We start from the raw sequence: 57332 nt of genomic DNA on the forward strand, positions 1-57332 counted from the left end.
CGGTCCGACTGGCCCCAAGGGTGAGAACGGTGAGAACGGGGCGACTGGTCCCACGGGTCCCACCGGTCCCACCGGTCCGACTGGCCCCAAGGGTGAGAACGGTGAGAACGGGGCGACTGGGGCGACTGGTCCCACGGGTCCCACGGGTCCGACCGGTCCGACTGGCCCCAAGGGTGATAACGGCCAGAACGGTCAGAACGGTCAGAACGGTGCGACCGGTGCGACCGGTGCGACCGGTCCGACGGGCCCGACCGGTCCTACCGGCCCGTGTGCTGACATCACCTCCCTCGACCCGAACAACTCCGAGGAGTTCAGCGCCGTACTCAGCAACGGCATCGCCTACGTGGGGCGTCGGAACACCAACCCCATGCCGCCGCAGGGCAACTACTCGTGGGTGAACCTCTCGACGAACGCCAACTACCCCGCCAACGCGTGCTCCATCTCCCTCGTGGACCACGGGAACGACTCGTACGTGAAGGTGCTGACCACGACCGGTGAGGTCTGGGAGACACACGGCGACACCAACGGCACGAACTTCATCTGGACCGACCCCTGGGTCAAGGTGGTGGCGCAGCCGTCGTGATGTAACTGGATCGGAAACGGGACTGTGTGTGCTGCGTCCGCGGGTTCCCGCGGGCGCAGCACACGCGTCATTCGGCCCATGGCGGCCGGCCCGTCCTCGTCGTGGGAGGCTCAGGCCCCCACGCTCACCGTGAACCGCCGCGGGTTGCCGTCGTTCGCGGCGCCCGAGACGTCCGGCTGTCCGTCGGGGCGTACGTCGTCGTACGGGAAGGCGTAGCCGATCGGGGTGTTGGCGTGAACGACGCGCGACCAGTGGTTGGTCGCCGCGCCCTGGTAGTAGTCCGCGGCCGAGGTGCCGTTCGGCTGGTCGGGGTGGGTGAGCATCAGGGAGCGGTTGAAGCCGGCCGCGAGCCGGGCCAGCAGCGCCTTCTTGTCGTCGGGGTCGCCCGGGTTGTTGGCGAACGGGCCGTGGTTGCAGGTGAAGACGTCCTTCGAGGCCGGCTTGGTGAAGGAGTGCCCGCCGTCGAAGGTCAGGAGGTCGCCGCTCACCCGGCCGGTGCGGACTCCGCGACCGCCCTGCAGATCGATCCGCAGATCGGTGGAGCGGTACTTCTCCCAGACCTGGTCGACGTAGGCCGTGAACACGTCGCGGAACGGCATCTCGTCCGGCCGGTCGAAGAACGGTGCCATCAGGTTCTGCGGTGAGATCACCCGCAGCACGCCGCCGTCCGCACCGCGGATCACCAGCTTGTCCCACGGCTGCCCGTCGGCGGCGGCCTGGGCGGCGAGGCCGTCGGCGATCCGCTGGACCGCACCGTCCGGGAGAGGGGCCACGGTGTGCGTGCTGTCGCCCTCCAGCGTCAGACCGATCGGCAGGGCGGTGACGAGGTCGACGTAGCTGATGTTCGCGTACAGCTGCTGAGGATTGAAGGTGAACTCGCAGAACGACCAGGTCCGTCCGTAGTTGGCGTCCGTGGAGGTGGCGAACGCCGGCTCGACGAGGGCGGGGCCGGGGTTGAGGTAGAAGGTCAGGGTGTCGTCGCGCACGAAGTAGACGCGAGCGCCGTACATCTGAGGCAGCGTCAGTACAATTGGTGCGCCGCCTGCCGTGTTCAACGGGATCGCGCAGTCGACCGGCAGTGGCGTCTGCGGCGCGGCGGGGGAGTCGGGGCGGTAGGCACTGCCGTCGGCCCGCAGCAGCACCCAGCGGTCGGTGCCCTGCTCGTGGCCGGTGACGTAGGCGTTGACCCTGCCCGGCAACGACCGGTTCTCCAGGGCGAGTTCGCAGGTCGCGGGGGCGGCGGAAGCGCGTGGGCTCAGGACGCTTCCCCAGAGGGGGTAGGTGAGAGCGGTCGCCGAGGCGGCGGCGCCACCCGTCAGGAACAGTCTGCGCGAAATCACGAGAGGACTCCCGAGGTGTGTGGGGGGCCACGGACGGGCGGTCTTACGGGAACGGGGCGGGGCGTCCGCGGTGCGCTCCACTCTCGTGATGGCCGGGATGGGCGTCAAGACTTGTGCTTGAGAGCGCTCTCAGAAAATGGAAGTCTTCACAACTCGATGAAGGGGCGCCTGCCGCTGGGCCGGCGCGGCGCCGTGGCCGCCCGCGCGGGGAGGCGGGACGCGGACGCCTCCACTGACCGGACGCCGGCTGGAGCCACCGCGGAGCACGTCGCTCGCAATCCATGGGCGGCCGGGGACTCGGTCACTGATGGCAAGTCCGCCGGCGTACGACGTTCGGCTCTCCTTCGCCGGGTGAGCCCGCCTGGCGCGTGATCCCCTCGTGGGCGATGGTGGCGCCTAAGGCTTGTTGCCGCCCGCCTGCGGTTCATGGCCGAACGGGCCGGCTCGCGCATCGCGGAGAACGACGCGGCACGCGGTGCCGACCTCGCAGCCCCAGGCTGTCGCCGCCTCCCGAAGGAATCAGTCATGTCGAACTTCACCCCCTACCTGGAGCGCAACCAGGCTTTCGCGGCCTCCGGTGCCCAGGCCGACGTACCCGAGATCCCGTTCATCCCCTTCAAGCAGCTGTACCTGATCACCTGCATCGATTCGCGCGTGGAGCCCGCGGCCGTGCTGGGCGCCAGGCTCGGAGAGGCGATCGTCGCACGCAACGTCGGCGGCCGCGTGACGCCGGCGGTCATCAAGGACCTCGCCTGGATCGTGCACCTGCACGAGAACAGGACTCCTGAAGCGGACTGGTTCGAGATCGCCGTCATCCACCACACCGACTGCGGCTCGGGGCTGCTCGCCGACGACGATCTGCGCGCCGGCTACGCCGCCCGTGGCGGCTGGGACGAACGGACCTCCTTGGAGATGGCCGTCCTGGAGCCGTCCGAGACGGTCCGGAAGGACATCATCAAACTGCGCGCGGCACCCGAGCTCGCGCCGGGCATCGGCCACATCAAGATCGGCGGCTACGCCTACGACATCGGGACCGGGAAGATCACCACCGTCGTGCAGCCCGGCTGAGTGGGACCCGGTCGGGGCCGGTGAACGTGACCTCGGCGGTCTTCGCTCTCCAGGAACGTCCCTTCCGGCATGCCGTCGGCTTTGCCTTCGCGCTTCACTCATTGCAACTCAGCATTGCGTTCGATCTCAACTCATTGCATCAATTTAGCTCCATCTACCTGCTAGAACGCATTTCGAGTGATTGACGATTTTCCGAATGCAACGTAGCTTTCGACATCTGTCAAATGTGTGATGTCGCGAGATGAGGCGTAGCCATGAGCGAATCCCTGCACACCGTCACGACGCTTCCGACGGAGCGTCGGCCCGGCTGTCCCTTCGACCCGCCGGCAGAGCTGATCGACGCCCGCGGGCACGGCCCCATCAGCCGCCTCATCCATCCCGGCGGCAAGCCCGGCTGGCTGATCACTGGATACGACCTGGTCAGGTCGGTCCTGGCCGACTCGCGGTTCAGCTCGCGCAAAGAGCTCCTGAACGTGGTCGACTTCGAGCTCCCTCCTGCGCCGCCCGGCGAGTTCCTCCTCATGGACGAACCACAGCACGGGCGCTACCGGAAACCGCTGGTGGGCAAGTTCACCGCACGGCGGATGCGCGTACTCACCGAACGCATCGAGCAGATCACCACCGACTGCCTGGACGCCATGGAGAGGACCGGGCCGCCGACGGACCTGGTGACCGCGTTCGCCAAGCCCATCCCCACCATCATCATCTGTGAGCTGCTGGGAGTGCCGTATGGGGACCGGGACTCCTTCCAGGAACAGATCGACACGTTCATGAGCGGCGAGACGGGCGACGAGGATCTGATAGCGGCCTACACCGCGACCCAGGACTACCTCGCACAGCTGGTGGTCGCCAAGCGCGCGAACCCCACCGACGACGTGCTCAGCGAACTCGCCGGCAGCGACCTGACCGACGAGGAGCTGCAGGGGATCAGCCTGATCCTGCTGGCGGCCGGGTTCGACACCACCGCGAACATGCTGTCCCTCGGCACCTTCGCGCTGTTGCAGAACCCGGTGCAACTGGCCGCACTGCGCGCCGACCCCGCGCTCACCGACCAGGCGGTCGAAGAGCTGCTGCGGTATCTGAGCGTCGCCAAGACGTTCATGAGGACGGCGTTGGTGGACGTCGAGGTGGGCGGCCGGACCATCGAGGCCGGTACGACGGTCGTCCTGTCGTACAACACCGCCAACCGTGACCCCGGGCGCTTCACCGATCCCCACGTGCTCGACCTCCACCGGCAGGACGGCGGGCACCTGGCCTTCGGCCACGGCATCCATCTGTGCCTGGGCCAGCAGCTGGCCCGCGTCGAGATGCGGATCGCGCTCTCCGCGCTGCTCGACCGCTTCCCCACGCTGCGCCTGGCCGTACCGGCCGAAGAAGTCGGCCTGCGCCCGGAGACCGCGGACATCTACGGGGTCAAGAGCCTTCCGGTCACCTGGGACGCGTGACCGCGAGCCGGTGGCTGGCGAGGCCGCGTACGGTCGCCCGCCACCGCTGTGGTTGCTGGCCCAAGGTGATCGCGCCCGCCTCGCCCTCACCACCTGCCACCTGCCATGACCGGGGCGACTCTGTTGCTCAATTGGTCTCGGTCAGGCCGTGAGCCGGTAGCCGAAACGGCTGAGGTTGCTGGTTGTAGGGCGGTGTACGGGGTGGTTGGACCAGTGCGTGTCGAGTCTGGTCACCTTAAGCACGGAAGGGGAGAAGGCGGGTGGGAAGCGGACCTTGAGCAGGGCGCTTTCGACGTCGCCGTCGGCGGGCACTTGCCAGGTGGTTCGGACGGATCAGGGCTCGGCGGCCTGGCTGCGCGTGGCGAGGTCCCAGAGCCGAACCGTTCCGTCGGCGCTGCCGGTGACAGCCGTCACCCGGGTGCCGACGCTGATTACCGACACAGCCAAGGCCGGAGGGATGCGAAAACTGAGGAGCGCGAGTGGATGTGCGACGCTCGCGAGGTTCCAGAGCTTCAGCTCTGTCTGGCGTCGGGTGGTGAAGCAGTGGGTGGTGAGGACGAGGGGGCTGTTGGCAGGCCCGATCTGAGCCACTGCTCGGACTGTCCCCCTGGGGCCGCTTGGGAAACAGCCGACCTGCTCTTGGGTGCTGAGGTCCCAGAGCCGGACCGCTCCGTCCGAGCCGCCGGTCAGGGCATGGGGCCGACCGTCCACGGACACAGCTGCCAGTGCCCTGGCCCGGCGGCTGTGACCTGTCAACGGCTCCCCGGCAGGTTCGCAGCTGCTGAGATTCCAGAGTCGCACGCTCTTATCATCGCCTGCCGTGACGGCATGGGGGCGACCGTCAATCACGGTACTCGCGACTGCTCGTACGGATCCCGTGTGGCCGGTGAGGGGCTTGCCTACTTGTCTGCCGGCGCCGAGGTCCCACAAACGGACCGTGCGGTCATCGCTTGCCGTCAGCACCAAGGCCTGGCCTTCATGTTCGAAGACAGTGACAGCGTTGAGCGGGCGACAGTGGTGAACAAGGGGCGGACCGAGCTGTTGGTGGGTGGTGAGGTCCCAGATCCTCACCGTCCGGTCCGAACTGCCGGTGATGGCATGGGGCCGTCCATGGATCTCGGTCACCGCCACGACGCGCACGGAACTGGTGTGTCCGATGAGAGGTTCCCCGACCTGGGTTCCGGTATCGAGATTCCAGAGCCGAATGGTCTGGTCGGTGCTGCCGGTAAGGGCATGAGGCCGGCCGTCGATGACCACCCCCACCACGGCGAGCACCTCCTTGGTGTGGCCATGAAGGAGAGTGATGCACCGGTTACCCACTGGCACCTCAGGCTGCAGGACATCCCCCGCACCCGCCGCGTCGGAGGGTCTGCTACGGACCGGGTTGTTCATGGACATCACCTCTCGGTATCTGTGCGGTGTGATCAGGCCGTGAGTCGGTAGGCGAGCCGGGACAGTCGCCTGGTCCTGGTCCTGGAGTGGGGGACCTGCTGGCTGGCGGTCCAATACGCGTTGAGTCTGGTCACGTTGGTCGCGGCAGCGGAGAAGGCGTGCTGCAGGCTGGTCTTCGGAAGTCCGCGATAGCGGGCCCGGCGCAGGCCGGTGACGTCGAGGGCCTGGTTGATGGTGCCCTCGACACCGGCCCGGAGGGCGTACTTGGCCTGCCAGGTATCGGTCTTCTGCTCCGCGCGGGCGGCGGTGACGGTCTCGTGCGGCTCGCGGGGCCGCAGGGTGAGCATGCGGTTGCCGCGCGCCGCGGTGGTGCACTTGTCGTGGGACGGACAGGCGCCGCAGTCGGGGCGGGCGAACTCGATCACGATGGCGTCGCGGCCGTGCTGCTGGGCGGGATACCAGCCGGTGCTGGTGCAGCGTTCGGGACAGCGGACCTGACGGGTCGTCCAGTCAATGCGGAAGGCGCTCTTGTCGAAGCCTTCGGCGGCCCGGGCCTGGTGGGAGTGGTCGGCCAGCAGCGGTGTGATCACGGCGATGCCCTCGCGTGCGGCTGCGGTGACCAGGTCCGCGGAAGGGTAGCCGGAGTCGAGGTAGTGCTCGCCCGGCTTGACCTGCCGCTCGGTCAGTCGCTGCTGGATGCCGGCAGTGGCGGTCACGTCCGGTGCGGTCGCCACGGTGGTGGTCACGTCCGTGATCAGGTTCGGCGTGCGGACTTGGGTCCCGACTGGGGCACCGCCGGAGTTGTCGTCGCAGGTCTCGGTGAGGTGGACCTTGTAGCCGCACCAGAACAGCTCGTCTCCCTTGGCGGACCAGCGGGCGTCGCGGTCGTAGGGGGAGGCGAGCCGCAGATGACCGGGCGGGACACCGTCCACTTCGGTCTCCCGCTTCCTGACCACCTCCCGTCCCCGGACGTCGGTGTGTACGTAGTAGGTCTGCATGAAGATCCGCCGCAGCAGCCGGACGGCCTCGATCTCCCGCAGCCACACCGGCGCGTCGGGCGCCTGGACCGCATGCAGCAGCGCGAGCGCGTCCTGACCGTAGACCTCAGCCAGCCGGTCCCGCTTCGTCTTCGACGAGGGCAGCCGCCACGAGTCGACTCTGGCCTCGTAGCGCAGCTCCAGCTCCGCCACCGGCATCGCCTGCCCGAGCCAGGTCGGAGCGGCCGCGGCCAGCGCCTCCAGCGCCGCGCGCACGCTCTCACCGGCCGGCTCCAGCCGGTTCAGGTCCCGAACCGCGCTGATGACATGGGTGGAGTCGGTGCGCTGCTTGCCTCCGGCCGTGATCAGCTCCTCCTGGCGGCAGTGTTCCAGCAGCCGGTCGAAGACCAGGCGCTCCATGCTGTGCTCGACCAACCGGGCCCGGAACTTCGCCAGCACCGTGAAGTCGAACCCCGGATCGGTGAGCTCAAAGCCGAGCGCGTACTTCCAGTCGATCGCCCGGACCACCATCCCCGCTGCCTGGCGGTCGGTCAGGTTCTCGGCGAACTGCAGCACCGTGACCAGCGCCAGCATCCCCGGTGACAGGCCCGGAGCCCCGCGCACCCCGAACGCAGACGCGAACGGCTCGTCCGCGAAGACCCCCGCCAACTTCTCCCGCACCCGCATCGCCAGCGTCCCCTTCGGGAAAGCCGCCACCGCGACCAGCGCCGTCTGCTCCGGGACCTCCGACAGTCCCGCCGCCTTCATCGACACCCGCACCACCCCCGCGGCCGCCTGCCCACGAGACGACCGCGGGAGCGATCATGCCGCAGTCAAGACCCGCGGGCCGAACAGAGCAACAGAGTCCGGGGCAGCATCAAAGTACGCGCGCCCGGCCGTCCGGCGTCCCCGAGCGAGCCCTTCCCCGGCTCAACAGGGCGATCCGTGTCGGAGCGACCGGAGTTCAGGCAGGGCCGTGACGCCGCCCTCCCCATTGCCTTCGATCTCAACTGTTCCCGCATGCCCTGGCTTTGAACTCCGCCACGGGGACGGTGATTGCGGATTCGTTGCCGTCGGACGAGACGTCGTCGTAGCGGACCGTCCCCGGGGTGAGCCGGTCCCGGTCGGTCGGAGTGAAGGAGACGCTCCTCGATGACCACGAGTTGTCCTTGGTCCAGCCGTAGAGGGTGTAGGTGGTCCCGGCGGTGAGCGGTCTGAGAGACCTGGTCGCGGTCCAGCCGGCGGAAGGAGAGTCGAGGGTCCAGGTGGCGAGCCCGGCCGTGACGGGCCGGTCGGCGGCCCATGAGCCGACCGTCACCTCACTGTCGACGTCGGTGCCGTCCGCGTAGAGAGTCGCGCCATCGATCTGATGCCCGCAGACCATGATGACGCCGAGCAGATGGCCGTCCCGGGTCACGGAGATGCCGGTGACGGCATCGACGGGAACCGTGCACCCCGAGGTTGCGGCCAGGGCGGCGCCTGCCGCGAAGGCGCCGACGAAGCGACGGAACACCGGCCGTGAAACGGTCGACTGCACAGGGCCCCCTTGCCCGGGGAGATCACTATGTGTGGGAGTCGTGCCCTCGGCCCAGAAGGCCGACCGATGGCGGGGGCGGGTGCCGGCCTCAGGCCGTGGCGCTGAGGAAAGCGGCCCAGGCGGCCGGGGGAACGGTGAGGACGGGGCCGTCGGCGACCTTGGAGTCGCGGATGTGGACGGCGGCGGGGTGGGCGGACACCTCGACGCAGTCGCCGCCCTGGCTGCTGCTGTAGCTGGACTTGCGCCAGTCGTAGGCGACTTCGAGGCAGGCGCCGCCCTGGTCGTTGCTGTAGCTGGACTTGAACCAGTCGAGGGTGGTGGAGCGAGGGTCCGGGTGTGCTGCGCGGGTCATGTCTCTCCAAGCAGTTCGTCCAGTAGGCGGGCGCTCCTCTCGACGGAGAGCGCCTGCGAACGCAGCATCCCATATTTCTGCTGGAGCACACTGACGTCGTCAGGATCGTCGTAGAGGTATCCCGTCAGCTGGCTGTCGACGTAGGCCAGGTGGTCGTGATCCGGAGTTTCCAGCAGCACCATCGGACCCGCGAGTCCGGCGTGCTTCGACACTTTCATCGGCATGATCTGAAGTCCCAGAAAGGGGAGTTCCATGCATCGGTGCAGATGGCGGATCTGATCACGGAGCATGACGGGATCCCCGAGCTCGCTGCGTAGAATGCTCTCCTCCAGCACAAAGTGCAGCATGGGGCGGGGCTTGCGTTCCAAGAGCTTCTGTCGGTCGAGTCGGCCTGCCACCCATTCCTCCCGCTCGTCCTCTTCGAGTGGCGGATAGAGGCAGGAGAAGACGAACCGGATGTACTCCTCGGTCTGGAGCAATCCGGGCACTACTTGGTTCTCATACCAGAGCAGCGTCACCGCCTCCTGCTCGTACTCCACGTAGTCCTGGACGAACGCCGGGAACCTCTCCTTCTGCGGCACCTTCGACACCGCGACCTGCAACACCCCCTTCGTGTCGAAGAGTTCGTCGAGCCGAGCCGCGAAGTCCGCCTGCAGTGGCCTGCGTCCCTGCTCGATCGACGCGATCGTGTCCTCACCCACGCAGCACCGATCGGCCAGTGCCGCCTGTGTCATCCGGGCCGCCTTGCGGAACGTCGCCAACTGGGCGCCGATCAAGTGCCAGGACGTGATCCGCTTGTTCTTCTTCGCCGAGTGCATGGACTGCCTCTCCCCGTCGCAAAACCCGGATGACCCGTCAGGGCTCGTACAAGTGCCTTGTACGACCCGACGCACTGATCAACGCTAGTGACTTTGTGTGACGTTGGCCGCGTGAACGATCCAACTCAACTCCCCCTCTTCCGCGAGACGTTCCACCGTCGGGAACGCCGTGCCGTGCCGCTCGTACGGCAGTTCGTGCGCGAGGCACTCGTCGACTGGGCGTGCGAGTCCCGCGCCGACGACGTACTGCTCTGCGTGAGCGAGCTCGTCACCAATGCCCTGCTGCACGGCGTCCCGCCCGGTCGTGGTTTCCGTGTCCGCCTCTCCCTGGAGCCGGGCGACGGCGTCCTGCGCGTCGAGGTCCACGACAGTGGTGACGGGGAGGTGTGCCCCGTCGCCGCGGACCCGGCTCCCGATGCGGAGGGTGGGCGCGGGCTGCTGCTGGTGGCGGCGCTCGCCGACAAGTGGGGCGTGGGGGAACGAGATCCCGGCAAGGTGGTGTGGTGCGAGTTCGCGGTGCGTGGGCCCGTCCCGTGCCCCGAGTCGTACGGGCTCGCCGACGTGCTCTCCGGCTGAGGCGGCGCGGTCGCCGTCGAGACCTCCGGCGGTCGGCCGGTCCCCAAGGGCTGGAGGATTCCTGCCGTCCGACCCATTCGGCCGACAGTTTCCGCAATAGGGGAATAGTGCCGACCGGGCCGAAGTGGCTGTCGTCGCACATTGAATACCTCACTGTCTCTCTCGGCCCGGCTTGTCTTCCTTGTCGCATACCGATATCGGGCATCCCGGGCCGACGGCGCCGCAGGTCGGAAGATTTCCCTGCCCTGCGGTTTGCCGCCGGGTCGGGCGGTGTACTACTGGGTTGTTCGACGCGCCACAAGATCGACCACGACCTGTCCACCGCCGTTCATTTCTTGTAATGTTTCTGCCAGTCACCGCGCGTAGAATTCCTGTTGGACACCGAGTCCTGACAGGTAGTCGTTCCCCACCTCCGCGCCCGGACTGCCGCCAGTGCTGGACGGTCGTGGTGTTAGCAGTTGTTCCTGACCTGATCCCGGTTGTCAGGGGGCACCCGTACGGCCGGCCGAGAGTATGAGGCACGTTCTGTGAAGGTTCGTACGAGGCGGTCGAGCATCCTCATCGCCGGTGGATTAGCAATGGCGCTGCTGACAGGCTGCGGCTCCGACGATCAGATCTTTGCGTTCGACAGCAAGGAGAAGATGGTCGTCGGGATGTCCGACGGCATTCTTGCGACAGATCCGGCCGCGGGGTACGACCCCGGGTCCTGGCTGTTGTTCAACAATGTCTTCCAGTCCCTGTTGAGCTTCCCGCCCGGGGCTTCCATACCTGTGCCGGAGGCCGCCAAGAACTGCGGTTTCTCGGACGGCAGCAGAACCTACACCTGCACTTTGCGTGACGGGTTGAAGTTCAGCAACGGTCACAGCCTCACATCGGAGGACGTCAAATACTCCTTCGACCGGGCCATCGAAATCAATGACCCGGCGGGCCCGGCGCCGTTGCTCTCCACGATCTCGGCGATCAGCGCCCCGGACGAAAAGACCGTCGTCTTCCGTCTCAAGGTGCCCGATGCCATCTTCCCCAGCAAGATCGCATCGGGTGCCGGCTCCATCGTGGATCACAGGGTCTATCCCAAGGACAGGCTTCTCCAAGGTGGCAAGGCGGTTGGTTCCGGTCCCTACATGCTGGATTCGATCGACAAGTCGAAGGCTGAATTCTCGGTATATTCCGGCTACCACGGCACGGCCGAGGTGAAGAACAGCGGCGTGACGCTGAAGCTCTTCCGCGGCGACCAGCAGGCCCTCAAGGCGTCCCTGGAGAAGGGCGATGTCGACATCGCCTACCGTGGCCTCACGGCCAAGGCGATCGCCGCGCTGGACACCTCGCCCACCGCGGAGAAGAACGGCATCGAGGTGGTGCAGGGCGACAGCGCCGAGGTCCAGCACATGGTGTTCAACATGGCCGACCCCGTGGTCGGCAAACTCGGTGTGCGCAAGGCCATCGCCTACCTCGTCGACCGCAACTCCCTGGTCAGCAAGGTCTACCAGTCCACGGCGGCGCCGCTCTACTCGATCATCCCGGCCGGCATCACCGGCCACGGCACCTCCTTCTTCGACACCTACGGCGACAGCGCGCAGCCTCAGCGCGCGAAGGACGCCCTGCAGGAGGCCGGGTTCACCGACAAGGTGAAGCTCACCCTCTGGTCCACCCCGAGCCGTTACGGGCCCGCCACCGACGACGAGTTGCAGACCATCGCCGATCAGCTCAACAAGAGCGGGCTCTTCGAGGCGAAGATGAAGTCCGTCCCGTTCGACCAGTACGAGAAGGACATCGCCGACGGAAAATACGGGATCTACGTCAAGGGGTGGGTGCCGGACTATCCCGACCCCGACAATTTCACCCAGCCGTTCTTCGGCAAGGGCAATGTCCTGTCGAACAACTACGAGAACAGCGAGATAACCAAGCGGATCATCCCGCAGACTTCGTCCGTGACCGACCGCTCGAACACCCGGGAGGAGTTCGGCAAACTGCAGGACATCGTGGCGAACCAACTGCCGCTCCTGCCGCTGTGGCAGGGAAAGCAGTACGCGGTCGCCCATGAGAACGTCCGGGGCCTGCAGAACTGCCTGGACACGTCGACCGTCTTCCGGTTCTGGGAGCTCGGAACCGCGCCGTGAGCGGTCGTCCCGTGATCCGTGACGTAGGTGGTGAAACGGTCCGGCGCCGCCCTCACCCCACGCGGCCGGAATTTCTTTCGCCGTGAGGCGCCGGGCCTGCCGCCCTGTTCCGCGAGCGGTAGGCCCGGGGCGTGGTGCCCGTCAGGCGCGAGAAGTGGTGGCGCAGGCTCGCCGGGGAGGCGAAGCCGCACAGGGCCGCCACTCGTTCCACCTTCTCGTCGGTGGTCTCCAGCAGCTCCCGGGCCCGCTCCAGCCTCCGCCGCAGCAGGTACTGGGGCGGGGTGGAGCCGGTCCGGGCGTGGAAGCGGCGATTGAGGCTGCTGACGCTGATCCCCGCGTGCGCGGCGAGGTCCGCCGGGGTCAGCGGGAGGTGCAGGCGGGCCTCCAGCCAGCGCAGCGTCGGTTCGATGCCCGCGCTCTCGGTGAGTTCGCGGTCGATGGTCTCCTGGACACGGTCGCCGTGGGACAGGAGCGGGGTGAGGAGTTCCCGGGTCGTCTCACCGGCCACCCGCTCGCCGTGGTCCTGGGCCAGCAGACGCAGGCAGACGTCCATGCTGCCGAAGATCCCGGCCGAGGTGAGGAACCGGCCGTCCGTCACCACCGTGCCGATCGGATCGACCTCGATACAGGGGTGGAGGCGGGCCAGTTCCTCGGTGTGCCGCCAGCCGGTCGTGGCGCGGCGGGCGTCGAGGAGACCGGTGGCCGCGAGGGTGAGGACTCCCGTGCCGATCGCGCCGATGCGGCAGCCGCGTGCGGCCGCGGCCCGGAGCGCCGCGAGCACCTCGGGCGTGGGCTCGTCGCGGGGGCCGTCACCGTCCTGGCCGGGGACCAGGACGACGTCCGCGTCGGCGAGGCCGTCGAGCCCCCACGGGACGGAGATCCGTAGCGGCGCGGGCGCGCCCGTGGAGGTGAGGCCGGGGGCGGCGCAGAGCCGTACCTCGTAGTCGGCGCCGGGGTGGCCGGCCGCCGCTGTCCCGAAGACCAGCCCGGGGGTGGTCAGCTGGTGTCCGGGGAGTCTGTCGGGCACAAGAACGGCGATGACGGACATATGCAGAACCTATCCGAGGGCAGGGGACGGGGAGCCGCGGTGGTCGGGGCGTGCCCGGACGGGCCGAAGGAGCCTTCGCCCGCCCGGGTGCGTGTCGCGTCAGCGGTGCGCGTGGATGGTCCTGTCGATCCACTTCGCGTACGCGGGAACGTTGGTGTACATGCCGGGGCCCGTGCCGCAGGTCGGGTCGGTGTCGCCGTCGCCCGACGTGGCGCCGACCAGTTCCCAGCGTCCGTCCCGGCCTCGCTGGATCTGCGGGCCGCCGGAGTCGCCGAAGCACGCCATGGCGCCCGGTGTCCTGCTGATCGTGCAGATCCGGGTCCTGTCGGCGCGGCCGGGCGAGCACTCGTTCACGGCGCCGATGCGGGTGTCCAGCTGCTGGAGCCTGTCCGGGAACACCGCGTCCGGGAGGTTGTCGGTGTCCAGGACGGTGCCGAAGCCGAGCAGACGCGTCGGGGTGCCGGGTCCGCCCACCGATCCGGCGATGCGGATGGGCTTCTCCGAGACCGGGCGGTCCAGCTCGACGAGCGCGATGTCGTTCCTGCTGGGCTCGGACTCGACGTCGTAGGCGGGGTGGGCGACGGTCCGCTCGATGTGGCGCACCGTACCGCCGGACTCGCGGTCGTTGGAACCGATGCGGACGATGCCGTCCAGCGTCTTCGGGTTGACGCAGTGGGCCGCCGTCACCAGCCAGCGCGAGTTGATCAGCGATGCGCCGCACTGGGCGTGCACCTCGCCGGCCCACTGCGGGAGCGTGGCCATGAACGGGTAACGCTGCGTGGCCTCCTGCCCGTTGACGATGGCGTTGGCGCTGCCGGACATCGCCGTGACGCAGGCCGTGGCGGCCAGGGCGACGGCGGCGAACCGTCCCGCACGTCGGGAGCGGGACCCACGGGACCGGGACGGGGCGGCGGACGGCGAACTGCGTGTGAACACGGGTGATTCCTTCGTTCCGATGCGCGTCGCGCGCGTGGTGGATGTGCGAACCGGCTGCCGGGCGTCGTCTCGTCCCGGTGCCGCGCACCACCCATCCTGCGTAGCGGCCCCGTCCGGAAAAAGCGGTCCCGATGTCACTCTCGGCTAAATTCTGGACATGCCAGTGATCGCCGTCCTCGCGCTCGACGGGGTGCCGGGCCATGAACTCACCGGACCCGGAATGTGCTTCGGCACAGCCGTCCGGCACCACCCGCATGTCGCTTACGAGCTGCGGTACTGCACCGCCCCGGGCTTTCGCGGGACCGGCTCCCCGGCGCCCTTCGCCATCGACACGCCCTGGGGCCTGGAAGGGCTGGCGGACGCCGGCACCGTACTGCTGCCCGGTCACGCCGCATTCCGCGACGAGCCGGACCCCGGGGTCGCCGACGCGCTGCGGGCCGCCGCGGACCGGGGAGCCCGCATCGGCGCGTTCGGCACCGGGACGTTCACCCTCGCCGCCACCGGGCTCCTCGACGGACGCCGGGCGGCCACCGGGCGACCGTACGCGGCGGAGCTGGCGCGGCGCCATCCCCTGATCGACGTCGATCCGGAGGGTGCCGTCGTGGACGCGGACCCGTTCCACAGTGCGGCCGGAGTGCTCGGCGGCCTCGATCTCTGCCTGCACCTGATCACCCTGGACCACGGCACGCCGGTCGCCATCGAGACGGAGCGGCAGGTCTTCATGCAGCTCCACGCACCCGCCGGATCCGAGGCGTCGCCGAGCCCCGTGGCCCCTCCCGCCGCGGCCCGGCACAGCCTCGGGCCCACCACCCGGTGGATGGAGGCCCACCTCGACCACCCGCTGACGCTGAGCGACATCGCCGACCACGCGGGGCTCACCGTACGCGGCCTGAACCGGCGCTTCCGGGCCGAGACCGGGCTCTCCCCGCTCCAGTACCTGCTGCGCGCCCGCGTCCAGGCGGCGCAGCGGCTGCTGGAGCGCGGGGACGAGCCGGTGGAACGCATCGCCGCACGCACCGGCTTCGGCACACCCGCCAATCTGCGCCACCACTTCCATCACCACACGGGCACCGGGCCGCGCGTCTACCGCACCGCCTTCCGCTCCCTGGTGGCCACCCTGACCAGGGCGGAAGGCAAGAACGCCGAAGCGGAGGAGCCCGTACCGTCCGGCGGCGCCGACGGCCCCGGAGCGAACGGACGACACGGCTGACGACCGCGCCGCGCACCCCGGGCGCCGAACTGCGGACACGTACCGTCCACTTGGACTTACGCACAGCGGTTGTTGGACTGGAGGGCCCCCAGGGGCTGCACGTCGTTGACGGTGTCCGGCCACGGGCACTACTCAGAGCACATGTCACCAAGATTCACTTCGGCGGGCGCTGTCGCCGCCGCCTCAGCCGCCGTCCTGGCGCTGGTGGGGACCGCGCTCCCCGCCGACGCCGCCGCCCCGTCACCCGCCGCAGTCGAGTCGGCCGTGCCCGCGGACGCCACCGTCATCCAGTCCGCGCAGCTCTCGGTCGCCGTCGCCGACGACTTCCCCCGTGTCCTGGCGTACACCGACAAGGCGAGTGGCAGCCGACTGCTCGGCAGTACGCAGCCGGTCACGGCCGTCACCCTCAACGGCACCGCGCACCCCGTGAAGCTCAAGGGCTCGCCCACGGTCACCGGCTCGGTCGCCCGCTACACGCTGACCTTCACCGACCTGCCCGGCATCGAGATCGACGCCTCGCTCTCCGTCTCCGGACGCGCCACCACCTTCAAGGTCACGGCCGTCCGCGACACCGAGGCGTTCCGCGTCGGCACCATCGACATACCCGGCCACGACCTGGTCTCCGTCGGCTCCACGGACACCGGCGCTGCCACCGCCTTCACCCGGCTGGACAACGACTCGACGAAGACCGCCGACGTCTTCGCCCCGGTCACCGCGGACACCGCACCCGACAAGGCACCGGCCGGCGCCTCGTACGCGATCGTCAACACCGGCTCCCTCGCGGCGGCCGTCGAGTCCAACTCCTCGTACGACAAGCCCTCCGGTGCCACCGGCGGTGACGACGCCCGGTTCTGGCACCAGGCGCGCAAGGCGGACGACGGCAGTGTCCGGGTCGGGGTCTGGTCCGGGCAGTGGACCTACCGCGGCGACGGCGCGCCGAAGCCCGAGAGTGGGGACGACCTCCCCTGGGCGAAGGTCGTCGTCACCCCCGACGCCAACGGCGACAAGAAGGTCGACTGGCAGGACGGAGCCGTCGCGTTCCGCTCCATCGGGATCAAGGCGCCCGGCAGCGAGGACACACCGGACCGGGTCATCACCCACATCCCGTTCAACTTCGCCAGCCAGGCCACCCACCCGTTCCTGCGCACCCTGGACGACGTCAAGCGGATCTCGCTGTCCACGGACGGCCTCGGGCAGCTGGCCCTCCTCAAGGGATACGCCTCCGAGGGGCACGACTCCGCCCACCCGGACTACGGCGGCGACTACAACAAGCGCGCCGGCGGGCTGAAGGACCTCAACGAGCTCCTCAAGGACGGCAAGAAGTGGGGCGCCACCTTCGGCGTCCACGTCAACGCCACCGAGGCGTACCCGGAGGCCAGGGCGTTCGACGAGCAGCTCGTCGACAAGACCAGGCCGGGCTGGAACTGGCTGGGTCAGAGCTACTACATCGACCAGCGCCGCGACATCAACAGCGGCGATCTGGCCAAGCGCTTCCAGCAGTTGCGCGACGAGACCGACCGCAATCTGAGCTTCCTCTACATCGACGTCTACTACACGCACGGCTGGATCGCCGACAAGACCCTCCAGGCCGTGCAGAAGCAGGGCTGGAACGTCGGCAGCGAGTGGTCCGACAAGTTCGAGCGCGGCACCCTGTGGTCGCACTGGGCCAATGACCTCGACTACGGCGGGGCCACCAACAAGGGCCTCAACTCGAAGATCATCCGCTTCATCCGCAACAGCGAGCGGGACACCTGGAACAACGACCCGGTCCTCGGGCAGACCGCCATCGACGAGTTCGAGGGCTGGACCGGCGAGACCGACTGGAACGCCTTCTACGACAACATCTGGCAGCGCGACCTGCCCGCCAAGTACGCCCAGCAGCAGAAGATCATCCGCTGGGACGGCAACGACATCGCCTTCACCGGAGACGTCCGGGGCACGGTCGAGGACGGCAAGCGGACCTTCTACGACCACGGCCGCAAGGTCCTCAGCGGCACCGACTACCTGCTGCCGTGGGACGGCGGCAAGAAGCTGTACCACTACAGCAGGTCCGGCGGCACCAGCACGTGGGCCGTGCCGTCCGCGGGCACGTACACCGTCTACGAACTCACCGACAACGGGCGCGTCAAGACCGGCACGGTCAAGCCCGTCGACGGGAAGATCACGCTGACCGCCGAGGCGGGACGGCCCTACGTCCTCTATCCGGACCAGGCGCCGAAGGCCGCCGACGTCAAGTGGGGTCAGGGCACCCCGGTCGACGACCCCGGCTTCAACGACAACGGGCTGGGGGCCTGGTCGAAGACCGGAACCGTGGCCCGCGACACCGACGACCGGGGCCGCAACAGCGCCGAGCTCTCCGGCGGTTCCACCGCTGCGCTCTCGCAGCGCATCGACGGCCTCAAGCCCGGCAAGCGGTACACCGCGTCCGCGCTCATCGAGGTCCAGCCCGGAAAGACCCGGCACACGACGCTCTCGATCGGCGGACGGTCCGTCGCGGTGGACCGCTCCACCGCGAAGGACTACGTCGCTGCGTCCGACTGGCACGGCACGTACTTCCAGCGCGCCAAGGTCAACTTCACCGCCCCCGCGGACGGCCGCGCCACGCTCCGCATCGAGGCGGCGGCGGGCAGCACGGCGACGGTGCGCGCCGACGACGTACGGATCGTCGCCAATGCCCCGGCGACCAGGAAGAACACGGTCGTCCACGAGGACTTCGAGGACGTCGACCAGGGCTGGGGTCCCTTCCTCAAGGGCGACGCGGGCGGCTCCACCGACCCCCGGACCGTCATCTCCCAGCTGCACGCCCCGTACACCCAGGCCGGCTGGAACGGAAAGCTCGTCGACGACGTGATCGGCGGCAAGGAGTCCCTCAAGGCCCACGAGGAGAACAGCGGACTCGTCTACCGCACCGCGCCCTGGACCGTGCCGATGACCGACGGTCACCGGTACAAGGTGGAGTACGACTACCAGTCCAGCCACGCCGGCGCGTACGAGTGGGTCGACGGCTACGACCGGATCACCGCCGAGGGCAAGCCGAGCTCGGTCGAGACCCGCGCCACCCCCATCGGACAGCAGCGCACCACCGGCCACTTCTCCGAGACCGTCACCGCGGGCTGCGGCGACACCTGGACCGGGCTGCGCAAGCGCGGCGGCGCGCCCGACGGCGCCGACTTCGTCCTCGACGCGTTCACCGTGACCGACCTCGGCCCGGCCCCGGCCGGTGAGATCGCCGCCTGCGGCACGCTCGCCGTCGACGCGGGCGCCGAGACCCTGGAGCCGGGCGCGGCCAACACCGTCAAGGCGAGCTTCACCAACTACGAGGCCACCGCGGCCACCGGTGTCGCGCTGAGCCTGACCGTCCCCGAGGGCTGGAAGGCGGAGCCCACGGGAGCCGTCACCTTCGACTCGGTCGCGGCGGGCGCCAAGGTCACCGGCAGCTGGCGGGTCACCCCGCCGGTGGACGTCAAGTACCAGACCTACAGCCTGGGTTCCGAGGCCTCGTACACGGTCGGCGGCGCACGCCGCACGCTCGGCGCGCAGACCTCCGTACGGACCCTGCCGCCGCCGCCCACCACCGACAGCTGGGCCAGCGACCTCGACTGGACACTCGCCGAGAACGGCTGGGGCCCCGTCGAGCGGGATCTCTCCAACGGTGAGCAGGGCAGTGGCGACGGCACCCCGCTGACCATCGGCGGCACCGTCTACACCAAGGGCCTCGGCAGCCACGCCCCGGCGAGGATCCGCTACTACCTGGGCGGCAGGTGCACCTCCTTCACCGCCCAGGTGGGCGTGGACGACATCCAGGCAGCTCGCGGCAGCGTGCAGTTCAGCGTCACGGCCGACGGCACCGAGAAGGTGAAGTCGCCGGTCCTGAAGGGCCCCGACAGCGCCTGGCCGCTCACGGCGGACGTCACCGGTGCCAAGTACGTCGAACTCGTCGTCGGCGACGGCGGGGACGGCAACGGCAACGACCACGCGGACTGGGGTGACGCCCGCTTCCATTGCGGTAGTTGAGATCGCAGGATGCGGGGTGGGTGCGCACCGCGCGCCCACCCCGCATCCCGCGTGCGATGGCGTATCCCCCCGACGACCTGGAGCCGCACATGCCGAACCCGCCCGTATGGCCGCGCCGCACCCTGCTCACCCTCTCGGCCGCCACCGCCGTGGCGCTCGCCCTGCCCGGATCCGGAACGGCCGCCATTGCCGCCGAGGCCGACGAGTTCGACGTCCTGCGCCGACGCTGGGCCGACATCGCCCTCGGCTCGGGCTACGACGCGGCCGCCGAACCCTTCGCCTCCCGCCTCACCGAGACCGGCACGCTCGCCCGGGGATTTCGGACGACGATGAGCCCGGCCACCGGCTCGCTGTGGCCCGGCGTCCCGTACGACCCGCCGTCCGGCATCACCCAGAGCTACGGCCGCCTGTGGACGATGACCCAGGCGTACGCCCAGCCCGGCACCGGATCGACCGGCGACGCCGCTCTCCTCGCCGACATCGTCCGCGGCTACGACCACCTGGCGCAGACCGCCTACCACGCCTCCGTCACGCCCTACGGCAACTGGTGGGAGTGGCAGATCGGCAGCCCGCGCATCCTCATGGACATCACGTCCGTCCTGTACGAGCAGCTCGGCACGGTCCGGGTCGAGGCCGCCTGCGCCGCCGTCGACCACTTCATCCCCGACTCCGTGCTCCACGACTACAGCGGCACCTCCACCGGCGCCAACCGCGTCGACCTGTGCCGCTCCGTCGCCCTGCGCGGCGTCCTCGGCAGGGCCCCCGCCAAGATCGCGCTGGCCCGGGACGCGCTGTCACCCGTCTTCCCGTACGTCACCGGGGGAGACGGCCTGTACGCGGACGGATCGTTCATCCAGCACACCACCATCGCCTACTCGGGCACCTACGGCCAGGTCATGCTCGACGGCCTCGGCCGCCTGTTCGCGCTCCTCGCCGGATCGGGCTGGGCCGTCACCGACCCGGCCCGGCAGGTCATCCTCGACAGCGTCGAGCGGGCGTACGCGCCGCTGATCTACAACGGCCTGGTCATGGACAGCGTCAACGGCCGTGCCATCAGCCGCGGACTCCTGAAGAACGACGAACTCAGGGTGATGCGCGGCGACCACTTCCACGGGCAGGGGATCATCGCCGGCATCGCGCTCCTCGCCGCGGGCGCCTCGGCCGCCGAGCGTGACCGGTGGCACGGGCTGATCAAGGGCTGGATCGCCCGCGACCGGACCAGCCCGGTCCTCACCGCGCGTCAGTTCGGCATCGCGGACCTGGCCCGGCTGCACGCCGTCCAGGCGGCCGCCGTGCCGGCCGCGCCCGAACGGGTGGGCCACCACCTCTTCGCCGGCATGGCCCGCGCCGTGCACCGGCGCCCGCACTGGGCCGCGGGCATCTCCATGGCCTCGGAGCGGATCTCGCACTACGAGTGCGGCAACGGCGAGAATCCGCGCGGCTGGCACACCGGCGCCGGAATGCTCTACTGGTGGCCGGGCGAGAACGAGAACGACCAGTACACCGACTGGTTCTGGCCGACCGTCGACTTCTACCGGCTGCCCGGAACGACCGTGTCCACCAAGCGGCTCGCCGACAGGGCGGGCGGCGAATGGGGTGCGCCCAAGCCCGCGACGACATGGGTCGGCGGCGCCACGGACGGCGAATTCGGCGCGGTGGGCCAGCACCTCAAGGGACTCGGCTCGACCCTGGACGCCCGCAAGTCGTGGTTCTGCGTCGCCGATACGGTCATCTGCCTCGGCGCCGGCATCACCGCCACCGACCAGGTCCCCGTCGAGACGATCGTCGACAACCGCATGCTCGGCGAGGGCGGCACGCAGCCGCTCACCGTCGATGCCTCCACCACCCCCCGCTGGGCCCATCTGGAGGGCCACGGCGGCTGGGTCCTGCCCGGCGGGGCCGAGCTGCGCACCCTGCGCGAGGACCGCACCGGAGCATGGTCCGACATCAACACCACCAGCTCCACCGAGCGCCGCACCCGCCGCTACCAGACGCTCTGGCTCGACCACGGCACCGACCCCGTCGACGCCGACTACGTCTACCTGCTGCTGCCCGGCGCCTCCCGGCGTGCCGTCACCGCCCGCGCGGCCGACCGGAAATGGCTGACGGTGCACGCCAACACCGCCGCCGCGCAGGCGGTCGCGGTCCCCTCGCTGGGGCTGACCGCCGCCAACTTCTGGCAGCCGGGCACGGCCGGTCCGCTCTCCGTCACGGCCGCGGCGAGCGTGCTCGTGCGGGAGGGGCGGCGCACCACCACGGTGTGCGTCAGCGGGCCGGACCGCACCGGTGCGCCGGTGGACGTGGTCTGGGAGCGGCCGGTCCACGAGGTCGTCGCGGCGGACCCGGGTGTCGAGGTGCGTGCCACCGGCCGGCGGCTGGTGCTGAGGATCCGCCCGGGAACGGAGGGAGGCACCCTGCGGTGTGACGTCCGGTAGACACCGGCCGGCCGGATTGTGCCCGAGGGCTCGGAGCGCTGCCCGCCACGCGCGCACCCTCGTGCGCCATGGGGGAGCTGAGGGCGGACCGGCGGCTGCGGCTTCGGCGCGAGGACCCGCACGCCTCGGGTGCGCAGGGCCGGGGTGCTGCTCACCCGGGACCGGGTACCGGCCCGCGCCATGCCGTGGGCGCCCCCGACGCCCGGATGCGGGTGGGGTTCGCCGGGCCGGTTCGCGGACGGTGAGCAGCCCGCGGTGTGCTTCGGCGTCGGGCCGGTGCGCGGCGGCGACCGGGACGCGGCGGCCGAGGGCCTGGACCGGCTGCTGCCGGGGTATTCTCGCCGGATTCCGCCGTGCACGCCGGAGACGGGACGGCCGAGAAGCGGATCGGCAGCCGGCTCACCGATCAGCGGGTGCCGCTCCGCCCGGACGCCCCCGATGCCATGCCGGCCGTTGTCCGGGACGCCTTCCACGAGGCGGTGCCGCCGGCCGCCGCCCGCTCCGGCGACCCGGTGCGGGACCGGCTCGAAGAACGTCCGGAAGGCCCGGGACGCCCATCCGGCCGACACCCCGAGGCTGACAGGAGTGTGCAGCGGACCACAGTGAGTCTTTGTCGGACCCGGACAAAGACGGACCCGCGGGGGCTGGTAGTTCGCGTGCATGTCGCCATGATTCTGTCCGGCTCCACCAGGAAACGGGTCAGGAGACTGTACGGAGTCGACGGCAGGATTTGCTTGCCGGGCTTCGTAGGGTCGGTACATGACCGTTGTGGACGAAACCCCGGGCGAGCCGAGTGACACCCGTGGCCGTGTGGCCGAACTGCTGGCACTGCGCGAGCAGGCCCGCCGCGGACCGAGTGACCGCGCGACCGAGGCGCAGCACGCCAAGGGCAAGCTGACGGCGCGTGAGCGCATCGAGCTGCTGGTCGACCCGGGTTCGTTCAAGGAGGTCGAGCAGCTCCGCCGGCACCGGGCGACCGGCTTCGGCCTGGAGGCGAGGAAGCCGTACACCGATGGTGTCATCACCGGCTGGGGCACGGTCGACGGCCGTACGGTCTTCGTCTACGCGCACGACTTCCGGATCTTCGGCGGCGCCCTGGGCGAGGCCCACGCCACCAAGATCCACAAGATCATGGACATGGCCATCTCGGCCGGTGCCCCGCTGGTCTCGCTGAACGACGGCGCGGGCGCCCGTATCCAGGAGGGCGTCAGCGCGCTCGCCGGATACGGCGGGATCTTCCAGCGCAACACCCGGGCCTCCGGTGTCATCCCGCAGATCAGCGTGATGCTCGGCCCGTGTGCGGGCGGCGCGGCCTACTCCCCGGCGCTCACCGACTTCGTGTTCATGGTCCGCGAGACCTCCCAGATGTTCATCACCGGACCGGACGTCGTGAAGGCGGTCACCGGCGAGGAGATCACCCAGAACGGCCTCGGCGGCGCCGACGTGCACGCCGAGACCTCGGGCGTCGCGCACTTCGCGTACGACGACGAGGAGACCTGCATCGCCGAGGTCCGCTACCTGATCGGGATGCTGCCGTCCAACAACCGGGAGAACCCGCCCACCGTGGCGAGCGACGACCCGGCCGACCGGCGCGGCGACGTCCTGCTGGACCTGGTACCGGCCGACGGCAACCGCCCGTACGACATGCACAAGGTCATCGAGGAGCTCGTCGACGACGGCGACTACCTGGAGATCCACGAGCGCTGGGCGCGCAACATCGTCTGTGCCCTGGCCCGTCTGGACGGCCAGGTCGTGGGCATCGTCGCCAACCAGCCGCAGACCCTCGCCGGTGTCCTGGACATCGAGGCGTCGGAGAAGGCGGCCCGCTTCGTCCAGATGTGTGATGCATTCAACATCCCGATCGTCACTCTTTTGGACGTACCCGGCTTTCTGCCCGGGGTCGATCAGGAGCACGGTGGAATTATTCGGCACGGTGCGAAGCTGCTCTACGCCTACTGCAACGCCACCGTGCCGAGGATCTCGCTGATCCTGCGCAAGGCGTACGGCGGTGCGTACATCGTGATGGACAGCCAGTCCATCGGAGCGGATCTGACCTACGCCTGGCCGACCAACGAGATCGCGGTGATGGGCGCCGAAGGTGCCGCCAACGTCATCTTCCGTCGGCAGATCGCCGACGCCGAGGACCCGGAAGCCATGCGGACCCGCATGGTCAAGGAGTACAAGGCCGAACTGATGCACCCGTACTACGCCGCCGAGCGTGGCCTGGTCGACGACGTCATCGACCCCGCCGAGACGCGCGAGGTGCTGATCGCCTCGCTGGCCATGCTCCGGTCCAAGCACGCCGACCTGCCGTCCCGCAAGCACGGCAACCCGCCGCAGTAGTCCGCCGCCCTCGCAGCGACCCTGCCGAGCCCGCCAAGACCTGCCGAGAAGACGGAGAAACCAGCCATGAGCACTGCCACCGAGTCCGTGCTGCGCGTCGAGAAGGGTCTTGCCGACCCCGAGGAGCTGGCCGCGATAACCGCGGTCCTGCTCGCCCGCGCCGCCGCCAAGCCCGCAGAGACTCCCGCCCACCGCGGCCGCAGCACCGCCGGATGGCGCCGCCTGGAGCGCACCCCGGGCTTCCGCGCCCCGCACTCCTGGCAGGGCTGAGCCCGCTTCGGCCCCAGGACGCAACACAGCCGGAAGGCCCCGCACTCCCGAAGGAGTGCGGGGCCTTTCCGTATGTCCGCCGGCCCCCGGTAGGGCCTCTCGTCCGTATGAGGCCGGGCGCGGTATGCGAGCTCGGCCTCATACGGACGGAAAACCCTAGCGGAGCCGCGCCATCAGTGCGTGCTCCACGAGCGTGATCAGCGCGCTCTTGGCGTCCGCCCGGTGCCGCGCGTCCGTGGTCAGAATCGGGGTGTCGGGTCCGATCTGGAGGGCTTCGCGGACTTCGTCGGGGGTGTAGGGCTGGTGTCCGTCGAAGCCGTTGAGGGCGATGACGAAGGGGAGTCCGCTGTTCTCGAAGTAGTCGACTGCGGGGAAGCAGTCGGCGAGTCGGCGGGTGTCGACGAGGACGACGGCGCCGATGGCGCCGCGGACCAGGTCGTCCCACATGAACCAGAAGCGGTCCTGTCCGGGCGTACCGAAGAGGTACAGGATCAGGTCCTGGTCCAGGGTGATGCGGCCGAAGTCCATGGCCACCGTCGTGGTGGTCTTGTCCCCGGTGTGCGTCAGGTCGTCGATGCCCGCGGACGCGGACGTCATCACGGCTTCGGTGCGCAGCGGATTGATCTCCGAAACGGCACCGACGAACGTGGTCTTACCCACGCCGAAGCCCCCTGCCACCACGATCTTCGCGGAGGTAGTGGAGCGGGCTGCTCCGCCGCTAGAGCTTGCGAAGTCCACTGAGCACCCTTTCGAGCAGTGTCACATCTGGCTGGCCGCCGGCGGACTCGTCGCCGCCGGGCTGATGGATAGCGACGAGTCCGGCCTCTGCCAGGTCGGCTACGAGGATTCGGGCAACGCCGAGCGGGATCGAGAGCAGTGCCGAAATCTCGGCGACCGACTTGATCTCGAAGCACAGCCGGCAGATCCGCTGGTGCTCGGGCAACTGCCCTTGCAACCGGGACGGATCGGCCGTGGTACTGACCAACGCCTCAATGGCGAGTTGGTAGCGCGGTCGGGTCCGGCCGCCTGTCATGGCGTACGGACGGACCAGCGGATTGTGCGCCGCCGGGGCGGCCGGCTCGGGGGCCTGCCGCGGCTGTACGGGCTGAATGCGGGGCGACGGGGGCGAGTCGTAGCGGTGCGGTCGCTGCGGAGGCCATCCGGGACCCTGGGGGGAGCCCGGCTGCTGCTGCGGCTGCTGATAAGGCCGGTACGGCTGCTGGGCGCCCTGTCCGCTGGGTGCGGAGGGGAAGTTGAAACGGTTGTCCCCGTGCTCACCCGGTACGTTCCGGTCACCGTCGTACCGGTGTCCGCCTGGGGGTGTTGTCATGATTCCTCCTCCGCCTGCCGGTCCCGATTCGAGTAGGTCCGCGCCACCGCACCTTATGGCGCGGTGGCGTGAAACGCACTGTCTGTCTATTAGTTAAGAAGACTTCCCTGAAGTTCGGCACGGAGGTCCGGGGTGAGGACGGTGCCCGCGCGGTCGACGAGAAGGGCCATTTCGTACCCGACCAGGCCGATGTCGGCGTCCGGGTGGGCGAGAACGGCCAGCGAGGATCCGTCGGAGATGGACATGATGAAGAGGAATCCGCGCTCCATCTCCACAACCGTCTGATTGACGGCGCCGCCCTCGAAGATCCGCGAGGCGCCCGCGGTCAGCGAGGTCAGGCCGGAGGCGACGGCCGCCAGCTGGTCGGCGCGGTCGCGCGGAAATCCTTCGGACATGGCCAGCAGGAGTCCGTCGGCGGAGACCACCACCGTGTGCGACACCCCGGGGGTGTTGTCCACGAAGTTGGTGATCAACCAGTTGAGATTCTGCGCCGCCTGGCTCATCGGGCTCACACTAACGCTCCTGGTTGTAGGTATTACTTGCGTCCGAACCCGCGTTACGTCCCCGCAGCACGCCCCGCCGCAGGTTGCTCAACCTGCCGCGGACGTCCTCGGGGGCGCGGGAGACCTGAGGGCCGTCCTGCGGTGTCTGCTCCGCCGTACCCTCGACCAGATTGGCCTTGGGCACCCGCCGGGGAAGCCCGGACGGGGTGATCCCGCCCGCCTTCGGCTCCCGGAGCTTCTCGGCCCGCTCCCAGCGCTCGTCGTTCGTCGAGCGCCAGTCGTCGGAGCCGTTCCCGTCCTGCTGCGCGGGCGACTGCTGCTGCGGCAGTTCCTCCTGCTGCGGCTGCGGCTGCTGCGCGGCGGCGGGCCGGTTGTTGCCGCGGCCGGTGGGCTGCCAGTGCTGCTGACCGCCCCGACGCGGCAGACCGGCTTCGGTCAGCTCGTGGCCGGAGTTCGGGGTGGGTCCCGGACGGTCGAAGCCTACGCGCTCCCGCGGCTCGGCGGGGGTGCTCGGGACAGATTCCGCTTCCACCTGTGCCGACGGCTCATACACACCCTGATAGGTGTCCTGATTTGGCCACTCGTCCTGGTGGGACTGGGAAGCGAACTGTTCCTCGTACAACGGCTGCGCGGTCTCGCCGACCCCGTATGCCGCCTCCGCATAGCCACCCTGCGAGGCGTGGTCAGCCGACTCGGCGAAGCCTGCGTCGCCGCGGTAGGCGTCGTAGCCGCCGCCCCCGTACGGCGCCTGCTCGTACGGCTGCTGCCCCGGCTCCTGGGCGTACCCGGCCCCGGCGTACGGACCGTCGGCGGCCTCGTTCCCGGCGTACGGCTCCTGCGGGAACGGCGGGCGCTCGCCGGCCGTCTGGGCCTCCAGCGCCGCCCGGCGCTCCTCACGGACCAGTGAGCGGCCCACCGGGTCCAGTCGCCCGGCGTCCACCGACCGCTGCTCGTAGCGCGAGTCGTCGAAGCCCAGCTCCGCCGCCGTGCGCAGGTGCGGCTGGGGTGCCGGCTGTTCGAAGGTCTGCTGCTGCGGAATGATCGAGGAGACGGTGAAGTCGTCCTGCGCGGAGGCCGGTTCGCCGCCACCGCCGTGGGTGATGGCGTCCGGCAGCATGACCAGCGAGGTGGTTCCGGCCTGCTCGCCCGAGGGGCGCAGCTGGACCCGGATGCCGTGCCGGTCGGAGAGGCGGCCGACCACGAACAGACCCATCCGCTGCGAGACCGCCGCGTCCACGGTCGGCGGGTTGGCCAGCTTGTGGTTGATGTCGGCGAAGTCCTCCGCGGTGAGGCCGATGCCCTTGTCGTGGATCTCGATCATCACGCGGCTGTCGGGCAGCCGGGTCGCCGTGACCCGCACCTTGGTCTGCGGCGAGGAGAACGTGGTGGCGTTCTCCAGCAGCTCGGCCAGCAGATGCACGAGGTCGGTGACGGACTGGCCGTGGATCTCGGTCTCCGGCACCCCGGAGAGCTCGATGCGCTCGTACGACTCCACCTCGGAGGCGGCGGCGCGGAGCACGTCGACCAGCGGGACCGGCTGGTTCCAGCGGCGGCCCGGCTCCTCGCCCGCGAGGACGAGAAGGTTCTCGCCGTTGCGGCGCATCCGGGTGGCCAGGTGGTCGAGCTTGAAGAGGCTGTCCAACTGGTCCGGGTCGGCCTCGTTGTTCTCCAGGTCGGTGATGAGGGTCAGCTGGCCCTCGATCAGCGACTGGTTGCGGCGCGACAGGTTGGTGAAGATCGCGTTGACGTTGCCCCGCAGCATGGCCTGCTCGGCCGCCAGCCGGACCGCCTCACGGTGCACCTGGTCGAAGGCGCGGGCGACCTCGCCGATCTCGTCCCGGCTGTTGATCGGGATGGGCTGGACGCGGGTGTCGACCCGTCCCGGATCGGTCCGGGACAGCTGGTCGACCAGCATCGGCAGGCGCTGCTCGGCTATCCCGAAGGCGGCGGTGCGCAGCCGACGCATCGAGCGGCTCATCTGCCGGGCCATCAGCCCGGCCAGGAAGAAGGCGGCCAGCAACGCGACGATCACGACGGCGGCGTTGACGATGGCGTCCTTCTTGGCACCGGACGAGATGTCCGCGGCGTCGGTCACCGCCTTGTCGACCAGCTCGTTCTCGACCGTGGTGTAGCCGTCGAACTTGGCGGTGGCGGCCGCCATCCAGGTCTCGGGGGTGATGCCCTTCGCGGCCAGCTTCTCGGGGGACTGCCCCTGCCCGATCTGCTGGGCCATGCCGTCGAAGACCGAACCGTCGACACTGGGCGGCTCGACGAACGGGACGCCTGCCGCGTCGGCCTGCTCCTTGGCCTTCTTCAGCTTCTTCGACCCCTCGGCCGCCTTGGCGGTCAGGACCTCCTTCAGCCGGGCCGCGTCGGCGTCCGTGCCACCGGAGATGAACTCGCCGAGCGCGATCTGCTCCAGGTAGTTGTACGAGCCGAAGGCCTTGACCTGGGCGTCGAACTTGGCGCTCTGCCGGCTCGGACGCACCAGGAGATGCATGCCGATGGAGCGCTGAAGCGATTCTGCAGCCTTGGCGAGCTCGATCGCGTAGACCGTACGGCCGTAGCTGGTGATGTTGCCGGTGCCCAGACCGAGCTCGTTGCAGAACTCCATCAGGGAGTGCTGCACCTGGACGTAGCCCTCTTCCGTCTTCACCGGGTCCATGGCCTCGGCGAAAGCGGCCTTGCGCAGCTCGGGGAGTTTGGGCTCCTCCAGCCGGAACAGCCGGAGCCGCCGCTCCAGACCCTGCTTCTGGGGCATGTCCTTCACGGCCGTGTCGAACTTCTCCGCGGCGGCGTCGGTGGTGGCCCGGACCCGGTCGACGGCGGCGGCGTCGCGCTTGTTCGAGAGGATGGGCTGAGCGGAGAGGTCGCGCTCGTTGAGGAGGGCCTGTCCGTACTCGGAGGCCGCGCGCACGATCAGGGCCGTCTTCTCGGCGTCCTGCGCCTCTCCCCAGGTGTCGATCGAGCCCTTCACCTGGAAGCCGCCCATGACCAGGCCGACCAGCACGGGGATCAGGAGGATCGCGTTCAGGCGAGTGGGCACGCGCCAGTTGCGCGGGGCCAGCCGGCTGACGCTGCCGCCGGACGCCATCTCGTCGGGCGCATCGGCAGGCAACCCCGCGGCGCGCGGCGGCGGGGTGAAGTTGCCCCGCTCCAGCCGCGCCGCGGAGCCCTCGTTGTTTCGCCTCACTCGACCAACAACCTCTCGGCGTCGGCACCTACGTTGTGCCGTGTTTTGTTCAGGGCCGTACTACTCGGGAGTTCGTCGAATTCCAGCACGGGGACCGGCCGCGTTCCAAACAGTCGGAACCAGCCATTCCGAGTGGTCCAAGCCTCAGATAAAACGGGCATAAAGAGCGAGCCCCGTCAAAAGGCGGGGCTCATGTGAGCGCAGTGGCACCGATCGAACGCATCGGGTGTTGAACGCGGGACAATTCTCTGTCGAAACGTTATGAACACGGGGGCGGATCGTGTCAAAGGACACAGTCCACCCCCGTTTGAATAAGGCAACTGCCGTATGTCAATAAAGACTTGTGGCTACTTCAGCCGCGCCATCAGTGCGTGCTCCACGAGCGTGATGAGGCCGCTCTTGGCGTCCGCCCGGTGCCGCGCGTCCGTCGTGATGATCGGGGTGTCGGGTCCGATCTGGAGGGCTTCGCGGACTTCGTCGGGGGTGTAGGGCTGGTGTCCGTCGAAGCCGTTGAGGGCGATGACGAAGGGGAGTCCGCTGTTCTCGAAGTAGTCGACTGCGGGGAAGCAGTCGGCGAGGCGGCGGGTGTCGACGAGGACGACGGCGCCGATGGCGCCGCGGACCAGGTCGTCCCACATGAACCAGAAGCGGTCCTGTCCGGGCGTACCGAAGAGGTACAGGATCAGGTCCTGGTCCAGGGTGATGCGGCCGAAGTCCATGGCCACCGTCGTGGTGGTCTTGCCGCCGGTGTGCGTCAGGTCGTCGATGCCCGCGGAGGCGGACGTCATCACGGCTTCCGTACGCAACGGGTTGATCTCCGAAACGGCACCGACGAACGTGGTCTTACCCACGCCGAAGCCCCCTGCCACCACGATCTTCGCCGAGGTGGTGGCCCGGGCCGCACCGCCGCTAGAGCTTGCGAAGTCCACTGAGCACCCTTTCGAGCAGTGTCACATCCGGCGCGCCGCCGGCCTCTCCATTGCCCGGCTGGTGAATGGCCACCATGCCGGCTTCCGCCAGGTCCGCGACGAGAATCCGGGCCACACCGAGCGGCATCGACAGCAGCGCCGAGACCTCGGCCACCGACTTGACCTCACGGCAGAGGTGGCAGATCCGCTGGTGCTCGGGGAGCAGCGTCGCCATGTGCGCGGGGTCGGCCGTGGTGGAGACCAGCGCCTCGATGGCGAGCTGGTAGCGGGGCCGGGTCCGGCCGCCGGTCATGGCATACGGGCGGACCAGCGGCTGGTCGCCTTCACCGTCGTACGACGCGTGGTGCAGTGCGCCGTACGGATCGGGTGAGGCGGGTGGCGGGGTCATTGAATCCTCCGGGCGTGACGGCAGGTTGTCTGCTTGCCGTCGGAAGGAGCCGGTGGGGGCTCTGAACGGCCTGTCGGGCGAGGGACGGGGGCGTTTCCTGGTCGGTCGAGTCTGTCATCGATCCATGGCGGCCTAATGGAGCAGGCTGCCTTGGAGCTCGGCACGGAGGTCCGGGGTGAGGACGGTGCCCGCGCGGTCGACCAGGAGGGCCATTTCGTACCCGACCAGACCGATGTCGGCGTCCGGGTGGGCGAGAACGGCCAGCGAGGATCCGTCGGAGATGGACATCAGGAACAGGAACCCGCGTTCCATCTCCACCACGGTCTGGCTGACGGCGCCGCCCTCGAAGATCCGCGAGGCGCCCGCGGTCAGCGAGGTCAGGCCGGAGGCGACGGCCGCCAGCTGGTCGGCGCGGTCGCGCGGAAATCCTTCGGACATGGCCAGCAGGAGTCCGTCGGCGGAGACCACCACCGTGTGCGACACCCCGGGGGTGTTGTCCACGAAGTTGGTGATCAACCAGTTCAGATTCTGCGCGGCCTGACTCATCGGGCTCAACTAACGCTCCTGCTGGTGAGTGGGGCCGAGTGGAAAACTGCCGGTCGACTGGCCATTGGCCTGCCGCCCCTGCTGGATGCCCCGGCGGAGATTGGTCAACCGCCCGCGCACATCGTCGGGCGCACGCGACACCTGAGGACCGGACTGGTGGTTCTGCTGCTGCGCGGTACCCGGCACCAGATTGGCGCGCGGTACCCGGCGAGGCAGTCCGGAAGTGGTGATTCCGCCTGCCGCGGGCTTCTTGACCCGCTCCGCCTGCCGCACGAGTTCGTCGTTCGGCGAGGGGCGCCAGGTGCTTGAGGTGCCGCCCGAGTCGCTTCCACCGCGGCGCGTCCCGTCGGGAGCGGGACGCTCCTGGGCCGACTGCTGCGGGAAGGCGGGCGACTGCGGCTCGGCCGCGGGCGGCTGCTGGCCACCCTGCTGCGGGCCGTGGAACCAGTTCGTCTCCAGGGTGTCGTACAGCGGCGTACGACCGTCCCCGGGGCCGGCCGCGGGCGGCAGCGCCTCGGGCTGCGGCTGCGGCGGCAGAACCGGACGGTACTGCGCGTCACCGTCGGGCGCGGCGGGCGGACGCGGGGCATCGAAGTCCCCGTTGTCCCGGCCGCGCTGTCGCGGGGCGGGCAGGGCCTGGTCCCGCGCTTGGGCAGGCTGCGGCTGTCCGAAGTCGGGACGGGCGAACTGCGCGGTGCTTGCCGGGTCCTGCGCCGATCCGTCCTGCGGGAACTGGCCCTGCGGGAACTGGGTCTGCGGGAACTGGGCCTGCGGTGCCGGGGCCGAGAAGTCGGGACGCGCGAACTCGGCGGTGGAACCGGGGCCCTGCCGGTCGTCGACGGGCGGCCGCGGAGTGAGCGGCGGGCTCACCGGCCGCTGGAACTGGCCGGTGGTCTCGGGCTCCTCGTGACCGCGCGGGGCGTCCAGCGGGGCACGCCGCGACGCGGACGGGTCCTCGGCACCCCAACTGGTGGTCTGCGGACGCTGTGGCACGGGGTTGCCGCCGGGCAGCTCCGCGCGCGGACCACCGACCGGGGGCAGCTGGCGGCCGGGCTCGACCGGGCCGCCGGGCTGCTGGAAGCCGGCCTGACCGGGCTGGTTCTGCCGGTCCTGCTGCGGCTGCCACGGGGCGGGGTCGTTGGACCGGCCCTGCTGGTCGTTGCGGCCCTGGCGGTTGCGTCCCGCGCTGAAGAGGTCCGGCTGGCCCGAGTCCGTACGTCCCGTTCCGTCGCCCTGGCCGCGAGCACCGAGCCTGGCACCGTTGCCGAACGCACCGGCGAGGCCGCCGCCCTGACGCTGCGGCTCCTGGCGCCCGAAGTCCTGCGGACCGGTGCCGGCCGGCCCCGAGGGCGGGAAGCCGGGGGTCTGCTGACCGGGCTGACCCGGCTGTCCGGGCTGGTTCTGCGGCTGGCGGGTACCGCCGTCACGCGAGGGCAGCGCGGCGCGCGGACCCGATCCCGCACCGACCTGACCACGCGCGGGGCCCGACCCCGCGGCGAGCCGGCCGGCCGGGCCCGACGGGGCGCCGCCGAGGCCCGGACGGGAGCCGTTGCCCGGCGCCGTGCCGCTGCCACCACCGAGCAGACCACCGGGGGCGGCGGACTGCTGACCCGGTGCCTGCTTGGCCGGCGGCTGCTTGCCGCCGTGCGCGACGTCGACCGGCAGCATGACCAGCGCGGTCGTACCGCCGGAGTCGGAGGGCCGCAGCTGGATCCGGATGCCGTGACGCAGGGACAGCCGGCCGACCACGAACAGACCCATGCGGCGGGAGACCGAGACGTCCACGGTGGGCGGCGAGGCGAGCCGCTCGTTGATCGCCGCGAGGTCCTCGGGGGAGAGGCCGATGCCGGTGTCGTGGATCTCGACGAGCACCCGCCCGTCGGGCAGGGCGTGACCGGTGACCCGGACCTTCGTCTGGGGCGAGGAGAACGACGTGGCGTTCTCCAGCAGCTCGGCGAGCAGGTGCACGAGGTCGTTGACGACACGGCCGGCGACCTCGGTCGCGGGCACCGCGGCCAGTTCGATGCGCTCGTACTGCTCCACCTCGGAGGCGGCGGCACGGAGCACGTCGACCAGCGGAACCGGGCGGGTCCACCGGCGGCCCGGCTCCTCGCCCGCGAGGACGAGGAGGTTCTCGCCGTTACGGCGCATGCGGGTCGCGAGGTGGTCGAGCTTGAAGAGCGAGGACAGCTGGTCCGGATCGGCCTCGCGCGACTCCAGTTCGGAGATGAGCGAGAGCTGACGCTGGATGAGGCCCTGGCTGCGGCGCGAGAGGTTCGTGAACATCGCGTTGACGTTGCCCCGGAGGAGGGCCTGCTCGGCGGCGAGACGGACGGCCTCGCGGTGCACGTCGTCGAAGGCCGCGGCCACCTGGCCGATCTCGTCCCGGGAGTGCACACCGACGGACTCGACCGAGGTGTCGACGTCCTGCGGGTCGGCCTCGGAGAGCTGCTTGACGAGCTCCGGCAGCCGGTCCTGGGCGACGCGCGTAGCCGTGTCCTGCAGCCGTCGCAGCGAGCGGATCATCGACCTGGCGACGACGAAGGCACCCACCAGCGAGACGCCCAGCACCAGCAGGATGAGCGCACCGCTGATGATCGCTTCGCGCTTCGACTCGTCGCGGAGCTCGCGGGCCTTGCCCTCCATGTCGCTGAGGAGGGTCTCCTCGATGGTCTTCATCGCCTGGATCTTGGTGGAGCTCTGGTCGTACCAGTCCATGTACGAGCGGCGTGCCGTGCCCGTCATGCCCGAGGGGCTGTCCAGCACCTTCTTCGCGTAGGTGTTGGCGGCCTTGATCTCCGGGTTGCCGTCGTCCAGCGTGGCGGTCAGCTCTTCGGCGTTGTTGCCGGTGGCCGCGTAGACCGCGGCGAAGGAGCGGCGAGCCGTGTTCTCCTTGCGCAGCGCGGCGCGGCCGAACTGCTGGTCGTTGTCGTTGAGGTGCGGCTGCTTGTCGTTGCCGCCCGGCAGTGCCGCGGCGATGATCGCCCGCTGGACCGAGGCGTACTCCTTGGCGGAGGAGAAGGCCGCCAGGGCCCGGGTCCGCTTGATCATCTCCGAGTTGCTGGTCGCCTGCGCCATGTCCTGGGAGAGGCTCAGCAGCGAGGTGATCAGCTGGCTGTACTGGTCGACCGTCTGGAGGCTCGGGGTGCCGTGCGCGTACGCCGTCTTGCGGATCTCGCGGATCCCGGTCAGCTGGCTGGCGATCTGCTGGACGCTCGAATAGATGCCTTCGAGGGCCTCGTCGCCGGAGGGGTCGCCGATCGAGTTCGTCGCGTCCAGGAAGGCCGTCTTCGCCCGGTCGGTCTTCTTGCGGGGCTCGGTGACCTTGAAGTCGTCGGCCTTCACGCCGTTGGACAGCGGACCGGCCGAGCGGTCGCGCTCCTCCTGGAGCGCCTGGGCGAGCGTGGTCGCCTGCTTGGTCATCTTGGTCAGCAGCTGCATGTGATCCAGCTGCTGCATGTCGTTCATGGAGTCGTTGATCCGCAGACCGCCCAGCGTGGTCGCGGCGACCACGGGGAGGGCGAGCAGGGAGACCAGACGCGTGCTGATGCGCCAGTTACGAAGAGCTACGCGCGAGCCCGTGCTGACGGTGCCCCGGGGCTTGAGCGACGAGATCGGATCGGTGCCGTTGCTCGTCGTGGCACCGGGCTGCCGGTCGCGCTCGCCGCTGTCACCGGCCGCGGCCGGTCCGGGGTTCTGGGCGTGCGGGGCCGAGGAGCCGCGGTCGGTCCCGCCGTGCGGCTCCTGCTCCGCCGCAGCGCTGCCATCCCTCTTGAAACGTCCCTGCACTAGCGTCGCAACCTCTGGACCAGGCGTCCCTCCGCGCGAGACGGGTGGGACGGTGTCGGCGTCGTGGGGCGTCGTATCCGCCCCATGGTGGTCGTGAGTGACCGGCGCTCTTCCCCTTCCCGCCGTCACTCGGCGCTGCGTTGCGCCCCCTGCGCGCCGGCCTGAAACCCGGCGGCGGTGCGTGGAATTCCAGCACAGTGCCGGATCTCCAACAAGGGCCCCGGGCCGGGCCATGGGCTGGGTGACGCGTTGTGATGGTGGGGTGACAAGCCGTGGATCGCGTTCACGGGCAAATTGGATCAATCGGTGTCAATCAGCGAAGGGCGAAGGGTGTCCCAGTCGACATGATCAGGAGCGGAATGGCTGATTCAGTGACGCAATGTCCGTTTCTTCTGGGCGGATCCGACGCCCGGAATGAGGCAATTGTCGAAGCATTCGTGAGCAAACTCACATGATGATCGCCGTCTCATCCGGGCTTCCGAAGGGAATCGGATGTTTAGCCTGGCGCTTTACAGGGATGGCAAATCCGACAACCGGCGCCCCTAAGGGCGGCGCCCGAAACCGACAGGGTCCGAACGGCAGATGAAGACGACGATGATGTTCCGCAACATTGCCAACCCCCGGCGCACCACGCTGGCGCACCTCAAGGACGCCGACGAGCTGCTGACGCCGGATGCCCCGGAGCACGCGGTCGACCTGCCCACCCAGACGGCCAACCCCCGCCGCACCATCCTCATGGAAGCGCCGGTCCCCGCCGCAGTCGCGGAGTGAGGAGCGCGGGCGGCGTTCCGCCCGCCCGTGTTTCGACGCCTCGCTCCGGGGGCTGTCCCCTCACGTCGCCCGACCCGCGTTCCCGCCGCGCCGTCCTCGGGGCCCCAGCGGCTCCCCCCAGGCGCTCCGGGCTCCGCCCGGGCAGGGCGGACGCCCGTCCTCGAAGGCAGGCGGGCACCTTGTCGGCGCACGCGCCGGACGGCGTTCCTTTCGGGCAAATCCCGCAGAGCGAGGCGTTAGCCTGGAGCGTCAGTCTTCAGCCAGCCAGCAAGTGAGGGGCGACAGCAACCCGTGCGCATCGCCAGGTTCTCCATCGACGGCAATGTGGCCTTCGGCGCCGTCGAGGGCGACGGCACCGTCGACTCCGGTGACCTCGTCCTCGACATCATCAAGGGCATTCCGTACGCCGACTTCGAGCTCTCCGGCACCAAGGTCCCGCTGAGCAAGGTCCGCCTCCTGCCGCCCGTGCTTCCCAACAAGGTGGTGGCCATCGGCCGCAACTACGCGGAGCACGCAGCGGAACTCGGCAACGAGGTACCGGACGTCCCCGTCGCCTTCTTCAAGCCCACCACCTCGGTGATCGGCTCCGGCGACGCCATCGAGTACCCCTCCTTCTCCAACGAGCTCCACTACGAGGCCGAACTGGCCGTGGTCATCGGCCGGATGTGCCGTGAAGTGCCGCGTGAGCGCGTGAAGGACGTCATCTTCGGCTACACCTGCGCCAATGACGTCACCGCCCGCGATGCCCAGAAGCGCGAGAAGCAGTGGGCCAGGGCCAAGGGCTTCGACACGTCGTGCCCGCTCGGCCCCTGGGTGGAGACCGACCTCGACCCCGGCGACCTGACCATTCAGGCCACGGTCAACGGCGAGCAACGCCAACTGGGCCGTACGAGCGACATGATCCGCTCGATCGAGGATCTGGTCGTCCACATCACGGAAGCCATGACACTGCTCCCGGGCGACGTGATCCTCACCGGCACTCCCGCAGGGGTCGGACCCCTCCATGTCGGCGACGAGGTCGCCGTCACCATCGAAGGCATCGGCACTCTCACCAACAAGGTGATCAAGCGTGGTTAACACCCCCGTCCGCGTACGTTTCTGTCCCTCCCCGACCGGCAACCCCCATGTGGGCCTGGTCCGCACCGCCCTCTTCAACTGGGCCTTCGCCCGGCACCACGGCGGCACCCTGGTCTTCCGCATCGAGGACACCGACGCGGCCCGCGACTCCGAGGAGTCGTACAACCAGCTGCTCGACTCGATGCGCTGGCTCGGCTTCGACTGGGACGAGGGACCCGAGGTCGGCGGCCCGCACGCCCCGTACCGCCAGTCGCAGCGCATGGACATCTACAAGGATGTCGCCGAGAAGCTCCTGACGGGCGGGTACGCCTACCACTGCTACTGCACCACCGAGGAGCTCGACACCCGCCGCGACGCAGCCCGCGCCGCCGGCAGGCCGTCCGGCTACGACGGCCACTGCCGCGAGCTGAGCGCCGAGCAGATCGCCGCGTACGAGGCCGAGGGCCGCACCTCCATCGTCCGCTTCCGGATGCCCGACGAGGCGCTCACCTTCACCGACCTGGTCCGCGGCGAGCTGACCTTCCAGCCGGAGAACGTGCCGGACTACGGCATCGTCCGCGCCAACGGCGCCCCGCTCTACACGCTGGTCAACCCGGTCGACGACGCGCTGATGGAGATCACCCACGTCCTGCGCGGCGAGGACCTGCTCTCCTCCACCCCGCGTCAGCTCGCCCTCTACAAGGCGCTCATCGAGCTGGGCATCGCCAAGGACACCCCCGCGTTCGGTCACCTCCCGTACGTCATGGGCGAGGGCAACAAGAAGCTCTCCAAGCGCGACCCGCAGGCCTCGCTCAACCTCTACCGCGAGCGCGGCTTCCTGCCCGAGGGGCTGCTCAACTACCTCTCCCTGCTGGGCTGGTCCATCGCCGAGGACCGCGACATCTTCTCCATCGAGGAGATGGTGGCCGCGTTCGACATCAAGGACGTCAACGCCAACCCGGCGCGCTTCGACCTGAAGAAGTGCGAGCACATCAACGCCGAGCACATCCGCAAGCTGGATGTGAAGACGTTCACCGAGGCGTGCGGCCCCTGGCTGAAGGCCCCGTTCGCCCCGTGGGCCCCGGAGTCCTTCGACGCGGACCAGTTCGCGGCGATCGCCCCGTACGCCCAGACGCGTGTCACGGTCCTCTCGGACATCACCGCCAATGTCGACTTCCTCTTCCTCGACGAGCCGGCCACCGACGAGGCGTCCTGGACCAAGGCGATGAAGGAGGGCTCCGACGCCCTGCTCATCACGGCCCGCGCCCATCTGGCCGCCGCCGAGTGGAACGCGGACGCCCTGAAGAACGCCATCCTCACCGCCGGCGAGGAGCACGGCCTGAAGCTCGGCAAGGCCCAGGCCCCGGTCCGCGTCGCGGTCACCGGCCGCACGATCGGTCTGCCGCTCTTCGAGTCCCTGGAGATCCTGGGCCGGGAGAAGACGATCGCCCGCATCGACGCGGCGCTGGCCAGGCTGGCCGCCGCGTAGTCGTCACCGCTGTACCCGAAGGGGCGGCCACGGTTCAATCCGGTGGCCGCCCCTTTCGCGTCCCCACGGGATGTATGCCTGCTGCTCCTACGGGACGACCGGCGCACTGCTGCCGTCCGTCCGCCGCCGACGGCGCGGACCCGTCGGATCGTTCGAACTCATAGGCTGAGGAGAGGAGCGACAGGCGGGGAGGGACCACCTGAAACGGAGTCGCCCCGGCAGAACTCGCCCACGCACACCGCACGGTGGTGGGCGCCGGGCCCACACGACCGTCGTGGGCGCACGACCGACGTGACCGCAACTGCGGATCCGGGGGGGAACGAATGACACGGCTGAGACTGTCCCTGTACGTCGGGGGGCTGCTCCTCGCGCTGATCGCCGGCGGGCTGACCTGGACCGTCTGGTTCCGGGACACTGACGGCGAAGACCTCGCAGACCGGTGCCAGGGCTCCCTCGCGGTCGAGGAGGCACGGGAGTTCTTCTACGGCGCCAGGCTGAAGGCGCGCGGTCATACCGGCGATTGGTACGGTCACGACGCCCAGTGGTGCTCGATCCAGGCCGAGCACGACGACGGCGGGCCGATTCTCAAGCTCCGGGTATGGCCACGGGCGGCCTACCGGGCGAGCGGCCCCGCGGCGGAAGCCTCGGCAACGCCGATCGGGTACGGCTGGACCGGGTCCTTCGTCAGCGGATATTCACCGGGAGCCGCTGTGCTGGTCGACTGCGGGACGATGGCGGGCGCCGGTCTGCTCGTCACGGCCGAGACGAGCACGAAGTCGGAGGATCTCACCGCACGGCAGATACTCCAAGTGGCACGTGTCGCGACCGAGACGGCGCGTCGTGCGGCCGGCCGGGCCAAGTGCGAGGGCGCACTCGGTGAACGCCCGGGAACCGTCGACCGCACGGCGTGGAGGACGACGCCCGTCGACCGGTCGACGGGCACGTGCCGCGATGTGATGACCGGGCGTGAGGCTGCCCGGTTGCATGTGACGGACGTCAGTGAGAAGCCCGCGGGAAGGGCGCTGACGGAAGAATGCGGAATGAGCCGGGGCGAGTCCCGCCTGTTCCACATGACCGCCTACTACGGGCCGTCGGCGGAGGAGGAGATGTATCTCGATGGCAAGTACCCGGGAACGGTGAAAGGTGCGTACACCCGGACCGTCGCATGCGGGGGTGCCATCGGGACCGCCTACTTCAAGCTTGAGCGAGCCAAGGGCAAGGCGGCGGACGGCGCCGCCGGAACGCAAGGAACGATCGACTCCGCAGCGCTGAACCGGATTCTGACGTCGTACGCCACCGCCTCCGGCGAACGGCACGGCTGCCCCACTTCCTGACAGCTCCTGCCGGACCGTGCAAGGCGCCGACTCCGCTTTCGGTGACTGCGGGCCTGGCCCGCGCCCGCAACACTCACCGCGGGAGAGCCCGACTGAACACCCGAAGGGGCGGCCACCGGATTCCTCCCGGTGGCCGCCCCTTCGGCGTCCGGGCCAGGAGGCGGGTTTCAGCCGCGGCGCGGTATGCGATCCAGACGAATTCCAGCGTTCGCTTCCGGGAATTCCTGGTGCGGCTAGGCTCAGTTGCCATGACCTGACAGGGGTGCATGACGCAGGGATGAAGGGCAGATGACAGAGGATCTCAATGTCTCCGCGACCGACTTATACGCCTCGGCAGGCGCGGCGGACATGCTCGTAACAGATTTGCAAGGCCCTTTGCGGAAGGCAGTCGATGACACGGCTGCGGCCGCAGCCTCGTTCCGGGCGTGGGACGGCAAAGGCCGTATCGAGGCCGTCGGTACCGGTTGGGGAGATGCTCTGACCACACTGAAGGATCGCCTTGCGGAACATGCGAACGGTCTGCGGCTGGTGGCAGACGGCCACAGTATCAATGACACGGACGTCGGCGACTGCTTCAAGGGCTGGTGAGCGGAGTGCCGGAGCTCTTCGCGCAACTCTTCCACCAGGACTTCTCGGATCTGGAGGCCGCCACAGGTTCGTGGCAGAAGCTGGCCAGGACCTTGGACGACACCCGGATCGGCAGCGGCAAGCGCGTCTCGGGACCGCTGCACAAGGCGAGCTGGTCGGGCGTCGCCGCCCACTACGGCTTCGGCGCACTCGAAGCCACCGAGAGCAAGCTGAAGACCGCGCAGACGAACGCGCTACTCATTCGAACGGTCCTGGACACGCTCAGCACCCGCATGCAGGCTGCCCAGCGCAAACTGCGCCATGCGGTGGCGGATGCCGAGACGGCCGGTCATACCGTGACCGAGGACGGCTGGGTCGAACCGAAGCAGGCGGTCGACCCGAAATATCGCAACGACCCGGACCACCAGGGCGTACAACAGCAGGCGAACTCCGGGCTCGGAAGCTATCGGGCCCGTATCGACGAGGCGTTGGAAGAAGCGGAACGAGTCAGTAACGACGCGACCGAACTCCTCCACCAGATCGATCCGTTCGACCTCGACAAGCGGTACGGCGGTGCCAACGCCGCCGAGGACGCCCTACAGGTTGCCGCCTTTGCCGGGCTCGACGGGAAGAACATCCCGGACGGGAAGGACCCGCAACGCACCGCCGACTGGTGGGCACACCTCACCTCCGGCCAGCGCGACTTCTACCTGGCGGCCTTCCCCGAGCGGATCGGCGTACTGGACGGTCTTCCGACCCTCACCCGCGACTCGGCGAACCGTGCGGTCCTGGACATGCGGCTCAACGACTACGCGCTGCGCGAGGGCGACCTGGGCTACCACGACCGTTACAGCTACCGCACGCTCAGCGCCCTCAAGGAACGTCTGGACGTGGCGGACGCGGCCCCCGCGCACAGACAGCTGTACCTGCTCGGATTCGACACCTCCAAGGACGGCCGCGCGATCGTCGCCGTAGGCAACCCGGACACGGCCCGGTACACCGCGGTCCAGGTCCCGGGGACGGGCAACCAGCTGGACAACGTGGGAGACCAGATCAACAGGGTTTCCAAACTTCAGGACTCGGCGGCCGACTGGAACGGTGAGGCGGGGCCCGGCGACATCTCGGTCATCTCCTGGCTCGGCTACGACGCTCCCGAGGCGAACTTCGACTCACCGAAGGAAGCGGAGCTGAACCTGGGGATTGCCACGCAAGGCCGTGCCCAGAACGGGGCCGAGGATCTGCGTGACTTCACGCACGGCTTGAGAGCGGCCCACCAGGGTGAACGGAGTCACCTCACGGTCCTGGCACACAGCTACGGCTCCACCGTGGCCGGTGCAGCCGACGCCGGCGGGCAGGGGCTGGATGCCGACGACATGGTGGTGGTCGGCAGCCCCGGGCTGACGGTCGACCGCGCCGACCAACTGCATGTCGACCCCAAGCACTTGTACGTGGGTGCCGCGGAGAACGACTGGGTCTCCAACGTGTTCTCCGACACCACTCTCGGTGCGGATCCCAAGAAAACAGAGTTCGGAGCAGAGCGCATGTACGTGGACACCCGGGACCATGGCGGCTACTGGAACGACGGCAGCAAGAGCCTGGAGAATCAGGGCCGCATCATTGCGGGGCGGGCACCACAGGGTGAAGGAGCGCATTGAAGGCACTCGGCATGACCGTATCCGCCGCCGTGTGGCACCGGACCGCTGCCGCGCTGGCCCTGACGCTCCTGCTGGGAGGCTGTATGTCCGACGAGGGTGTGAACGACCCGCTACCGCGTATGAGCAGGGAAAAGGCCGAGAAATGGGCCAAGCACTGGACCGACTCCATGGTGAGTACGGCACATGCCCGGATCGACCCCAAAACGGCCCGACCCACCGCGAGCTTCACCGATTGCACAGGGCGGAACGGTGAGTCCGCCGACGACGGCCGATTCACTCTGCGCTACTCCGTCCGCGGAACCCTTCCCCGCTCCGAGCACCCCCGAGCCGTCACGAACATCAAGGACACCCTCAAGGACAAGGGCTTCGAGATCCAGAGTTTCGGGATCGACCAGGACCGCGAACCGGCAAACGTACTCGACGCCAAGCACCCTGAGGATCAGCAGTTCGTCTCCGTCGGGTCCGTGGACAAGGACCTGCTGGTCTTCATCGTCAGCACCCCCTGCCTCCTGCCGCCGGGAGTCGACCAGCAGCAGTTCTGAGTCCTCTTTCCCGAGGAGCCGCGACGCCTGCCGCGCGAGCGGTAGCGTGGCTTTATGCCGATCCGAGCCGTGCTCTGGGACATCGATGACACGATCTTCGACTACACGGGTGCCGACCGCATCGGCATGAGCAAGCATCTCGAACAGGAGGGCCTGCCCGATGGATACGGCTCCGTGGAGCAGGCCCTGTTCGCATGGCGGACGATCACCGATGTGCACTGGGCACGGTTCGCCGCGGGGGAGACGGACTTCCAGGGGCAGCGCCGGGACCGTGTGCGGGAGTTCCTCTCGCGGGCGCTGGAGGACGAGGAGGCCGACGCCTGGTTTGCCCGGCACGTGACCCACTACGAGGCCGCCTGGTCGCTCTTTCCCGACGCGCTGCCCGCCCTGGACGTCCTGGCGAGCGGATTCCGGCACGGCGTGCTGTCGAACTCCAGCATCCACAACCAGGACCGGAAGCTGCGCACGCTCGGTGTGCGGGACAGGTTCGAGGCCGTGGTGTGCGCCGTGGAGCTGGGCGTCTCCAAGCCCGAGGCCGGTGCCTTCCACGCTGCCTGCGAGGCGCTGGCGCTGGAACCGGGGGAGGTCGCGTACGTGGGGGACGAGCCGGACATCGACGCCGCCGGTGCGGTCGCCGCGGGGTTGACGGGGATCTGGCTGGACCGGCGCGGTCGCGGCGGGCGGCCCGAGCTCGTCCGCATCGGCGGGCTCGATCAGCTGCCCGCCCTGCTGGTGCCGGCCGGATCCTGATCCGAGGCGTGGACCCCGGCGGGCAATACCCGTTTTGGAGCGCCGGACACCTTCGGGTAATGTTCTTCCTGCGCCGCCCGAGCGGGCCGAAAGATCCGGCCGGGAAGCGCAGACAGAAATGAAACCTCCTCCAGAGGTTGCGTTTCAGTGGGCTATGGTGTAATTGGCAACACTACGGTTTCTGGTACCGTCATTCTAGGTTCGAGTCCTGGTAGCCCAGCGCAGAGCTTCATCTGTAAACACGCCCCCGTTGTGTAGCGGCCTAGCACGCTGCCCTCTCACGGCAGTAGCGCCGGTTCGAATCCGGTCGGGGGTACAGATCCTTCCCGCGAGATCATCTGGGTCGCACCCACGATCTCGATGCAGGATCGCTAGGGCCCCCGTTGTGTAGCGGCCTAGCACGCTGCCCTCTCACGGCAGTAGCGCCGGTTCGAATCCGGTCGGGGGTACTTGATCACTGTGGGCTATGGTGTAATTGGCAACACTACGGTTTCTGGTACCGTCATTCTAGGTTCGAGTCCTGGTAGCCCAGCGCAGAAATGCAACAGCAGTACACGCCCCCGTTGTGTAGCGGCCTAGCACGCTGCCCTCTCACGGCAGTAGCGCCGGTTCGAATCCGGTCGGGGGTACAACAGAACGACAGAGAAGGGCCCTTCACTCCGGTGAGGGGCCCTTCTCTGTCGCTGCCTCAGATCCCGTACCGCCGGGCCGACTCCTCCTCCTGGGCCATTCTGCGCAGCGACATCAGCAACGGTTCGTAGAGCACGGCCGAGGCGACCGCCGTCTCCACCTGCTCCGCCTCCGTGGGGTGTGTCTCCATCATGTCCAGGTCCTGGACGGCCACTTGGTGCATGAGCCGGGCCTGCCCGGTCAGGTACTCGACATCGCAGGGATAGCCGAGGCGGATGAGGGTGGCCACCGACGACACGAGCGCGCGATGGGCGGGGGACAGGGAGCCCAGCTCCTGGGAGGTCGCCCAGCCGAGCCGGTCCAGGAGTCGTTCGACCTCCTCGCGGGCCGCCGCCGTCTCCGGTGCCTCCTCGTCCGGGTCCGGGCCGTGGGGGAGGGACCACAGTGCGGCGCCCAGGCGGATCGTCCGGCCCAGGGACTCGTCGTCGACATGGGAGAGGACCTCGCGGGCCGTGGCCACGGGAAGGCGGCCCACCTGGATCAGGGCCCGCACCAGACGCAGTCGGCGCAGATGGCTCTCGTCGTACTCGGCCTGCGTCGCGCTGACCCGGAGGCCCGGTCGCAGCAGCCCCTCGCGCAGGTAGTACTTGATCGTCGCGGTCTTGACGCCGCTCTTCTCGCTCAGTTCCGAGAGCCGCATGTGCCGTGCCTTCCCCTTGCGCCATCTCTTGGGCAGTGCCACTATCCAATCATTGGATAGTGGCACTCTCCAACAAGGATCAGGGGGTACGACATGTTCGCGAAGCCGATACCGGGGCGGACGACTGCGGCGGCGGAGGGGGATGCGGTCGTCCTGCTCATCGGGATGCGCATCAACCACTTCTGGGGAGTGCACCACTGGCTTCCCGTCTTCGCGGCGATGCCGCGCATGCTGCGGGAGTTGAGCCGGGACCGGAGTCGCGGGCTGCTCGGCTGCACGCTGCTCTCCGGCTCGCCCAGGACGTACTACGTCGTCCAGTACTGGGAGTCGAAGGAGAAGCTGTACGCGTACGCGAGCGCTCCCGACATGTTCCACCGCAAGGCGTGGGCGATGATCAACCGCAAAGAGAAGAAGTCCAGGCAGCACGTGGGGCTGTGGCACGAGACGTACGTGGTGCCCGAGGGCGGTTACGAATCGATCTACGCCGACATGCCGGCCTACGGGCTCGCCGCGGCCACCGGCGTGCTGCCCATCGAGAGGCGCGGCCGACGGGCGGCGGACCGGCTCGCACACCGTTCGTCCGCGGAGTGAGGTTCCGGCAGGGGCCGCCACGACGCTGGGGCGGCCAGGAGGTGTACGGGGGCGTCAGCCGTTGCGGCGCAGGGCCTCGCTGAGCCGGGCGGCCGAGTCGATGACCGCCTGGGCGTGCATCCGGCCCGGGTGCCGGGTCAGTCGCTCGATCGGTCCGGAGACCGAGACGGCGGCGACCACCCGGTTCGACGGGCCGCGCACCGGTGCCGAGACCGAGGCCACGCCCGGCTCGCGCTCGCCGATCGACTGGGCCCAGCCCCGACGCCGTACGCCCGAGAGTGCCGTCGCCGTGAAGCGGGCGCCCTGGAGGCCGCGGTGCAGCCGCTCCGGTTCCTCCCAGGCCATCAGGATCTGGGCCGAGGAGCCGGCCTTCATCGTGAGCGTGGAGCCGACCGGCACGGTGTCCCGCAGGCCGGACAGCCGCTCCGCCGCCGCCACGCAGATCCGCATGTCGCCCTGGCGCCGGTAGAGCTGTGCGCTCTCGCCCGTGATGTCGCGCAGGTGGGTGAGCACCGGTCCCGCCGTGGCCAGCAGGCGGTCCTCGCCCGCCGCCGCCGCGAGTTCCGCCAGCCGGGGGCCGAGAATGAAACGGCCCTGCATGTCCCTCGCCACCATGCGGTGGTGTTCCAGTGCCACGGCCAGTCGATGGGCCGTGGGTCGTGCGAGCCCGGTCGCCGCGACCAGCCCGGCGAGGGTGGCCGGACCGGACTCCAGGGCGCTCAATACCAGAGCTGCCTTGTCGAGAACGCCGACGCCGCTAGAGTTGTCCATACGACGATACTCCCGTCTCACTCTGTGAAACGCAAGTTCAATTTTCGGCGGAAGTTGCGAACCTGTAGGGGCGGCCACACAACGGCCCGTAGCCACCGCCCCGCACGGGGGTCCGGACGGCGGCGCACCAAATCTCTAGTTGGGCCGGCGAAGACGCCGGTCGGAGGGAAAGCGATGGGTAGGACACTCGCGGAGAAGGTCTGGGACGACCATGTCGTCCGGCGCGCCGAAGGTGAGCCCGACCTCCTCTTCATCGATCTGCACCTGCTGCACGAGGTGACCAGCCCCCAGGCCTTCGACGGCCTCCGGCAGGCCGGACGCCGGGTCCGGCGCCTCGACCTCACCATCGCCACCGAGGACCACAACACCCCGACCCTCGACATCGACAAGCCGATCGCCGACCCGGTCTCCCGCGCCCAGTTGGAGACCCTGCGCAAGAACTGCGCGGAATTCGGTGTACGGCTGCACCCGCTGGGCGACGTCGAGCAGGGCGTCGTGCACGTGGTCGGCCCGCAGCTGGGTCTGACCCAGCCCGGCACCACGGTGGTCTGCGGCGACTCCCACACCTCCACGCACGGTGCCTTCGGTGCCCTGGCATTCGGCATCGGTACCAGCCAGGTCGAGCACGTCCTGGCCACCCAGACCCTGCCGATGGCCCGCCCCAAGACCATGGCGATCACCATCGACGGCGAACTGCCCGACGGCGTCACGGCCAAGGACCTGATCCTGGCGATCATCGCCCGCATCGGCACCGGCGGCGGTCAGGGCTACATCCTCGAATACCGCGGTTCGGCCATCGAGAAGCTCTCGATGGAAGCCCGGATGACCATCTGCAACATGTCGATCGAGGCCGGCGCCCGAGCGGGCATGATCGCCCCGGACGAGACCACCTTCGACTACCTCGAGGGCCGCGACCACGCCCCGCGGGGCGAGGACTGGGACGCTGCCGTCGCGTACTGGAAGACGCTGCGCACCGACGACGACGCGGTCTTCGACGCCGAGGTCGTCATCGACGCGGCCGAGCTCGCGCCGTTCGTCACCTGGGGCACCAACCCGGGCCAGGGCGCACCTCTGTCGGCGAACGTCCCCGACCCGGCTTCGTACGAGGACGCCTCGGAGCGCAACGCCGCCGAAAAGGCCCTGGAGTACATGGGGTTGACCGCCGGACAGCCGCTGCGCGAGATCGGCGTGGACACCGTCTTCGTAGGCTCCTGCACCAACGGCCGCATCGAGGACCTGCGTAACGCGGCCGCGATCCTGGACGGCCGCAAAGTCGCCGACGGCGTACGGATGCTGGTCGTCCCGGGATCGGTCCGGGTCGCTCTGCAGGCCGTCGAGGAGGGCCTGGACAAGGTCTTCACCGCCGCGGGTGCCGAGTGGCGGCACGCGGGCTGCTCGATGTGCCTCGGCATGAACCCCGACCAGCTGGCCCCCGGCGAGCGCTCCGCCTCCACCTCGAACCGCAACTTCGAGGGCCGGCAGGGCAAGGGCGGCCGTACGCACCTGGTCTCCCCGCAGGTCGCCGCCGCCACCGCCGTGCTGGGCCACCTGGCCTCGCCGGCCGACCTGTCCGACGTCCGTACGCCCGCCGGAGTCTGAGAATCATGGAAGCTTTCACCACGCACACCGGCCGGGCCGTCCCGCTGCGCCGCAGCAACGTCGACACCGACCAGATCATCCCCGCCCACTGGCTGAAGAAGGTCACCCGCGACGGCTTCGAGGACGGCCTCTTCGAGGCCTGGCGCAAGGACGGGGACTTCGTCCTCAACCGTCCCGAGCGCAGCGGCGCCACGGTGCTGGTGGCCGGCCCCGACTTCGGCACCGGCTCGTCCCGCGAACACGCCGTGTGGGCGCTGCAGAACTACGGTTTCAAGGCCGTCATCTCCTCCCGGTTCGCCGACATCTTCCGCGGCAACTCGCTGAAGAACGGGCTGTTGACCGTCGTGCTCGACCAGAAGGTCGTCGACGCGCTCTGGGAGCTGACCGAGGCCGACCCGACGGCCGAGATCACCGTCGACCTGGAGGCCCGACAGGTCCGTGCCGAAGGCATCACCGCCGACTTCGAGCTCGACGAGAACGCCCGCTGGCGACTGCTGAACGGGCTGGACGACATCAGCCTCACCCTTCAGAACGAAGCGGACATCGCGACTTATGAGGTGGCAAGGCCGACCTTCAAGCCGCGTACAATTAACGCCTGAGCAGCGCGTTTCCAGGACTGCGCCCCCTGCCTTCTGGTAGGGGGCGCAGTCGCTTGTTGAGACCCCGTCGGGCGACAACTCGCCCCAGATGGCACAATCGGTGCATGGAACGCGACAGCCAACTCAAGCTTTACGGCCAAGTCGCCGACCGATTGAAGGAAGCGCACACAAGAGTGCGTGCACTGCAAGTCCCGGAGGGCGTAAGGATGGCGCTGTCCCGGAAGCTGTTGGTCATCACGGCCGCGGCTAAGCACGATCTCCCGGATGCGGCAAGGCGTCTGGACCGGTTGATGAAGGACCTCGATGAGGGCCGATTCCCCGAAGGTGACTGACTCTGCGGAACTGTGCAGCGGTCGACTTCGTTGCGGCACTAGGGTGATTAGCCCGTTTCGTGTTTGATTTGCGGTATATATCTGCCTAACGTGCGAAAACGCTTGAACACTTTCGTTCTGGCAATGTCTCCGAAGGGGAAGACGTGAACAAGGCGCAGCTCGTAGAAGCGATTGCCGACAAGGTTGGCGGCCGTCAGCAGGCCGCGGACGCCGTCGACGCGGTGCTCGACGCGATCGTCCGTGCGGTTGTCGCGGGGGACCGTGTCTCGGTCACCGGCTTCGGCTCGTTCGAGAAGGTCGACCGCCCCGCCCGTTACGCCCGCAACCCGCAGACGGGTGAGCGGGTGCGAGTCAAGAAGACCTCGGTGCCCCGTTTCCGTGCGGGACAGGGCTTCAAGGACCTGGTGAGCGGCTCCAAGAAGCTCCCCAAGCACGATGTGGCCGTGAAGAAGGCGCCCAAGGGCAGCCTCTCGGGCGGTGTTGCCCGTACGACGACCAAGGCCGCGGCCAAGAAGGCCGCCGCGAAGAAGGCCGTGGCGAAGAAGGCCACCGCCAAGAAGGCCGTGACCGCGGCGAAGACCACCGCCGCCAAGAAGGCCACCGCGAAGAAGACCACCGCGGCGGCCAAGAAGACCACGGCGGCGGCGAAGAAGACCACCGCGGCGGCCAAGAAGACGACGGCCGCGAAGAAGGCCGTCGCCAGCAAGACCGCGCCCGCCAAGAAGGCCACGGCGAAGAAGGCGCCCGCGAAGAAGACCACGGCACGCAAGACCACGGCGAAGAAGGCCACTGCACGGAAGAAGTGAGGCCGAGCAGCACAGGGCCGCTCACACGCACCGGGCCGGGCTCCCCTCGGGGAGCCCGGCCCGCGGGCTGTTCCGGGCAGGGGGTCGGCCGCCGTTCAGAACGTCTGCAGTGTCACCAGGGTGATCCGCAGGTCCGCGCCCTCGCCGACGCCCTCGATCCGCACCCGCTGGCCCGGCCGCAGCAGCCGCAGACCGCCGGCGTCGAAGGCGCGGGCGTCGAATTCCACCGGGGTGCCGTCGTCGAGCAGCACACTGCCGGTGCGGGTCTCGGGGTCGTACGTGTACGAGGTCGCCTGCATGAACGGCAGCCTATCGGTCCGGCGAGGAGACCCCCGCGGCCCAGTGCCCCGCCGTGTGCGGGCCCACGCCGAGGGCCAGTGCCGCCCGCAGGTCGTCGCCGGTGTCCACGTCCTGGCGGACCGAATCGATTCCGGCCAGGACGATTTCCACGGCGCCGGAGTCCAGGTGGCGGGCCCGGGAGGGACCACCGAAAGTCGGGCGCAATTCCACGCCCGGCGCAGCCGACAGAAATGTTGTTCCGATTCCTGCCGCATCGGTGACAAATGCGCGGGGAAATGCCGCGGAATAATCGAGTACTCGGTCCAATTCCGCGGGGCGCAACGCGGGCAGATCCGCGTTGAGGGCGGCGAGGGCGGCTCCTGGCCGCTCCGTCCGTACGGTTCGCTCACCGTGTGCCAGGGCGGCGTTGAGGCCGCTGTCCGGTTCGTCGGGCACGACGCGCGCCCCGAGGGCCGCGAGAGCCGCCCCGGCCTCCGTGTCGTCCGTGACGACCACCACATCCCGTACCGCCCGGCAGGACAGGGCGGCGGTCACGGTGTCCCGGGCGAATGCGAGGGCCAGACGCGGGCGCAGCGCGGCGCCCGCCACCGGCGCGAGCCTGCTCTTGGCCCGTGCCAAGGGCTTCAACGGGACGACCAGGGTCCAGGGACCGGCCAGGTCGGTGTTCGTGGCGATCTCCCCCTCGATGCGCTTCGCCGCCTATTCTCGCCTGCCGGTGCGAGAACCCGGAGGGTCGGTCCCGAAAGCGGGGCGTACGGTGTTCTCGACAGAGCAGGGGCCTGGGGCGAGACTTGACCGTCGGTAGCCAGGCAGAGTTCAGGTCCTTAGAGGAAGGTGTCCGAGTGTCCCGCCGCAGAATCGGCTTCTGGTACCGCCTGGCGGCGGTCATCGCAAAACCGCCGTTGGTGGTTCTGTTCAAGCGTGACTGGCGGGGAATGGAACACATTCCGGCCGACGGCGGATTCATCACTGCGGTCAATCACAACTCGTACCTGGACCCGCTCTCCTACGGTCACTTCCAGTACAACACCGGACGGGTGCCACGGCTTCTCGCCAAGGCGGGCCTCTTCAAGACCCCCTTTGTCGGAATGATGCTGCGCGGCACCGGACAGATCCCCGTGTACCGCGAGACGACCAACGCCCTGGACGCCTTCCGGGCCGCCGTGGACGCCATCGAGCGCGGCGAGTGCGTCGCCTTCTACCCGGAGGGCACCCTCACCCGCGACCCCGACATGTGGCCGATGGCCGGCAAGACCGGCGCCGCCCGCGTCGCGTTGATGACGAAGGCCCCGGTCATCCCGGTCGCCCAGTGGGGCGCCAACCTGGCGATGCCGCCGTACGCCAAGGAGAACAAGCTCCGGCTCTTCCCCCGCAAGACCCTCCAGGTGCAGGCCGGACCGCCCGTCGATCTCTCCCGGTTCTACGACAGGGAAGCGACGCCCGACGTCCTGCGCGAGGCGACCGAGGTCATCATGGCCGCGGTGACCGCGCAGCTGGAGATCGTGCGGGGCGAACCGGCCCCCGCGGAGCCGTACGACCACCGCAAGGCCCGTGCAGAACAGCGGCGCAAGGCCGAAGGGAAGGGACCCAAGTGACGCACCCCGCAAAGGCGGCCGTCTTCGGAACCGGCTCATGGGGTACGGCCTTCGGCGTGGTTCTCGCCGACGCCGGCTGCGAGGTCACCCTCTGGGGCCGCCGCGCCGAGGTCGCCGACGCCGTCAACACGACCCGTACCAACCCGGACTACCTGCCGGGCATCGAACTCCCCGCGTCGGTCCGGGCCACCACCGACGCCGCCCGGGCGCTGGACGGCGCCGACTTCGCCGTGCTCGTGGTGCCCTCGCAGACGCTGCGCGCCAACCTCGCCGACTGGGCTCCGCACATCGGCTCCGACACCGTCCTCGTCTCGATGATGAAGGGCGTCGAACTCGGCACCGCGAAGCGCATGAGCGAGGTCATCGAGGACGTCACCAAGGTCTCCGCGGACCGCATCGCCGTCATCACCGGCCCCAATCTGGCCAAGGAGATCGCCGAACGCCGCCCCGCCGCGGCCGTCGTCGCCTGTCAGGACGAGTCCGTGGCCCAGCGCCTCCAGACCGCCTGCCACACCTCGTACTTCCGCCCCTACACCAACACCGATGTAGTGGGCTGCGAACTCGGCGGCGCGGTCAAGAACGTCATCGGGCTCGCCGTGGGCATCGCCGACGGCATGGGCCTCGGCGACAACGCCAAGGGCTCGCTCATCACCCGGGGCCTCGCGGAGACGACCCGGCTGGGCCTCGCCATGGGCGCCGACCCGCTGACCTTCTCCGGGCTCGCGGGCCTCGGCGACCTGGTGGCCACCTGCTCCTCGCCGCTCTCGCGCAACCACACCTTCGGCACCAACCTCGGCCGCGGCATGACGCTCCAGGAGACCATCGCGGTCACCAAGCAGACCGCGGAGGGCGTCAAGTCCTGTGAATCGGTGCTCGATCTGGCCCGCAGACACGGCGTCGACATGCCCATCACCGAGACGGTCGTCGGCATCGTCCACGAGGGCAAGCCGCCGATGGTCGCGCTGAGCGAGCTGATGTCGCGCAGCGCGAAGCCCGAGCGGCGCTGACGACGGGCACGGGGTCGCGCGGGGCGGTGAACGTTCACGGACGCCGCTCCAGCGGCCCCGGCCACGCTGACGCGAGGGGTACCAGCAGGTACGCTCAACGCGATATGAGCAGCGAGAACCTCCCCCAGAGCCCGGAGCAGCAGCTCCGCAAGCCGCGCGTGGCCGTCGTGTTCGGCGGCCGCAGCTCCGAACACGGCATCTCGGTCGTCACGGCCGGCGCCGTCCTGAACGCCATCGACCGGACCAAGTACGACGTCCTCCCGATCGGCATCACGACGGACGGCCGCTGGGCGCTCACCGCCGACGAGCCGGAACGCATGGCCATCAAGGACCGGCAGATGCCGGACGTGGCCCAGCTGGCCGATTCCGGCGACGGCGGCGTGGTGCTCTCCGTCGACCCCGGCAGCCGCGAAGTGGTCTACAGCGAGCCCGGCTCGGTCCCCAAGGCGCTGGGCGAGGTCGACGTCGTCTTCCCCGTGCTGCACGGCCCCTACGGTGAGGACGGCACCCTGCAGGGACTCCTGGAGCTCTCCGGTGTGCCGTACGTCGGCGCCGGGGTGCTCGCCTCGGCGGTCGGCCAGGACAAGGAGTACATGAAGCGGGTCTTCACCTCGTTCGGGCTGCCGGTCGGCCCGTACCTCGTGGTGCGCCCCCGCGAATGGGACACGGACCCCTCCGGTGCCCGCAAGCGCATCGTGGACTTCGCCGGTGACCACGGCTGGCCGCTCTTCGTCAAGCCCGCCCGAGCAGGTTCGTCCTTCGGCATCACCAAGGTCGACGACCTGTCCGGTCTCGACGAGGCGATCGAGGAAGCCCGCCGCCACGACCCCAAGTTCCTGGTCGAGTCGCTGCTGCGGGGCCGCGAGATCGAGTGCGGGGTGCTGGAGTTCGAGGACGGCCCGCGCGCCAGCGTGCCCGCCGAGATCCCGCCGGTCACCTCGCACGACTTCTACGACTTCGAGGCCAAGTACATCGACTCGGCCGCCGGGATCCTGCCCGCCCCGCTCACCGAGGAGCAGACGGCGGAGGTCCAGCGCCTCGCGGTCGAGGCCTTCGAGGCCGTGTCCTGCGAGGGTCTGGTGCGCGCCGACTTCTTCCTCACCGAGGACGGCGGTTTCGTGATCAACGAGATCAACACACTGCCGGGCTTCACCCCGATCTCCATGTATCCGCGGATGTGGCAGGAGAGCGGCGTGAGCTACCAGGAGTTGGTGGACAGGCTCATCCAGGCCGCCCTGAACCGGCCGACCGGCCTGCGCTGAGACGGCTTCGCACCGTAGGGCGTGCACTCGCGACGCGGGGGCACGCCCTACGGGCTGCTGGGGACCGTCTTCTTGACAGCAGGGGCGAACGCGGCCAACGGGCTCGCGTCATGGGCGTACGCCGTCGAGAGGCTCACCTCGACGTATGCCTTGCGGTAGGTCGTCGTGAAGCGCGGGCCGGCGTCGTCCGGCTGCTCCAGCAGCCAGTTGACGCCGTCCGCCTCGCTCCCCTTCGCCATCGGGTCGTCCATCTTCGCGGGCCGGGGGACGCCGCAGCGCAGTACGATCGCTCCGTCCCCCCACTCGGCGATCAGTTCGGACTTCGTCCCGGTGTCACCGCGGTCGAGACCGGCAACGGTCCTCGGCAGTTCCTTGTGCAGCGCACGACAGTAGGCAGCGGCTTCCGGAGACGGGGTGGGAACCGTGACCGACGCCGTGGCGTCCGTCGAGGAGCAGCCCGCCGCGGCCAGCAGCAGCGCGGCAACGGGCGGACCGAGAAACAGTGGGTGGCCGAACCGGCGGCGCAGTGATGTCACCGGCCCAGCGTAGACGGGGACTACAGATGAACGACCGGGCAGGTCAGGGTTCGGGTGATGCCTTCCACCTGCTGGACCTTGGCCACCACCATGCGGCCGAGTTCATCGACCGTGTTGGCCTGGGCGCGCACGATCACGTCGTAGGGGCCGGTGACGTCCTCTGCCTGGATCACTCCCGGAACTTTGGCGATGGTCTCGGCGACGGTCGACGCCTTGCCCACCTCGGTCTGAATAAGGATGTACGCCTGTACCACGGAACCTCCAGGGCGGCCACGAGGATCATGTGGGGGAAAGGGACGCCACGGTATCGCGTTGCCGCGGGCCGCGGGGAGACCTACGGGTCGGTTGACGTCCACAGCGTGGCGTACGCAAGACACAGGTTGACGTATCTCTTGACAGTACCGACAGCAGCGACGGCCCGCGACCGCGAGCGCAGCGGTGCGAACGGGGGACGGGCGTGCCGATGAGAACCGGTGCAGACTGCTCCCTGCGGCGGCGGCCGGTCCACGATCCGGATCCCCGGTCGCTGAAGCAGCCCGGACGATCGTCCGGCGCGATAGATGAGAGGTGAGACTCGGTGAAGGGAACCGTGGGCGAGTTGGGGGAGTTCGGGCTCATCAGGGAGCTGACTTCCCGGCTCACCACCACTCCGGCGGTACGGCTCGGTCCCGGCGACGACGCCGCGGTCGTGTCAGCTCCCGACCGCAGGGTCGTGGCCAGTACGGACATCCTGTTGGAGGGACGGCACTTCCGCCGCGACTGGTCGACGGCGTACGACGTCGGCCGCAAGGCCGCCGCGCAGAATCTCGCCGACATCGCCGCCATGGGTGCCGTGCCCACCGCGCTGCTGCTCGGCCTGGTCGTCCCTGCCGAACTCCCGGTCACCTGGGCCGGCGAACTGATGGACGGCATCCGTGACGAGTGCCAGGTCGCCGGCGCGGCCGTGGTCGGCGGGGACGTGGTGCGCGGCGAGACGATCACCGTCTCGATCACCGCACTCGGTGATCTGCGCAACCACGAACCGGTCACCAGGTCCGGCGCCCAGCCCGGCGACGTCGTCGCCGTCACCGGCTGGCTCGGCTGGTCCGCCGCCGGGTACGCCGTGCTCTCCCGCGGCTTCCGCTCTCCCCGCGCCTTCGTCGAGGCCCACCGCCGCCCCGAACCGCCGTACCACGCGGGCCCCGCGGCCGCCGGGCTCGGCGCGACCGCGATGACGGACGTGAGCGACGGACTCGTCGCCGACCTCGGGCACATCGCCGAGGCCAGCAAGGTCCGGATCGACCTGCGTTCCGGACTGATCGACATCCCGTCGCAGATGTCCGACATCGGACAGGCCGTCGGCGTGGATCCGCTGCAGTGGGTGCTGACCGGGGGAGAGGACCACGCGATCGTCGCCACCTTCCCGCCGGACGTGAAGCTGCCCGCCCGCTGGAAGGTGATCGGCGAGGTCCTCAACCCCTCGGCGCTGCCGCAGGTGACGGTCGACGGAGCGCCCTGGACCAGCAAGAGCGGCTGGGACCATTTCGGGGGCATCGAGGACGCCCAGTAGATTGCGGCACATGTCCTCGACTGCTGACGTACCCGCCCGTGTGCTCACCGTCGCCGGATCCGACTCCGGCGGCGGTGCGGGCATTCAGGCCGATCTGAAGACGATGCTGGCTCTCGGTGTGCACGGCATGAGCGTGCTGACCGCCGTCACGGCCCAGAACTCGCTGGGGGTGCGGGGCGCCTGGGAGTTGCCCGTCGAGGCCGTGCGCGCCCAGTACCGCAGTGTGGTGGACGACATCGGTGTGCAGGCGGTGAAGACCGGCATGCTGTCGTCGGCCGCGCTCGTGGAGACCGTGGCCGAACTCCTCGCGGACACCGACGCCCCGGTCGTCGTGGACCCGGTCGGAGTCTCCAAGCACGGGGACCCGCTGCTGGCCGCCGAGGCACTCGATTCGGTACGGACGAAACTGCTTCCGGTCGCCACGGTCGCCACCCCGAACCTGGACGAAGTGGCGCAGCTCACCGGTGTGAACGTCAGGGACGAGACCGGAATGCGACAGGCCGCCGACGAGGTGCTCGGTTTCGGGCCGCGCTGGGTCGTCATCAAGGGCGGGCACCTGTCCGGCGACCCCGTGGATCTGGTGACGGACGGCGCGCAGGAGCACTGGCTGCGCGCGCCGAGGCACGACAACCGGCACACGCACGGCACCGGCTGCACACTCGCCTCCGCCATCGCCTGCGGACTGGCCCTGGGGCAGGACGTACCGACAGCGGTGCGGGGCGCGAAGGCCTATGTCACCGGGGCGATCGCGGCAGGCTTCCCGCTGGGCGCCGGGATCGGCCCCGTCGACCACGGCTGGCGGACGCGCACCGTGTGAGCACGCCCCCCGGCACAGCAAAAAGCCGGTCCACCGAGGCGGACCGGCTTTTTGGGCAACCGGAAGGCTGCGCTACGACGGGAACGTCAGCGCGCGACCTTGCCGGCCTTGATGCACGAGGTGCAGACGTTGAGCCGCTTCGGCGTCCGACCGACCACGGCACGCACGCGCTGGATGTTGGGATTCCAGCGACGGGACGTACGGCGGTGCGAGTGCGAAATGTTGTTGCCGAAGCCCGGCCCCTTGCCGCAGACGTCGCAGTTGGCAGCCACGGGTCACTCCAAAGACTTCAGGTGCACTTACAGTGAATTCCGGCGCGCCGGATTCATTTGACTGAAGTGGCGGTACCGGAGGAATGGCCCGACTCTCGTCGGGCAACCGAAGCAGCATACAACGACCGCGTCGGTAGAACGAAACTACCATGGGTTCCGCCGCCCCCCGTCCGCCCCTGTCCCCGCCGGACCCGGCGCACGGGGACTACTCTGCGGTGCAGCCGGCCACGTACGGCCGATTCCGAGGAGGACCGACAGGTGCTGCAGACCGCCGACGACATGGACGCCGTCGCGGTGCGTACCTGGTGCTCACTGGCCCTGGAGGCGCTGGGCCGGGAGCGCGCGGCGATCGACGCGATCAATGTGTACCCCGTCGCCGACGGGGACACCGGCACGAACCTCTATCTGACCGTGGAGTCCGCGACCCAGGCCGTCGAAGCGGTCTTCGCCGCGCACGAGACCGGCACGACGGCCCCCGTCGCCGCCGACGCGGTACGGGCCATGGCGCACGGCGCGCTGATCGGCGCCCGCGGGAACTCCGGCACGATCCTGGCCCAGCTGCTGCGCGGGATGGCGGGGGTGCTGGGCGAGGGGCACGACGCGGACCATCTGCGCAGGGCGCTGACCGCCGCCGCTGCCGCAGCCCGGCAGGCCGTCGCCCGC

52 protein-coding genes and 5 tRNA genes (1 of these 57 cut by a window edge) are annotated in these 57332 nt (G+C 69.4%); 34 read left to right on the forward strand and 23 right to left on the reverse strand.

Translation table 11 applies throughout. The features are described from left to right. The first annotated feature begins 367 nt into the window (after window positions 1-367). A complete protein-coding gene (locus tag ACIRP2_RS33460; RefSeq protein WP_404256976.1) occupies window positions 368-583 on the forward strand; it encodes a hypothetical protein in 216 nt (71 codons plus the stop codon). A gap of 110 nt (window positions 584-693) precedes the next feature. On the opposite strand, the gene ACIRP2_RS33465 is transcribed toward ACIRP2_RS33460, so the two are convergent. Beyond that, a complete protein-coding gene (locus ACIRP2_RS33465; protein WP_404256978.1) occupies window positions 694-1923 on the reverse strand; it encodes a glycoside hydrolase family 64 protein in 1230 nt (409 codons plus the stop codon). Between the two features lie 525 nt (window positions 1924-2448). Between ACIRP2_RS33465 and ACIRP2_RS33470 the strand changes: the two genes are divergently transcribed. Further along, window positions 2449-2991: a carbonic anhydrase gene (locus tag ACIRP2_RS33470; protein ID WP_404256980.1), complete on the forward strand. Its 543-nt coding sequence runs from the start codon at window positions 2449-2451 to the stop codon at window positions 2989-2991. Window positions 2992-3245: 254 nt separating this feature from the next. Beyond that, on the forward strand, window positions 3246-4436 hold the full coding sequence (locus tag ACIRP2_RS33475; protein WP_404256982.1) for a cytochrome P450: 1191 nt from the start codon (window positions 3246-3248) through the stop codon (window positions 4434-4436). A 333-nt stretch (window positions 4437-4769) separates the two neighbouring features. On the opposite strand, the gene ACIRP2_RS33480 is transcribed toward ACIRP2_RS33475, so the two are convergent. The 5 genes from ACIRP2_RS33480 to ACIRP2_RS33500 all read right to left on the reverse strand — a co-directional run bounded on the left by ACIRP2_RS33480 (window position 4770) and on the right by ACIRP2_RS33500 (window position 9512). Continuing rightward, window positions 4770-5828, reverse strand: a complete 1059-nt coding sequence (locus ACIRP2_RS33480; protein WP_404256984.1) for a WD40 repeat domain-containing protein — start codon at window positions 5826-5828, stop codon at window positions 4770-4772. 32 nt (window positions 5829-5860) lie between these two features. Next, window positions 5861-7573: an IS1182 family transposase gene (locus ACIRP2_RS33485; protein WP_404257223.1), complete on the reverse strand. Its 1713-nt coding sequence runs from the start codon at window positions 7571-7573 to the stop codon at window positions 5861-5863. A gap of 238 nt (window positions 7574-7811) precedes the next feature. Beyond that, entirely contained in the window at window positions 7812-8342 is a 531-nt protein-coding gene (locus ACIRP2_RS33490; protein ID WP_404256986.1) for a hypothetical protein, read from the reverse strand. An 88-nt stretch (window positions 8343-8430) separates the two neighbouring features. Continuing rightward, entirely contained in the window at window positions 8431-8694 is a 264-nt protein-coding gene (locus ACIRP2_RS33495) for a DUF397 domain-containing protein (RefSeq protein WP_404256988.1), read from the reverse strand. Continuing rightward, complete coding sequence (locus ACIRP2_RS33500; RefSeq protein WP_404256990.1) at window positions 8691-9512, reverse strand: helix-turn-helix domain-containing protein; 822 nt, start codon at window positions 9510-9512, stop codon at window positions 8691-8693. Before ACIRP2_RS33500 ends, ACIRP2_RS33495 begins: the two co-directional genes overlap by 4 nt. Window positions 9513-9623: 111 nt before the next feature. On the opposite strand from ACIRP2_RS33500, the gene ACIRP2_RS33505 reads away from it, so the two are divergent. Both ACIRP2_RS33505 and ACIRP2_RS33510 read left to right on the forward strand, forming a co-directional pair. Then, window positions 9624-10088 carry an ATP-binding protein gene (locus tag ACIRP2_RS33505; RefSeq protein WP_404256992.1) on the forward strand — a complete coding sequence of 155 codons (465 nt, stop codon included), beginning with the start codon at window positions 9624-9626 and terminating at the stop codon, window positions 10086-10088. A gap of 527 nt (window positions 10089-10615) precedes the next feature. After that, a complete protein-coding gene (locus tag ACIRP2_RS33510) occupies window positions 10616-12205 on the forward strand; it encodes an ABC transporter substrate-binding protein (RefSeq protein WP_404256994.1) in 1590 nt (529 codons plus the stop codon). 52 nt (window positions 12206-12257) lie between these two features. Here ACIRP2_RS33510 and ACIRP2_RS33515 read toward each other — a convergent pair whose 3' ends face one another. Next, window positions 12258-13253: a GlxA family transcriptional regulator gene (locus ACIRP2_RS33515; RefSeq protein WP_404256996.1), complete on the reverse strand. Its 996-nt coding sequence runs from the start codon at window positions 13251-13253 to the stop codon at window positions 12258-12260. Between the two features lie 99 nt (window positions 13254-13352). Continuing rightward, complete coding sequence (locus ACIRP2_RS33520) at window positions 13353-14189, reverse strand: S1 family peptidase (RefSeq protein ID WP_404256998.1); 837 nt, start codon at window positions 14187-14189, stop codon at window positions 13353-13355. Window positions 14190-14346: 157 nt separating this feature from the next. Here ACIRP2_RS33520 and ACIRP2_RS33525 point away from each other — a divergent pair, with 157 nt between their 5' ends. From ACIRP2_RS33525 to ACIRP2_RS33545, 5 genes are all read left to right on the forward strand, one after another. Further along, the gene (locus ACIRP2_RS33525; RefSeq protein WP_404257000.1) at window positions 14347-15399 is read left to right on the forward strand and encodes a GlxA family transcriptional regulator; all 1053 of its coding nucleotides are present in this window, start codon (window positions 14347-14349) and stop codon (window positions 15397-15399) included. A gap of 141 nt (window positions 15400-15540) precedes the next feature. Beyond that, entirely contained in the window at window positions 15541-19413 is a 3873-nt protein-coding gene (locus tag ACIRP2_RS33530; protein ID WP_404257002.1) for an endo-alpha-N-acetylgalactosaminidase family protein, read from the forward strand. An 89-nt stretch (window positions 19414-19502) separates the two neighbouring features. Beyond that, window positions 19503-21848, forward strand: a complete 2346-nt coding sequence (locus ACIRP2_RS33535; RefSeq protein ID WP_404257225.1) for a polysaccharide lyase 8 family protein — start codon at window positions 19503-19505, stop codon at window positions 21846-21848. A gap of 759 nt (window positions 21849-22607) precedes the next feature. Beyond that, a complete protein-coding gene (locus ACIRP2_RS33540; RefSeq protein WP_404257004.1) occupies window positions 22608-24191 on the forward strand; it encodes an acyl-CoA carboxylase subunit beta in 1584 nt (527 codons plus the stop codon). A gap of 66 nt (window positions 24192-24257) precedes the next feature. Further along, window positions 24258-24461 carry an acyl-CoA carboxylase subunit epsilon gene (locus tag ACIRP2_RS33545; protein ID WP_404257006.1) on the forward strand — a complete coding sequence of 68 codons (204 nt, stop codon included), beginning with the start codon at window positions 24258-24260 and terminating at the stop codon, window positions 24459-24461. Window positions 24462-24617: 156 nt separating this feature from the next. On the opposite strand, the gene ACIRP2_RS33550 is transcribed toward ACIRP2_RS33545, so the two are convergent. The 8 genes from ACIRP2_RS33550 to ACIRP2_RS33585 form a co-directional block, all read right to left on the reverse strand. Further along, window positions 24618-25199, reverse strand: a complete 582-nt coding sequence (locus ACIRP2_RS33550) for an ATP/GTP-binding protein (RefSeq protein ID WP_014048542.1) — start codon at window positions 25197-25199, stop codon at window positions 24618-24620. Then, window positions 25180-25791, reverse strand: coding sequence for a DUF742 domain-containing protein (locus ACIRP2_RS33555; protein WP_404257008.1), 612 nt, complete (start codon window positions 25789-25791; stop codon window positions 25180-25182). Before ACIRP2_RS33555 ends, ACIRP2_RS33550 begins: the two co-directional genes overlap by 20 nt. An 89-nt stretch (window positions 25792-25880) precedes the next feature. Beyond that, window positions 25881-26294, reverse strand: coding sequence for a roadblock/LC7 domain-containing protein (locus tag ACIRP2_RS33560; protein WP_030980891.1), 414 nt, complete (start codon window positions 26292-26294; stop codon window positions 25881-25883). A gap of 10 nt (window positions 26295-26304) precedes the next feature. Then, window positions 26305-29487 (reverse strand): nitrate- and nitrite sensing domain-containing protein, encoded by a 3183-nt coding sequence (locus ACIRP2_RS33565; protein WP_404257010.1) that lies wholly within the window; start codon window positions 29485-29487, stop codon window positions 26305-26307. 347 nt (window positions 29488-29834) lie between these two features. Beyond that, the gene (locus tag ACIRP2_RS33570) at window positions 29835-30416 is read right to left on the reverse strand and encodes an ATP/GTP-binding protein (protein WP_072487286.1); all 582 of its coding nucleotides are present in this window, start codon (window positions 30414-30416) and stop codon (window positions 29835-29837) included. Continuing rightward, window positions 30397-30804 carry a DUF742 domain-containing protein gene (locus ACIRP2_RS33575; protein WP_352276250.1) on the reverse strand — a complete coding sequence of 136 codons (408 nt, stop codon included), beginning with the start codon at window positions 30802-30804 and terminating at the stop codon, window positions 30397-30399. Before ACIRP2_RS33575 ends, ACIRP2_RS33570 begins: the two co-directional genes overlap by 20 nt. A gap of 132 nt (window positions 30805-30936) precedes the next feature. Next, on the reverse strand, window positions 30937-31359 hold the full coding sequence (locus tag ACIRP2_RS33580; protein WP_003966009.1) for a roadblock/LC7 domain-containing protein: 423 nt from the start codon (window positions 31357-31359) through the stop codon (window positions 30937-30939). Next, window positions 31360-35139, reverse strand: coding sequence for a nitrate- and nitrite sensing domain-containing protein (locus tag ACIRP2_RS33585; RefSeq protein WP_404257013.1), 3780 nt, complete (start codon window positions 35137-35139; stop codon window positions 31360-31362). A 582-nt stretch (window positions 35140-35721) separates the two neighbouring features. On the opposite strand from ACIRP2_RS33585, the gene ACIRP2_RS33590 reads away from it, so the two are divergent. From ACIRP2_RS33590 to ACIRP2_RS33650, 13 genes are all read left to right on the forward strand, one after another. Beyond that, a complete protein-coding gene (locus ACIRP2_RS33590) occupies window positions 35722-35910 on the forward strand; it encodes a hypothetical protein (protein ID WP_404257015.1) in 189 nt (62 codons plus the stop codon). A gap of 291 nt (window positions 35911-36201) precedes the next feature. Then, entirely contained in the window at window positions 36202-36987 is a 786-nt protein-coding gene (locus tag ACIRP2_RS33595) for a fumarylacetoacetate hydrolase family protein (RefSeq protein WP_404257017.1), read from the forward strand. Beyond that, on the forward strand, window positions 36980-38455 hold the full coding sequence (gltX, locus tag ACIRP2_RS33600) for a glutamate--tRNA ligase (RefSeq protein WP_404257019.1): 1476 nt from the start codon (window positions 36980-36982) through the stop codon (window positions 38453-38455). The genes ACIRP2_RS33595 and gltX overlap by 8 nt, the downstream gene beginning before the upstream one ends. Before the next feature lie 323 nt (window positions 38456-38778). Further along, window positions 38779-39789 carry a hypothetical protein gene (locus ACIRP2_RS33605; RefSeq protein ID WP_404257021.1) on the forward strand — a complete coding sequence of 337 codons (1011 nt, stop codon included), beginning with the start codon at window positions 38779-38781 and terminating at the stop codon, window positions 39787-39789. 288 nt (window positions 39790-40077) lie between these two features. After that, window positions 40078-40377, forward strand: a complete 300-nt coding sequence (locus ACIRP2_RS33610; protein ID WP_376273134.1) for a hypothetical protein — start codon at window positions 40078-40080, stop codon at window positions 40375-40377. Beyond that, window positions 40374-42011 carry an alpha/beta hydrolase gene (locus tag ACIRP2_RS33615; RefSeq protein WP_404257023.1) on the forward strand — a complete coding sequence of 546 codons (1638 nt, stop codon included), beginning with the start codon at window positions 40374-40376 and terminating at the stop codon, window positions 42009-42011. Before ACIRP2_RS33610 ends, ACIRP2_RS33615 begins: the two co-directional genes overlap by 4 nt. A gap of 11 nt (window positions 42012-42022) precedes the next feature. Beyond that, the gene (locus ACIRP2_RS33620; protein ID WP_404257025.1) at window positions 42023-42553 is read left to right on the forward strand and encodes a hypothetical protein; all 531 of its coding nucleotides are present in this window, start codon (window positions 42023-42025) and stop codon (window positions 42551-42553) included. Window positions 42554-42607: 54 nt separating this feature from the next. Next, window positions 42608-43303, forward strand: coding sequence for an HAD family hydrolase (locus ACIRP2_RS33625; protein WP_404257026.1), 696 nt, complete (start codon window positions 42608-42610; stop codon window positions 43301-43303). Between the two features lie 148 nt (window positions 43304-43451). Further along, window positions 43452-43523 (forward strand) — tRNA-Gln (locus ACIRP2_RS33630). A 23-nt stretch (window positions 43524-43546) separates the two neighbouring features. After that, window positions 43547-43619: transfer RNA gene (locus ACIRP2_RS33635), tRNA-Glu, on the forward strand. A gap of 60 nt (window positions 43620-43679) precedes the next feature. After that, window positions 43680-43752, forward strand: a tRNA-Glu gene (locus ACIRP2_RS33640). A gap of 11 nt (window positions 43753-43763) precedes the next feature. Then, a tRNA-Gln gene (locus ACIRP2_RS33645) sits at window positions 43764-43835 on the forward strand. A 24-nt stretch (window positions 43836-43859) separates the two neighbouring features. Then, a tRNA-Glu gene (locus ACIRP2_RS33650) sits at window positions 43860-43932 on the forward strand. A 59-nt stretch (window positions 43933-43991) separates the two neighbouring features. Here the strand turns inward: ACIRP2_RS33650 and ACIRP2_RS33655 are convergent. Continuing rightward, the gene (locus ACIRP2_RS33655) at window positions 43992-44633 is read right to left on the reverse strand and encodes a MerR family transcriptional regulator (RefSeq protein WP_351074084.1); all 642 of its coding nucleotides are present in this window, start codon (window positions 44631-44633) and stop codon (window positions 43992-43994) included. A 93-nt stretch (window positions 44634-44726) separates the two neighbouring features. Between ACIRP2_RS33655 and ACIRP2_RS33660 the strand changes: the two genes are divergently transcribed. After that, window positions 44727-45224, forward strand: a complete 498-nt coding sequence (locus tag ACIRP2_RS33660; RefSeq protein WP_404257028.1) for a DUF4188 domain-containing protein — start codon at window positions 44727-44729, stop codon at window positions 45222-45224. Window positions 45225-45278: 54 nt separating this feature from the next. Here ACIRP2_RS33660 and ndgR read toward each other — a convergent pair whose 3' ends face one another. Then, entirely contained in the window at window positions 45279-45995 is a 717-nt protein-coding gene (gene ndgR, locus ACIRP2_RS33665; RefSeq protein WP_030928691.1) for an IclR family transcriptional regulator NdgR, read from the reverse strand. 174 nt (window positions 45996-46169) lie between these two features. Between ndgR and leuC the strand changes: the two genes are divergently transcribed. The 4 genes from leuC to ACIRP2_RS33685 all read left to right on the forward strand — a co-directional run bounded on the left by leuC (window position 46170) and on the right by ACIRP2_RS33685 (window position 49331). Further along, window positions 46170-47594, forward strand: a complete 1425-nt coding sequence (gene leuC / locus ACIRP2_RS33670) for a 3-isopropylmalate dehydratase large subunit (RefSeq protein ID WP_404257030.1) — start codon at window positions 46170-46172, stop codon at window positions 47592-47594. A 5-nt stretch (window positions 47595-47599) separates the two neighbouring features. After that, entirely contained in the window at window positions 47600-48193 is a 594-nt protein-coding gene (gene leuD / locus ACIRP2_RS33675) for a 3-isopropylmalate dehydratase small subunit (protein ID WP_404257032.1), read from the forward strand. Window positions 48194-48297: 104 nt separating this feature from the next. Next, window positions 48298-48525, forward strand: a complete 228-nt coding sequence (locus ACIRP2_RS33680) for a hypothetical protein (RefSeq protein ID WP_072487271.1) — start codon at window positions 48298-48300, stop codon at window positions 48523-48525. 143 nt (window positions 48526-48668) lie between these two features. Further along, on the forward strand, window positions 48669-49331 hold the full coding sequence (locus ACIRP2_RS33685) for an HU family DNA-binding protein (protein WP_404257034.1): 663 nt from the start codon (window positions 48669-48671) through the stop codon (window positions 49329-49331). A gap of 95 nt (window positions 49332-49426) precedes the next feature. Here the strand turns inward: ACIRP2_RS33685 and ACIRP2_RS33690 are convergent, their stop codons facing one another. Both ACIRP2_RS33690 and cofC read right to left on the reverse strand, forming a co-directional pair. Next, the gene (locus ACIRP2_RS33690) at window positions 49427-49630 is read right to left on the reverse strand and encodes a hypothetical protein (RefSeq protein ID WP_351074089.1); all 204 of its coding nucleotides are present in this window, start codon (window positions 49628-49630) and stop codon (window positions 49427-49429) included. A 10-nt stretch (window positions 49631-49640) separates the two neighbouring features. Further along, window positions 49641-50318, reverse strand: a complete 678-nt coding sequence (gene cofC, locus ACIRP2_RS33695) for a 2-phospho-L-lactate guanylyltransferase (RefSeq protein ID WP_404257228.1) — start codon at window positions 50316-50318, stop codon at window positions 49641-49643. 155 nt (window positions 50319-50473) lie between these two features. Between cofC and ACIRP2_RS33700 the strand changes: the two genes are divergently transcribed. The 3 genes from ACIRP2_RS33700 to ACIRP2_RS33710 all read left to right on the forward strand — a co-directional run bounded on the left by ACIRP2_RS33700 (window position 50474) and on the right by ACIRP2_RS33710 (window position 53495). After that, window positions 50474-51226 (forward strand): lysophospholipid acyltransferase family protein, encoded by a 753-nt coding sequence (locus tag ACIRP2_RS33700; protein ID WP_404257036.1) that lies wholly within the window; start codon window positions 50474-50476, stop codon window positions 51224-51226. Next, complete coding sequence (locus ACIRP2_RS33705) at window positions 51223-52233, forward strand: NAD(P)H-dependent glycerol-3-phosphate dehydrogenase (RefSeq protein ID WP_404257038.1); 1011 nt, start codon at window positions 51223-51225, stop codon at window positions 52231-52233. Before ACIRP2_RS33700 ends, ACIRP2_RS33705 begins: the two co-directional genes overlap by 4 nt. Before the next feature lie 104 nt (window positions 52234-52337). Next, window positions 52338-53495 (forward strand): D-alanine--D-alanine ligase family protein, encoded by a 1158-nt coding sequence (locus tag ACIRP2_RS33710; protein ID WP_404257040.1) that lies wholly within the window; start codon window positions 52338-52340, stop codon window positions 53493-53495. A 47-nt stretch (window positions 53496-53542) separates the two neighbouring features. On the opposite strand, the gene ACIRP2_RS33715 is transcribed toward ACIRP2_RS33710, so the two are convergent. Continuing rightward, on the reverse strand, window positions 53543-54031 hold the full coding sequence (locus ACIRP2_RS33715; protein WP_404257042.1) for a DUF3515 domain-containing protein: 489 nt from the start codon (window positions 54029-54031) through the stop codon (window positions 53543-53545). 20 nt (window positions 54032-54051) lie between these two features. Next, complete coding sequence (locus ACIRP2_RS33720; RefSeq protein ID WP_365245262.1) at window positions 54052-54285, reverse strand: Lrp/AsnC ligand binding domain-containing protein; 234 nt, start codon at window positions 54283-54285, stop codon at window positions 54052-54054. Window positions 54286-54608: 323 nt separating this feature from the next. On the opposite strand from ACIRP2_RS33720, the gene ACIRP2_RS33725 reads away from it, so the two are divergent. Next, window positions 54609-55580: a thiamine-phosphate kinase gene (locus ACIRP2_RS33725; protein WP_404257044.1), complete on the forward strand. Its 972-nt coding sequence runs from the start codon at window positions 54609-54611 to the stop codon at window positions 55578-55580. A gap of 10 nt (window positions 55581-55590) precedes the next feature. After that, window positions 55591-56397 carry a bifunctional hydroxymethylpyrimidine kinase/phosphomethylpyrimidine kinase gene (gene thiD / locus ACIRP2_RS33730; RefSeq protein ID WP_404257046.1) on the forward strand — a complete coding sequence of 269 codons (807 nt, stop codon included), beginning with the start codon at window positions 55591-55593 and terminating at the stop codon, window positions 56395-56397. Window positions 56398-56483: 86 nt separating this feature from the next. Here the strand turns inward: thiD and rpmB are convergent, their stop codons facing one another. After that, the gene (rpmB, locus tag ACIRP2_RS33735; protein ID WP_030928661.1) at window positions 56484-56669 is read right to left on the reverse strand and encodes a 50S ribosomal protein L28; all 186 of its coding nucleotides are present in this window, start codon (window positions 56667-56669) and stop codon (window positions 56484-56486) included. A 258-nt stretch (window positions 56670-56927) separates the two neighbouring features. On the opposite strand from rpmB, the gene ACIRP2_RS33740 reads away from it, so the two are divergent. Continuing rightward, window positions 56928-57332, forward strand: partial view of a DAK2 domain-containing protein gene (locus ACIRP2_RS33740; RefSeq protein ID WP_404257049.1) — the 5' end (the start) only. It continues 1209 nt past the right edge of the window; only the first 405 of its 1614 coding nucleotides appear in the window; its start codon is at window positions 56928-56930; its stop codon lies off the right edge, out of view.

This window comes from Streptomyces sp. NPDC101194 (assembly GCF_044767885.1).
In the GTDB taxonomy this organism is placed as follows: domain Bacteria; phylum Actinomycetota; class Actinomycetes; order Streptomycetales; family Streptomycetaceae; genus Streptomyces.

What these genes read in the sequence shown, in the direction of transcription:
- ACIRP2_RS33460 (WP_404256976.1), top strand. Translation starts at nt 368, where the DNA reads ATGCCGCCGCAGGGCAACTACTCGTGGGTGAACCTCTCGACGAACGCC.
- ACIRP2_RS33470 (WP_404256980.1), top strand. Translation starts at nt 2,449, where the DNA reads ATGTCGAACTTCACCCCCTACCTGGAGCGCAACCAGGCTTTCGCGGCC.
- ACIRP2_RS33475 (WP_404256982.1), top strand. Translation starts at nt 3,246, where the DNA reads ATGAGCGAATCCCTGCACACCGTCACGACGCTTCCGACGGAGCGTCGG.
- ACIRP2_RS33480 (WP_404256984.1), bottom strand. Translation starts at nt 5,828, where the DNA reads ATGAACAACCCGGTCCGTAGCAGACCCTCCGACGCGGCGGGTGCGGGG.
- ACIRP2_RS33485 (WP_404257223.1), bottom strand. Translation starts at nt 7,573, where the DNA reads ATGAAGGCGGCGGGACTGTCGGAGGTCCCGGAGCAGACGGCGCTGGTC.
- ACIRP2_RS33495 (WP_404256988.1), bottom strand. Translation starts at nt 8,694, where the DNA reads ATGACCCGCGCAGCACACCCGGACCCTCGCTCCACCACCCTCGACTGG.
- ACIRP2_RS33500 (WP_404256990.1), bottom strand. Translation starts at nt 9,512, where the DNA reads ATGCACTCGGCGAAGAAGAACAAGCGGATCACGTCCTGGCACTTGATC.
- ACIRP2_RS33515 (WP_404256996.1), bottom strand. Translation starts at nt 13,253, where the DNA reads ATGTCCGTCATCGCCGTTCTTGTGCCCGACAGACTCCCCGGACACCAG.
- ACIRP2_RS33525 (WP_404257000.1), top strand. Translation starts at nt 14,347, where the DNA reads ATGCCAGTGATCGCCGTCCTCGCGCTCGACGGGGTGCCGGGCCATGAA.
- ACIRP2_RS33530 (WP_404257002.1), top strand. Translation starts at nt 15,541, where the DNA reads ATGTCACCAAGATTCACTTCGGCGGGCGCTGTCGCCGCCGCCTCAGCC.
- ACIRP2_RS33535 (WP_404257225.1), top strand. Translation starts at nt 19,503, where the DNA reads ATGCCGAACCCGCCCGTATGGCCGCGCCGCACCCTGCTCACCCTCTCG.
- ACIRP2_RS33540 (WP_404257004.1), top strand. Translation starts at nt 22,608, where the DNA reads ATGACCGTTGTGGACGAAACCCCGGGCGAGCCGAGTGACACCCGTGGC.
- ACIRP2_RS33545 (WP_404257006.1), top strand. Translation starts at nt 24,258, where the DNA reads ATGAGCACTGCCACCGAGTCCGTGCTGCGCGTCGAGAAGGGTCTTGCC.
- ACIRP2_RS33555 (WP_404257008.1), bottom strand. Translation starts at nt 25,791, where the DNA reads ATGACAACACCCCCAGGCGGACACCGGTACGACGGTGACCGGAACGTA.
- ACIRP2_RS33560 (WP_030980891.1), bottom strand. Translation starts at nt 26,294, where the DNA reads ATGAGCCAGGCGGCGCAGAATCTCAACTGGTTGATCACCAACTTCGTG.
- ACIRP2_RS33575 (WP_352276250.1), bottom strand. Translation starts at nt 30,804, where the DNA reads ATGACCCCGCCACCCGCCTCACCCGATCCGTACGGCGCACTGCACCAC.
- ACIRP2_RS33590 (WP_404257015.1), top strand. Translation starts at nt 35,722, where the DNA reads ATGAAGACGACGATGATGTTCCGCAACATTGCCAACCCCCGGCGCACC.
- ACIRP2_RS33605 (WP_404257021.1), top strand. Translation starts at nt 38,779, where the DNA reads ATGACACGGCTGAGACTGTCCCTGTACGTCGGGGGGCTGCTCCTCGCG.
- ACIRP2_RS33610 (WP_376273134.1), top strand. Translation starts at nt 40,078, where the DNA reads ATGACAGAGGATCTCAATGTCTCCGCGACCGACTTATACGCCTCGGCA.
- ACIRP2_RS33620 (WP_404257025.1), top strand. Translation starts at nt 42,023, where the DNA reads ATGACCGTATCCGCCGCCGTGTGGCACCGGACCGCTGCCGCGCTGGCC.
- ACIRP2_RS33625 (WP_404257026.1), top strand. Translation starts at nt 42,608, where the DNA reads ATGCCGATCCGAGCCGTGCTCTGGGACATCGATGACACGATCTTCGAC.
- ACIRP2_RS33655 (WP_351074084.1), bottom strand. Translation starts at nt 44,633, where the DNA reads ATGCGGCTCTCGGAACTGAGCGAGAAGAGCGGCGTCAAGACCGCGACG.
- ACIRP2_RS33660 (WP_404257028.1), top strand. Translation starts at nt 44,727, where the DNA reads ATGTTCGCGAAGCCGATACCGGGGCGGACGACTGCGGCGGCGGAGGGG.
- ndgR (WP_030928691.1), bottom strand. Translation starts at nt 45,995, where the DNA reads ATGGACAACTCTAGCGGCGTCGGCGTTCTCGACAAGGCAGCTCTGGTA.
- leuC (WP_404257030.1), top strand. Translation starts at nt 46,170, where the DNA reads ATGGGTAGGACACTCGCGGAGAAGGTCTGGGACGACCATGTCGTCCGG.
- leuD (WP_404257032.1), top strand. Translation starts at nt 47,600, where the DNA reads ATGGAAGCTTTCACCACGCACACCGGCCGGGCCGTCCCGCTGCGCCGC.
- ACIRP2_RS33680 (WP_072487271.1), top strand. Translation starts at nt 48,298, where the DNA reads ATGGAACGCGACAGCCAACTCAAGCTTTACGGCCAAGTCGCCGACCGA.
- ACIRP2_RS33690 (WP_351074089.1), bottom strand. Translation starts at nt 49,630, where the DNA reads ATGCAGGCGACCTCGTACACGTACGACCCCGAGACCCGCACCGGCAGT.
- ACIRP2_RS33710 (WP_404257040.1), top strand. Translation starts at nt 52,338, where the DNA reads ATGAGCAGCGAGAACCTCCCCCAGAGCCCGGAGCAGCAGCTCCGCAAG.
- thiD (WP_404257046.1), top strand. Translation starts at nt 55,591, where the DNA reads ATGTCCTCGACTGCTGACGTACCCGCCCGTGTGCTCACCGTCGCCGGA.